At 62.2% G+C, this 57671-nt stretch carries 51 protein-coding genes and 1 tRNA gene (1 of these 52 running past the window's edge); 30 read left to right on the top strand and 22 right to left on the bottom strand.

What is annotated here, in order from left to right:
* The 4 genes from NKJ00_RS19060 to NKJ00_RS19045 form a co-directional block, all read left to right on the top strand.
* Positions 1-725, top strand: partial view of an FAD-binding oxidoreductase gene (locus NKJ00_RS19060; protein WP_352630779.1) — the 3' portion only. It extends 715 nt beyond the left edge of the window; only the last 725 of its 1440 coding nucleotides appear in the window; the start codon falls outside the window, past its left edge; the stop codon is at positions 723-725.
* Positions 726-953: 228 nt separating this feature from the next.
* Positions 954-3107, top strand: coding sequence for a transglycosylase domain-containing protein (locus NKJ00_RS19055; protein ID WP_127272265.1), 2154 nt, complete (start codon positions 954-956; stop codon positions 3105-3107).
* A gap of 205 nt (positions 3108-3312) precedes the next feature.
* Positions 3313-3897: a DUF1214 domain-containing protein gene (locus NKJ00_RS19050; RefSeq protein ID WP_127321659.1), complete on the top strand. Its 585-nt coding sequence runs from the start codon at positions 3313-3315 to the stop codon at positions 3895-3897.
* Positions 3890-4459 (top strand): DUF1254 domain-containing protein, encoded by a 570-nt coding sequence (locus NKJ00_RS19045; protein WP_127271883.1) that lies wholly within the window; start codon positions 3890-3892, stop codon positions 4457-4459. Before NKJ00_RS19050 ends, NKJ00_RS19045 begins: the two co-directional genes overlap by 8 nt.
* Positions 4460-4599: 140 nt before the next feature.
* On the opposite strand, the gene NKJ00_RS19040 is transcribed toward NKJ00_RS19045, so the two are convergent.
* The gene (locus NKJ00_RS19040; protein WP_352630776.1) at positions 4600-4788 is read right to left on the bottom strand and encodes a hypothetical protein; all 189 of its coding nucleotides are present in this window, start codon (positions 4786-4788) and stop codon (positions 4600-4602) included.
* A 188-nt stretch (positions 4789-4976) separates the two neighbouring features.
* On the opposite strand from NKJ00_RS19040, the gene NKJ00_RS19035 reads away from it, so the two are divergent.
* Positions 4977-6014 carry a hypothetical protein gene (locus tag NKJ00_RS19035; protein WP_352630774.1) on the top strand — a complete coding sequence of 346 codons (1038 nt, stop codon included), beginning with the start codon at positions 4977-4979 and terminating at the stop codon, positions 6012-6014.
* Here NKJ00_RS19035 and NKJ00_RS19030 read toward each other — a convergent pair.
* The 3 genes from NKJ00_RS19030 to NKJ00_RS19020 all read right to left on the bottom strand — a co-directional run bounded on the left by NKJ00_RS19030 (position 5992) and on the right by NKJ00_RS19020 (position 8911).
* Positions 5992-6339, bottom strand: coding sequence for a DUF1491 family protein (locus NKJ00_RS19030; RefSeq protein ID WP_127268163.1), 348 nt, complete (start codon positions 6337-6339; stop codon positions 5992-5994). The two genes, NKJ00_RS19035 and NKJ00_RS19030, sit on opposite strands and share 23 nt — an antisense overlap.
* A 69-nt stretch (positions 6340-6408) precedes the next feature.
* The gene (locus NKJ00_RS19025) at positions 6409-7206 is read right to left on the bottom strand and encodes a peptidoglycan-binding domain-containing protein (protein ID WP_128309500.1); all 798 of its coding nucleotides are present in this window, start codon (positions 7204-7206) and stop codon (positions 6409-6411) included.
* Complete coding sequence (locus NKJ00_RS19020; protein ID WP_352630772.1) at positions 7181-8911, bottom strand: ATP-binding protein; 1731 nt, start codon at positions 8909-8911, stop codon at positions 7181-7183. Before NKJ00_RS19020 ends, NKJ00_RS19025 begins: the two co-directional genes overlap by 26 nt.
* A gap of 536 nt (positions 8912-9447) precedes the next feature.
* On the opposite strand from NKJ00_RS19020, the gene NKJ00_RS19015 reads away from it, so the two are divergent.
* Positions 9448-9801, top strand: a complete 354-nt coding sequence (locus tag NKJ00_RS19015) for a DUF5330 domain-containing protein (RefSeq protein ID WP_023812789.1) — start codon at positions 9448-9450, stop codon at positions 9799-9801.
* A gap of 100 nt (positions 9802-9901) precedes the next feature.
* A complete protein-coding gene (locus tag NKJ00_RS19010; protein WP_352550684.1) occupies positions 9902-10330 on the top strand; it encodes a SufE family protein in 429 nt (142 codons plus the stop codon).
* Positions 10331-10501: 171 nt separating this feature from the next.
* Here the strand turns inward: NKJ00_RS19010 and NKJ00_RS19005 are convergent, their stop codons facing one another.
* Positions 10502-10927 (bottom strand): Ros/MucR family transcriptional regulator, encoded by a 426-nt coding sequence (locus NKJ00_RS19005; protein WP_013532660.1) that lies wholly within the window; start codon positions 10925-10927, stop codon positions 10502-10504.
* 441 nt (positions 10928-11368) lie between these two features.
* Positions 11369-11737: an SH3 domain-containing protein gene (locus NKJ00_RS19000; RefSeq protein WP_023812787.1), complete on the bottom strand. Its 369-nt coding sequence runs from the start codon at positions 11735-11737 to the stop codon at positions 11369-11371.
* Positions 11738-11917: 180 nt separating this feature from the next.
* On the opposite strand from NKJ00_RS19000, the gene NKJ00_RS18995 reads away from it, so the two are divergent.
* From NKJ00_RS18995 to NKJ00_RS18985, 3 genes are all read left to right on the top strand, one after another.
* Positions 11918-14041, top strand: coding sequence for a S9 family peptidase (locus tag NKJ00_RS18995; protein ID WP_352609869.1), 2124 nt, complete (start codon positions 11918-11920; stop codon positions 14039-14041).
* Positions 14038-14664 carry a LysE family translocator gene (locus NKJ00_RS18990; RefSeq protein ID WP_023812785.1) on the top strand — a complete coding sequence of 209 codons (627 nt, stop codon included), beginning with the start codon at positions 14038-14040 and terminating at the stop codon, positions 14662-14664. The genes NKJ00_RS18995 and NKJ00_RS18990 overlap by 4 nt, the downstream gene beginning before the upstream one ends.
* 158 nt (positions 14665-14822) lie before the next feature.
* Positions 14823-15230 (top strand): SET domain-containing protein, encoded by a 408-nt coding sequence (locus NKJ00_RS18985; RefSeq protein ID WP_023812784.1) that lies wholly within the window; start codon positions 14823-14825, stop codon positions 15228-15230.
* Here NKJ00_RS18985 and NKJ00_RS18980 read toward each other — a convergent pair.
* The 4 genes from NKJ00_RS18980 to NKJ00_RS18965 form a co-directional block, all read right to left on the bottom strand.
* Complete coding sequence (locus NKJ00_RS18980) at positions 15227-16177, bottom strand: cytochrome c (protein ID WP_023812783.1); 951 nt, start codon at positions 16175-16177, stop codon at positions 15227-15229. The genes NKJ00_RS18985 and NKJ00_RS18980 overlap by 4 nt on opposite strands.
* Positions 16178-16186: 9 nt before the next feature.
* Positions 16187-16624: a c-type cytochrome gene (locus NKJ00_RS18975; protein WP_352609870.1), complete on the bottom strand. Its 438-nt coding sequence runs from the start codon at positions 16622-16624 to the stop codon at positions 16187-16189.
* Positions 16625-16950: 326 nt separating this feature from the next.
* On the bottom strand, positions 16951-17547 hold the full coding sequence (locus NKJ00_RS18970) for a superoxide dismutase (protein WP_023812781.1): 597 nt from the start codon (positions 17545-17547) through the stop codon (positions 16951-16953).
* Positions 17548-17653: 106 nt separating this feature from the next.
* Positions 17654-18532 carry a branched-chain amino acid aminotransferase gene (locus NKJ00_RS18965; RefSeq protein ID WP_352609872.1) on the bottom strand — a complete coding sequence of 293 codons (879 nt, stop codon included), beginning with the start codon at positions 18530-18532 and terminating at the stop codon, positions 17654-17656.
* A 157-nt stretch (positions 18533-18689) separates the two neighbouring features.
* Between NKJ00_RS18965 and NKJ00_RS18960 the strand changes: the two genes are divergently transcribed.
* The 4 genes from NKJ00_RS18960 (at position 18690) to NKJ00_RS18945 (ending at position 22760) form a co-directional block, all read left to right on the top strand.
* Positions 18690-19352 carry a haloacid dehalogenase type II gene (locus tag NKJ00_RS18960; RefSeq protein WP_023812779.1) on the top strand — a complete coding sequence of 221 codons (663 nt, stop codon included), beginning with the start codon at positions 18690-18692 and terminating at the stop codon, positions 19350-19352.
* A 171-nt stretch (positions 19353-19523) separates the two neighbouring features.
* Positions 19524-20348, top strand: a complete 825-nt coding sequence (locus NKJ00_RS18955; RefSeq protein ID WP_352609874.1) for a L,D-transpeptidase — start codon at positions 19524-19526, stop codon at positions 20346-20348.
* 121 nt (positions 20349-20469) lie between these two features.
* The gene (locus tag NKJ00_RS18950; RefSeq protein WP_352441365.1) at positions 20470-21552 is read left to right on the top strand and encodes an alpha/beta fold hydrolase; all 1083 of its coding nucleotides are present in this window, start codon (positions 20470-20472) and stop codon (positions 21550-21552) included.
* Between the two features lie 158 nt (positions 21553-21710).
* Complete coding sequence (locus NKJ00_RS18945; protein ID WP_352630769.1) at positions 21711-22760, top strand: class I SAM-dependent methyltransferase; 1050 nt, start codon at positions 21711-21713, stop codon at positions 22758-22760.
* Positions 22761-22902: 142 nt separating this feature from the next.
* Here NKJ00_RS18945 and NKJ00_RS18940 read toward each other — a convergent pair whose 3' ends face one another.
* Positions 22903-24450, bottom strand: a complete 1548-nt coding sequence (locus tag NKJ00_RS18940) for a helicase HerA-like C-terminal domain-containing protein (protein WP_352609877.1) — start codon at positions 24448-24450, stop codon at positions 22903-22905.
* A 308-nt stretch (positions 24451-24758) separates the two neighbouring features.
* Between NKJ00_RS18940 and NKJ00_RS18935 the strand changes: the two genes are divergently transcribed.
* The 4 genes from NKJ00_RS18935 (at position 24759) to NKJ00_RS18920 (ending at position 28999) form a co-directional block, all read left to right on the top strand.
* The gene (locus NKJ00_RS18935) at positions 24759-26201 is read left to right on the top strand and encodes a methylmalonyl-CoA mutase subunit beta (protein WP_352609878.1); all 1443 of its coding nucleotides are present in this window, start codon (positions 24759-24761) and stop codon (positions 26199-26201) included.
* On the top strand, positions 26198-28315 hold the full coding sequence (gene scpA, locus NKJ00_RS18930; protein WP_023812773.1) for a methylmalonyl-CoA mutase: 2118 nt from the start codon (positions 26198-26200) through the stop codon (positions 28313-28315). The genes NKJ00_RS18935 and scpA overlap by 4 nt, the downstream gene beginning before the upstream one ends.
* 70 nt (positions 28316-28385) lie before the next feature.
* Positions 28386-28616: an AbrB/MazE/SpoVT family DNA-binding domain-containing protein gene (locus NKJ00_RS18925; RefSeq protein WP_023760503.1), complete on the top strand. Its 231-nt coding sequence runs from the start codon at positions 28386-28388 to the stop codon at positions 28614-28616.
* Entirely contained in the window at positions 28613-28999 is a 387-nt protein-coding gene (locus NKJ00_RS18920) for a type II toxin-antitoxin system death-on-curing family toxin (protein ID WP_352441313.1), read from the top strand. Before NKJ00_RS18925 ends, NKJ00_RS18920 begins: the two co-directional genes overlap by 4 nt.
* Here NKJ00_RS18920 and greA read toward each other — a convergent pair.
* On the bottom strand, positions 28996-29469 hold the full coding sequence (gene greA, locus NKJ00_RS18915) for a transcription elongation factor GreA (protein ID WP_352441314.1): 474 nt from the start codon (positions 29467-29469) through the stop codon (positions 28996-28998). The genes NKJ00_RS18920 and greA overlap by 4 nt on opposite strands.
* 121 nt (positions 29470-29590) lie before the next feature.
* Between greA and NKJ00_RS18910 the strand changes: the two genes are divergently transcribed.
* Positions 29591-30967, top strand: coding sequence for a TIGR03808 family TAT-translocated repetitive protein (locus tag NKJ00_RS18910; RefSeq protein WP_352441315.1), 1377 nt, complete (start codon positions 29591-29593; stop codon positions 30965-30967).
* On the opposite strand, the gene NKJ00_RS18905 is transcribed toward NKJ00_RS18910, so the two are convergent.
* Both NKJ00_RS18905 and NKJ00_RS18900 read right to left on the bottom strand, forming a co-directional pair.
* Positions 30960-31964: an asparaginase gene (locus tag NKJ00_RS18905; RefSeq protein WP_352441316.1), complete on the bottom strand. Its 1005-nt coding sequence runs from the start codon at positions 31962-31964 to the stop codon at positions 30960-30962. The two genes, NKJ00_RS18910 and NKJ00_RS18905, sit on opposite strands and share 8 nt — an antisense overlap.
* A 25-nt stretch (positions 31965-31989) precedes the next feature.
* Positions 31990-33156, bottom strand: a complete 1167-nt coding sequence (locus NKJ00_RS18900; RefSeq protein WP_127292472.1) for an acetyl-CoA acetyltransferase — start codon at positions 33154-33156, stop codon at positions 31990-31992.
* Between the two features lie 200 nt (positions 33157-33356).
* On the opposite strand from NKJ00_RS18900, the gene betI reads away from it, so the two are divergent.
* The 5 genes from betI to betB are packed head-to-tail and all read left to right on the top strand — an operon-like array spanning position 33357 to position 39628.
* The gene (betI, locus tag NKJ00_RS18895; protein ID WP_023812766.1) at positions 33357-33947 is read left to right on the top strand and encodes a choline-binding transcriptional repressor BetI; all 591 of its coding nucleotides are present in this window, start codon (positions 33357-33359) and stop codon (positions 33945-33947) included.
* Positions 33944-35473, top strand: coding sequence for a choline-sulfatase (gene betC / locus NKJ00_RS18890; RefSeq protein WP_352550701.1), 1530 nt, complete (start codon positions 33944-33946; stop codon positions 35471-35473). Before betI ends, betC begins: the two co-directional genes overlap by 4 nt.
* Positions 35473-36474 (top strand): threonine/serine dehydratase family protein, encoded by a 1002-nt coding sequence (locus NKJ00_RS18885; protein ID WP_352550703.1) that lies wholly within the window; start codon positions 35473-35475, stop codon positions 36472-36474. Before betC ends, NKJ00_RS18885 begins: the two co-directional genes overlap by 1 nt.
* On the top strand, positions 36467-38119 hold the full coding sequence (gene betA / locus NKJ00_RS18880; RefSeq protein WP_352550705.1) for a choline dehydrogenase: 1653 nt from the start codon (positions 36467-36469) through the stop codon (positions 38117-38119). The genes NKJ00_RS18885 and betA overlap by 8 nt, the downstream gene beginning before the upstream one ends.
* A 45-nt stretch (positions 38120-38164) precedes the next feature.
* Positions 38165-39628 (top strand): betaine-aldehyde dehydrogenase, encoded by a 1464-nt coding sequence (betB, locus tag NKJ00_RS18875; protein WP_352550707.1) that lies wholly within the window; start codon positions 38165-38167, stop codon positions 39626-39628.
* 23 nt (positions 39629-39651) lie between these two features.
* Here betB and NKJ00_RS18870 read toward each other — a convergent pair whose 3' ends face one another.
* Together NKJ00_RS18870 and NKJ00_RS18865 are read right to left on the bottom strand one after the other, a co-directional pair.
* Complete coding sequence (locus tag NKJ00_RS18870) at positions 39652-41889, bottom strand: mannose-1-phosphate guanylyltransferase/mannose-6-phosphate isomerase (RefSeq protein WP_352550709.1); 2238 nt, start codon at positions 41887-41889, stop codon at positions 39652-39654.
* Positions 41890-41900: 11 nt separating this feature from the next.
* Positions 41901-43421, bottom strand: a complete 1521-nt coding sequence (locus NKJ00_RS18865) for a phosphomannomutase/phosphoglucomutase (protein ID WP_352550711.1) — start codon at positions 43419-43421, stop codon at positions 41901-41903.
* Between the two features lie 201 nt (positions 43422-43622).
* Here NKJ00_RS18865 and NKJ00_RS18860 point away from each other — a divergent pair.
* The 4 genes from NKJ00_RS18860 (at position 43623) to NKJ00_RS18845 (ending at position 45713) form a co-directional block, all read left to right on the top strand.
* Positions 43623-43699 (top strand) — tRNA-Pro (locus NKJ00_RS18860).
* 819 nt (positions 43700-44518) lie between these two features.
* Entirely contained in the window at positions 44519-44689 is a 171-nt protein-coding gene (locus tag NKJ00_RS18855; protein ID WP_430981656.1) for a hypothetical protein, read from the top strand.
* A gap of 6 nt (positions 44690-44695) precedes the next feature.
* Entirely contained in the window at positions 44696-45139 is a 444-nt protein-coding gene (locus tag NKJ00_RS18850; RefSeq protein WP_352630765.1) for a hypothetical protein, read from the top strand.
* A gap of 229 nt (positions 45140-45368) precedes the next feature.
* Complete coding sequence (locus NKJ00_RS18845; RefSeq protein WP_352550714.1) at positions 45369-45713, top strand: hypothetical protein; 345 nt, start codon at positions 45369-45371, stop codon at positions 45711-45713.
* A gap of 33 nt (positions 45714-45746) precedes the next feature.
* On the opposite strand, the gene NKJ00_RS18840 is transcribed toward NKJ00_RS18845, so the two are convergent.
* The 4 genes from NKJ00_RS18840 to NKJ00_RS18825 all read right to left on the bottom strand — a co-directional run bounded on the left by NKJ00_RS18840 (position 45747) and on the right by NKJ00_RS18825 (position 51177).
* Positions 45747-47366, bottom strand: a complete 1620-nt coding sequence (locus tag NKJ00_RS18840; RefSeq protein WP_352630763.1) for an ABC transporter ATP-binding protein — start codon at positions 47364-47366, stop codon at positions 45747-45749.
* Between the two features lie 16 nt (positions 47367-47382).
* On the bottom strand, positions 47383-48504 hold the full coding sequence (locus tag NKJ00_RS18835) for an ABC transporter permease (protein WP_352550717.1): 1122 nt from the start codon (positions 48502-48504) through the stop codon (positions 47383-47385).
* On the bottom strand, positions 48497-49420 hold the full coding sequence (locus NKJ00_RS18830) for an ABC transporter permease subunit (protein WP_027035849.1): 924 nt from the start codon (positions 49418-49420) through the stop codon (positions 48497-48499). Before NKJ00_RS18830 ends, NKJ00_RS18835 begins: the two co-directional genes overlap by 8 nt.
* Before the next feature lie 164 nt (positions 49421-49584).
* Entirely contained in the window at positions 49585-51177 is a 1593-nt protein-coding gene (locus NKJ00_RS18825) for a peptide ABC transporter substrate-binding protein (RefSeq protein ID WP_023808499.1), read from the bottom strand.
* Between the two features lie 368 nt (positions 51178-51545).
* Between NKJ00_RS18825 and NKJ00_RS18820 the strand changes: the two genes are divergently transcribed.
* Together NKJ00_RS18820 and NKJ00_RS18815 are read left to right on the top strand one after the other, a co-directional pair.
* Positions 51546-52001, top strand: a complete 456-nt coding sequence (locus tag NKJ00_RS18820) for a TadE/TadG family type IV pilus assembly protein (protein ID WP_196815282.1) — start codon at positions 51546-51548, stop codon at positions 51999-52001.
* Positions 52002-53756 (top strand): TadG family pilus assembly protein, encoded by a 1755-nt coding sequence (locus NKJ00_RS18815; protein WP_023808501.1) that lies wholly within the window; start codon positions 52002-52004, stop codon positions 53754-53756.
* A 13-nt stretch (positions 53757-53769) separates the two neighbouring features.
* On the opposite strand, the gene bglA is transcribed toward NKJ00_RS18815, so the two are convergent.
* Together bglA and glgX are read right to left on the bottom strand one after the other, a co-directional pair.
* Positions 53770-55395 (bottom strand): beta-galactosidase BglA, encoded by a 1626-nt coding sequence (bglA, locus tag NKJ00_RS18810; protein WP_352630760.1) that lies wholly within the window; start codon positions 55393-55395, stop codon positions 53770-53772.
* Positions 55382-57385, bottom strand: coding sequence for a glycogen debranching protein GlgX (gene glgX, locus NKJ00_RS18805; RefSeq protein ID WP_352630758.1), 2004 nt, complete (start codon positions 57383-57385; stop codon positions 55382-55384). The genes bglA and glgX overlap by 14 nt, the downstream gene beginning before the upstream one ends.
* Between the last annotated feature and the right edge of the window lie 286 nt (positions 57386-57671).

The raw sequence follows: 57671 nt of genomic DNA, 5'->3' as shown, positions 1-57671 counted from the left end.
AGGTGCTGCGGGAGTATCGCAAGGCGCTCGAAACCGCTCCTGACGAGTTGACCTGCTGGGTAGTCATGCGGCAGGCGCCGCCGCTGCCCTTCCTGCCCGCGGAATGGCATGGCAAGGAGGTTCTGGTTCTGGCCATGTGCTATTGCGGCGACATCGAGGCAGGTGAAAAGGCGACGCAAAAGCTTCGAGCCATCGGCACGCCGATTGCCGATGTCGTGGGCCCCAGCCCGTTCACCGGCTGGCAGCAGGCATTCGACCCACTGCTCACGCCCGGCGCCCGCAACTACTGGAAGAGCCATGACTTCACCGAGTTTTCCGAGGAGGCGGCTGCGGTCGTCAGGGGGGCAATAGCCAAGCTGCCGGGACCCGAATGCGAGATATTTATCGGCCATGTCGGCGGCGCGGCAGGTCGCGTCAAGGCGGACGCAACGGCGTTCCCACAGCGCAGTTCGCATTTCGTCATGAACGTTCACGCCCGCTGGCGCGAACCCACGATGGACAAGGCTTGCACCGACTGGGCTCGTTCAATCTACGAGGCGGCCAAACCTTATGCCGCCGGCACCGCCTACGTGAACTTCATGCCGGAGGACGAGGTCGACCGGGTCGAAGCGGCCTATGGTGGCAATCATCGACGGCTTCTGGAAATCAAGCAGCGCTACGACCCGCTGAACCTGTTCCGCATGAACCAGAATTTGCGTCCGAAAGAAAGCTTGCGAGCCGCATGAGGCGCGCCGTGCTGCAGTGAAAAAGCTCACGCCTCCGCTGGAGGCGCGGGCACATGCTGTTGGCGCCGGGCTGTATTCTTGGGCCGGCCCATCAGCAACAAACCCAATACTGTGTCTTCGCCGCCCTTGTGAGTGCTGGAAAAATGGAGGAATAGTCTCCCGGAATGCATCGCCCTGAAATTGCCGGTTTGCGGTTCTCAGGTCGTGCAATTGCTAGCCGGATTCCGAATGGCCAGTCCCGAACCGCGCAAGAGAAGAGGTCCGATCGCCGCCCGGCTGCTGGCGCTCGATGCGTGGATCGATTCCTCGCTCTATGAGATCGGCTTCAAGGCGCGCCAGTTCTGGGAATCAGCGACGATCTTCTCGCGGCGCTTCCGCGTCAACGGCTGGCGCCGTGGCATCATCGAACTGTTGAGCGAAGGTTTCACGCTCGGCGCCGTCGGCATCGTGGTGATGCTGGCGCTGGCCATTCCGGCTTTCCAGGACACGGCTGGCGACTGGCGCGCCCAGGGCGACTTCGCCGTCACCTTCCTTGACCGCTATGGCAACGAGATCGGCCAGCGCGGCATCATCCAGCGCGATTCCGTGCCGGTCGACGAGATGCCCGATCACGTCATCAAGGCGGTGCTTGCCACCGAGGACCGTCGCTTCTTCGATCACTACGGCATCGATGTGCTCGGCCTGTCGCGCGCGATCTTCGAGAATGTGCGGGCGAACTCCGTCGTCCAGGGCGGATCGAGCATCACCCAGCAGTTGGCCAAGAACCTGTTCCTCACCAATGAGCGCACGCTGGAGCGCAAGATCAAGGAAGCCTTCCTGTCGCTGTGGCTCGAGGCCAATCTGTCGAAGAAGGAGATCCTGCAGCTCTATCTCGACCGCGCCTATATGGGCGGCGGCACGTTCGGCATCGAGGCTGCCGCCGACTTCTATTTCGGCAAGAGCGTCAAGGACCTGAACCTGGCCGAGGCGGCGATGCTGGCCGGCCTGTTCAAGGCGCCGACCAAATATGCGCCGCACATCAACCTGCCGGCGGCGCGCGCGCGCGCCAATGTGGTGCTGTCCAACCTTGTGGATGCCGGTTTCATGACCGAAGGCCAGGTTCTGCAGGCCAGGCTGCATCCGGCCGATGTCGTCGACCGCGGCGAACAGAAAAGCCCTGACTATTATCTCGACTGGGCGTTCGACGAGGTCAAGAAGATCGCCAAACCTGGCCAGCACTCGCTTCTCGCCCACACCACCTTTGACGCCAACATCCAGAAGGCGGCGGAAGAATCGGTGGAGTTCCACCTGCGCCAGTTCGGCAAGGAGTACAACGTCACCGAAGGTGCCGTCGTCGTCATCGAGACCAACGGCGCCGTGCGCGCCATCGTCGGCGGCCGCGACTATGGTGCCAGCCAGTTCAACCGCGCCACCAAGGCGCTGCGCCAGACCGGCTCGTCATTCAAGCCCTATGTCTACGCAACCGCGATGGAACACGGCTTCACCCCCAACTCCATCATTTCCGGCGGCCCGATCAGCTGGGGCAGCTGGTCGCCGCACAATTACAACGGCGGATCGGCCGGCAACGTCACGTTGATCATGGCAATGGCCAAGTCGATCAACACCGTGCCGGTGCGGCTGGCCAAGGATCATCTCGGCATCGGCCCGATCAAGGCCATGGCCGAGGCGATGGGCGTGGAATCGCCGATCGAAGCACATAAGACGATGGTGCTCGGCACCTCGAGCATGACGGTGATGGACCAGGCGACGGGCTACAGCGTGTTCGCCGACAACGGCTTCGTCGGATCCCGGCACGGCATCAGCCAACTCGTCACCCGCACCGGCGAGGTGGTCTATGATTTCGCCAAGGACGCGCCGCCGCCACACCGGGTGCTGTCCGAGCAGGCGCTCAAATCGATGAACACCATGCTGGCCGCAGTGCCGGTGATGGGTACGGCGCGGCGAGCCCAACTTCCCAACATCGTCGTCGCCGGCAAGACAGGCACCACGCAGTCCTACCGCGACGCCTGGTTTGTCGGCTTCACCGGCAACTACACGGCGGCGGTATGGATGGGCAATGACGACTTCACGCCGACCAAGAACATGACCGGTGGCTCACTGCCGGCGATGGTGTGGCAGCGACTGATGGTCTACGCGCACCAGAACATCGACCTCAAGCCGATCCCTGGCATCGACAAGCCCTTCGTCGATGAGGAGATCGCTGCCAAGGCCGAGGAAGCACAGAAGAAGAGCGACGATCAGGCGGCGGCCGATGCAGCCGCCGAACGGCCGCCGGTGCTGTCCAGCCGCACGACCCAGACGCTGCGGGACATGACCACGCTGTTCCAGTCGGCGCCCGTCCTCAGTACGCCGCAACTGCCGGAGACGCTGTCGGCGCTGTGATTGGCGCCGAGACAGTTGAGGGGTGATGGCCGGATCACCGCCATTGCCAAGCTGGAACACCCCTCATCCGACCGAGCTTCGCTCGGCCACCTTCTCCCGCAAGGGGAGAAGGGAGAGCCGTCTGCAATTCTACGTCGGCCCGCTTGCCACAAGGCCCCACGCCGCGATATCCCCGAGCGGCAACTCTTCGTGTTCCCGGCCCCTCATGCTCAAAACTGCCTTCCTGACGCTGCTTTCGCTTGCCATAGCCATCGTCGGCGGTGGCGGCAGCGTCTGGTATGCGCTGAAAATCCAGGATGGGGTCGGCGCCATCAGGATCGGCCAATGGACGGCCTTTCCCGATATCGGCACACCGGCCGCCGATCCCTATTCCAAGGCCCGCGTGGCGCGCGAGGGTGTGCTTGCGCTCGGCCGCGCCGAGGGGCTGTCCTTCGTCGCCGAGCGAGACGCGGCCGGCGCCGAGCTCAAGCGCGAATGCACCTACACAATCGAGGGTGATTTTCCGACGGCACGGTTCTGGACGCTTTATGCCGCCGACCAGTCGCTCGGCGTGGTCGAAACCGGCAAACCCCGGCTGGCGGCGCTGCAATCCTACGGGGTGGTGCGCCAGCCCGACAATTCGGTGATCATTTCAGCCGGCCATCACCCGATGCCGGGCAATTGGCTGCTGACAGACGGCTTCGGCAGGATGTATTTCGTGCTGACCTTCTACGACACGCCAATCGCCAGCAGCACCGGCCTGTCGGACGTCTCGCTGCCGCATATCGTCAAGGTCGGCTGCAATGCGTAGTTTTTACGCTGCGATGCGCGGACTTCTGCATGCCGTCCTGCTCGGTCTGCTCGGCGCCGGCATCGTGCACATCGCCGTGCTGCTGCTGGTGCCCGAGTTTTCCGAACGCGATGCCTGGTCGCGGCTGTCCATGGCGTCGGATCTCTACAAGATGACGCGGCTCGATGCCGAGGCCGGTGGCGCGCCCGTGGTGAAATCCGTCGACCCGCTGTTTTACGCGACGGCCTGCCGGTTCGATCTGGGCGAAGGCATGGTCCGCGTCAAGGCACCTGGGCATGTCCCGTTCTGGTCGGTGTCGGTCTATGACCGCAGCGGCCACAACATCTATTCCTTCAACGACCACACAGCGACCGGCGGCGTTCTGGATGCCGTCGTGCTGACGCCGGCGCAGATGATCGACGTGCGCAAGGATCTTCCCGAGGATCTTCAAGGAGCGATCTTCGTCGAAGCGCCGATCGAGGAAGGCATCTTCGTCATCCGCGCCTTCGTGCCCGACAGCAGCTGGAAGCCGATCGTGTCGCGCTTCTTCGAACAGAGTTCCTGCGAGTTGCAGGACTTCTAAAGCGTGTCGCGTCTGAACGGATTCAGACGACCCGCTTTGGATCTTTGTTTTTATGCATGTCGTTCTCCCAAAACCGAGGTCACTTTTGGGCGACATGCACTAGACATGACCCCGGACCAAAGGTCCGTGGCCGCCGAAACTCAGTGGTGCGGGGCCGGTTTTGGTCCTGGCGAACCCGGCTTGTCGGGATCGACCGGCCGCACTTCGCCGGCATGCGGCCGCTCGTAGCGGATGCCGGGAAAGATGATCACCGCCGCCGGCATTTCGGCGGTTTGCTTTACTCTGGTGTTTGGTGCCGTACGCGGCACGAAAGACAGTACCATGCCCATGGTTCGCGCATTCCTCTCGGTTTCCCCGGAGCACAACGCAACGCCTCCAAATGTCATTAAGGCCGGCAGAGGGTTAACGGAACGCTAACGGATCGTCGCTAACTTGAACTTTGTTCTTGGCACTCTCGGAACCGGCACGGTCCCGGTCGAGCGTCGTCAAGGTTGTGTCGAGTACGGGCGTATCCTTCGTGTCATCTTCGGACTTCAGGCAAATCGCGGTGCGAAAAGACTCGGGAAAGGCCGAAAGGCTGTTCCGCGCCGCGGTGTCGGCGTTCTGCTCGCTCACCCGCCCTTCACGCCGCGAGATCGGTCAACTCGAAGACCTGACGCTGCCGCTGTTCAATGACGTGTCCGTCGAATCTCGCCGTTACGTGGCAGCCGCCCTTTCCGAATGCGAATACGCCCCCGCCGCCCTGGTGCGCCGTCTTTGCGAGGAACCGGTCGACATTGCCGCGCCGCTGCTCATCCGCTCACGCGCCGTCAGCGACATCGATCTCATCGCGCTGATCGGGCGACATGGCCTGCCGCATGCGCGTGCCATCGCGCGCCGCAAGGGCTTGAACCCGACCATCGCTGATCTGATCAGGGCCCTCGAGAGGCCAACCCTGGTGCGCGCGCCGCAACCGGATCCGAATGCCGCCGCGGCAGACAAGATCGCGCCAGCGAGCACGGAAACCGCCTCTGACGAGCCCGCCCGGGAACAGGCACTCGGCATCGCGGCTGAGAATGCACGGCGCAGGCTGCGCTCGATGATGCGCACGGGCGACGAGGCGGCAGCGACGAACGCCGATCCTTTCAAGGGCGCCGACATCTATGTGAAATTGCGCGAGACAGCGCTGACGGGAAACGCCGCGTTCTTCCAGACCGCGCTCGCCGATGCACTCGATATCGATTTCGAGATCGCGCGATCGCTCACCGCCAACCAGAATTATGCCTCGCTGCTTGCCGCCTTGCGCTCGCTCGACCTCAGCGAAGACAGGGCCTTCCTGATCACGGTTGCCGTCTATCCCAACCAGTTCCCGCATCCGCAGGCTATCCGCACCTTCCTCGACCGTTACCGGCTGCTGCATCGTGAAGCGGCCCAGGACAAGATGCGGTCGTGGCGGGCGGAAGCCCTTTCAAGGGTGGTTCGCGGCGCAGCACCTGCCAACGGCGATACACGCACCGCCTCGAACAGCGACGATGCGGCGGCTTCGTCCGGCCTCAGGGCGTCTTCACGGAAATAAGCTCCTCGACGGGCACGGTGCCGGCCTCGATCTCGACCACCCAGATATCGGGATCGAATTTTTTCTCCCTTTCCAGCCTGGCGTCGAGCACTGTGGCATCCTCGCCGGTTCCGAGCTGAGTGAAAAACCGGTCGTCGGGCTTGGCCGAATCATAGCTTGTCTGCGGCGCCGGCCCGAACAGGGCAACCTCGCCCAGCCTGCCCCGCGCCAGGACGAACACAGCGCCGGCCTCGGTCGCGCCGCGCTTGACCACGGCGGCAAATCCCCCGGCGCCGAAAACCCGGCGCAACAGGGCCGAGACCCACAGATCCGATGTGACGCGCATGAGAGAGCTCCCGAAACTGCCGGTTCTCTATCGATATTTCCGCCGCTGGGCGAGCCGTCGTTTCAGCCGTCAGTTGGTCAGGCCGATCTCGCGCATCTTGACGTAGACGATCTCATCGGGCTCGCCGGTCTGCGGCAGCCCGAACAGCGACTGGAATTCCTTGATCGCCGCCTTGGTGCGCGCGCCGACGACACCATCCAGCTGCATGTCGTCATTGCCGAACGCCTTGAGCCCGGCCTGGATCTTGACGATGCGGGCATCGGGCGCTTGCGTCTCGGCATCCGCCTGCCCGGAATTTGTCTGTCCTGAACCTGTCTGCAAAGACACCGGAACGGCGGCCGGCATATCCGGGCGCGGCTGCGGCCTGGGTACGACGGAAGCGGTTTTCGGCGTCGCGCCCAGTTGATCGAGCAGAAGCGCGTCGATCTCGCCGGACGCGTTGAGCCCGACCTTCTGCTGATAGTCCTGGATGGCCTTGCGGGTGTTGGGTCCGGAAATGCCGTCGACCGTTCCCGAATAGAAATCAAGATCCTTCAATATGCCTTGCACCTGCTCGACAACCGGATCGCCCTTGATCGGTGCCGGCGCGCCGGATGGCCGCACGATGTTGAACGTCGTTTCCGGCTCGTCGGGCGCCGCGTGCGGAAAGCCCGCAATGCTGCGGGTCGCGAAGAATGCGCCGGCATGCGGGAAAGGCTGGTACCACAAGGCATTTGCGGAGACGTAGAACAGCGTCACCAGGAATGCCGTCGAGCCGCCCACCAGGACAGGATTGCGCGAGATCATGCCGCCGACGGCAACAGCGCCGTCCTGAAAGGCATTGCTGCGGCGCTTGACCGCCTTAGCCGGTTTTGCGGAGCGAGCCATCTCTGTCCCCTTTCGCCATCGCTACAGGCATGGTCAGCACGCCGGCCTTCTCCGCCTGATGTCCCTTCGGTCCGTTCACCGGCAGGCTGATGGTCACCGTGGTGCCCTCGCCCGGCATGCTTTCGATGGACATCGTGCCTTCGTGGAGCGCCACCAGACCCTTGACAAGTGAAAGGCCAAGACCAGTCCCCTCGAAACGGCGGGTATAGTCGTTCTGGATCTGCATGAAGGGCTTGCCGAGATTGGCGAAATCCTCCTCGGCGATGCCGATGCCGGTGTCCCTGACCCAGAAATGCAGGCGCGAACCGATCCGCTTGGCACCGACGACGACGTCGCCGCCGTCGGGGGTGAACTTGATCGCGTTGGAGACCAGGTTGATGAGCATCTGCTGCACGGCGCGCTGATCGGCATTGATGTCGCCGGCGTCCGGCGCGATCTGCGCCCGCAGATCGATGTTCTTGGCCTGCGCCTGCAGTTGCATCATCGACTGGCACATGTCGACCGCTTCCGCGAACCGGAACGGCTCGGGTTCGGTCGCGTAAACGCCCGATTCAATCCTGGACACGTCGAGTATCGAGGTTACGACGGCGAGCAGATGCTGGCCCGAATCCCGTACCAAGCCGACATATTCCTTCTGGCGCGGATCCTTGAAGGCGCCGAACATCTCGTGCAGCAGCATATCCGAGAAGCCGATGATGGCATTCAACGGCGTGCGCAGTTCGTGGCTGACCACCGCCAGGAAGCGCCCCTTCGCCACCTCGGCGGATGCGGCCGCCTCATTGGCCGCCGCGAGATCCTCGCGCAACCGGCTGATCTCGTCATTCTCGCGCAGGACGAGCGTAAAGACGCCACCCTGTTCCTCACCACGCACCAGATCAAGCGAGAACGGCCGGTAATTGTCGGCCGTCAGGCTATTGCCGTTCTGAGGCAGCCGGATGCGCAATTCGAGCCGGCGCGACAGCGCACCGTCGCGCATGTCGGCCATCGCGCTGAGATAGGAAACGCGATCCGACAGATGGACGCGATCGAAGAGGCCGTTTCCGGACAGCAGTTCGGGCGGCAGTTTCAAAAGCGTGCGGGCCTTTGGCGACGCGTCCAGTACCTCGCCATGACGGGCAACGCGCAAGACCACCGCATCGATGATGTCTTCGAGCCGGTCGGCAGTGTCGACCACAGCCGCGTCGGCGGTGTTTTGAAACGCCGATGCACGCGGCATCAGTGTCAGCGCCCACACCAACGGCACCAGCCAGTGCCACGCCGCGATCTGCGCTCCTGCGAAAGGAAATACGGTTCCAGCCAAAGGCTGAGCCAGGATGGCGACAGCGGCCGACACGGCTCCCCACAGTGCTGCACGTCGCGAGCCGCCGATCCACCAGGCTTCGAAAGGCAGCGCCAAGACAAGCATGGCGACAGGCGAACCCAACCCGCCCGCGGCGGCAATGAGACTGCCGAGCGAAATGCCGGCCAGCACCAGGGCGACCCGACTCGCCATCGCCATCTTGCCGGTCGCCGCCACCAGCAAGGCGACGAACCAGCACAGGCCAAAGGCGGCGAAGATGGCGGCCATGGTGACGGCAACGCCCATGCCTGAAGTGACCAGCGTGACCGCGGCGCCGGCGGCAAAGAAAGGAGCGGCGAGCATGACGCCGATGAAACGGCGCTGGCGCTCGCGGTCGCTCCGCCCAAGGATGGACGGATGGACCATACGTTCGCAACCGGCAGAAATCGCGCCAGGCAATTCAACGTATCTGGCCTTGATTGAACTCAACTCAACGCACTCGCACTTGTCGTGGACAGCTCTGCTTTGCAGATGGTTCTGGTTGGCTTTGAAACTCGCATCCAGCGTTTAAGGAATGGATAAGGCAGGGCCGACCAAGGCCCTGGCCTGCGGCAAATATCGGGATGCCGGCCGCCGAAAGCACGGGCAAATGCAGCCATAGTAAACGGAGAGTTATCCGGCGACGGCACCTATCTGACAGACGCACACGGCACTCGGACTTCCACATTCCAAGAAAAATACAGGAAAATCATGGGGATATATGGTTATTTGTTGTTAAGGAAAATCACTGGCAATTGAGACAAAACGATTGCAGAACGCTTCGTCTCGAATTTGCCTAAAATTTGAGGAAAATTCTCTCTTTGCCTGCAAGCCGTCCTTTGCGCCTGTGTGCCAAGATCCTGCCTACAAAAGAGGTCATGCCATATGGATGCATGATCCGGTCACGACGAGAGGGCAAGGGCATGGTCTTCCTCATAAGAATGGCTTTCTGGTTTTCGCTGGTGCTGCTGGCGCTGCCGCTGACTGTCGGCCCCGATGAATCGGGCCGCGAAAGCGTCGGGCCGATCCAGGCCTTGTTTGCGGCACGCGAAGCGGTTGGCGATATCGCCGGCATTTGCGAACGCAAGCCCGATGTCTGCGAGACCGGCAAGTCGGCAATGCACACCATCACCGCCCGCGCCAAGGAGACCGCCAAGATCGCGGCAGCGATAATGGACGACAAGTCCGCCGCCAGCCCCGACACATCCACGATGACCGGCAGCCTGCCCGAAGAAATCGTCTTGCCCGAGACCGTCAACCTGCCGCCTCAGAATTAAGCCGTTTCGACGGCGCACCGCGGGCTGTCTGCCCTCTCGACGCCCGCGGTGTCCTTGTTTTTTCCGTGACGCGGCGCCGCCGCGTGACTATATCCGGGCCATGACCACCACGATCCAGACGATCCGCGACGATTTTTCGTTCCTCGAGGAATGGGAAGACCGCTATCGCTATGTCATCGAACTCGGCGAGGCGCTGCCGCCATTTCCCGACGAGCAGCGCAGCGCCGCCAACAAGGTGCCGGGATGCGTGAGCCAGGTCTGGCTGACCACCGAACGCGGAGCCGGGACCGACCCGATCGTCACCTTCACCGGCGATTCGGACGCTCACATCGTGCGTGGACTGGTTGCGATCATGCTGGCGCTGTTTTCCGGCAGGACCGCCAGCGAAATCCAGCAGACCGATGCGGAAGCGACATTGAAAGAACTCGGCCTCGACGAACATCTGTCGCCGCAGCGCGCCAACGGCCTTCGCTCGATGGTCAAGCGCATCAAGCGCGACGCCGAGGCAGCGCTCAAGCAGACCGCCTGACACCTCCATACCCGATCCGCGCGTCGCGGCGCGCAAAAATCAAACGGCGCCCGAAGGCGCCGTTGATGTCGATCCGATCTGGCTTATTTTAACGCAATTCCCAAGGGAAAGCTCTATGCGCTTTCCCGGGAAAACCGTTTCACATTTTTCCTGGAATTGCTCTGGCAGCGATTACCGCGCTTTGCGCTTGCGGCCGAGGCCCATCTTCTTGGCAAGCTGTGACCGGGCAGCCGCATAGTTGGGTGCAACCATCGGATAGGTCGGGTCAAGGTTCCACTTTTCGCGATACTGATCCGGTGTCAGGTCATAGTGGGTCATCAAATGACGCTTCAGCGACTTGAACTTCTTGCCGTCTTCAAGGCAGACGATGTAGTCGTCATGAACCGACCGCTTCGGGTTGACCGCCGGCTTCTGCTTGTCGGCAGGCGGCTGTTCGGCGGTTCCGCCCACACGCCCGAGCGCAGCATGGACATCGGATATCAGGTTCGGCAATTCGCCGACCGGCACGGGATTGTTGCTGACATAGGCGGCCACCACATCGGCGGTCAATTCGATCAGCGCATCGCTGTTTCTGGAAGGTGTTTCGACAATATCCATGGTCTTCGGGCCCCAACAAGAGTTACATCGATCTGCGCCCTTTTTTACAAGCAGGGCATCGCACGAATTTTGTGCAGGTAGAGTTTCTACGATTCGTGTCGCGGGCACATCAATGAGCGCGCAGACCAAGTAAGTCAATTCGGCCCTTACGCTATATTGAACGATATTGATCAATTATTCCACGATCAGCTTCAATCTTTCGTGCATTGTGTAATTTATCGATATTTCGCGCTCCCGCCGGCGGCGGCTGACGTAACGTCAGATCGCCGTTACATTCGTGGCAACTCACGACACGGGTTTTAATGTTTGATCTTGCTTGGCTATCGCCCGAGCAATATTGGTTGTTCACATTTATCCACAAAACCGTAGGTTGCCGTGGTCATACGCAAGCAATCATGCATGCCTGTCATCCAACCGATCGGCTGATTGCTGCCGCGTCAATCAATGCGGGGTGATGTATTTGCCATAGGCCCAGCCGGTGATGAAATTGCCGTTCTGGGCCGGATCATGCCAGACTTCGCACCAGCGATAGCGAATCTTCTGTTCCTGTTTCCATGCCGGCTGGTTGGCGATGTCGAGCAGGTTTATTCCGCCGGTGCATCGCCCGGTCATCTGCAGAACGGTCCCGTTCGGATATCCCGCCTGCTTCTGGGATGTGCCCGAAGGGTATTTGCGTACATTGAGCGTATCGCCGAACGGCACATTGGCCACTTGCCAAGCCGCGAATACGGTCGCATGAGACTGGCCGGCAAAGGCCAGAGTTAGTGAAGCAACGGCGAAAGCCGCAGCAGTCCGAGACCAAATAGTCATCATCTCTCCTCCCGGCTCATCTCCTGGAGCCGACACAACCCATACGCTGTGGCTCTTGAACCTGCCCTGAGCGGCGTGTTCATTCGCCGTTCAAGATATTCTCCATTTGAGATGGTCCATTCAAGATACTGGCCTATTCAAGATACTGGCCCATTCAAGATACTGGCAAAGCGAGACGCAATGACCAAGACATCCATATTTCCGATCGTCAGCCCGCCTACGCCCGAGAAGCGGCCGGTTTCCGACACGCATCACGGCATCACGCGAACCGACGACTATGCCTGGCTGCGGGCCGGCAACTGGCAGGAGATGTTCCGCGACCCGTCATTGCTCGATGCGGGAATCCGCGCAGAACTCGAGGCGGAGAACGCGTACCAGTCGAAGCTGATGGCCGACACGGCCGAACTGCAGAAGCAGCTTTTCAAGGAGATGAAGGGCCGTATCAAGGAAGACGATTCTTCCGTGCCGATGAAGGACGGACCCTATGCCTATGGCTCGTCCTTCAAGCTTGGTGGCGAGCAGCCGCGCTATTTCCGCATGCCACGCGACGGCGGCGCCGAGCATATCCTGCTCGATGGCGACGCGGAGGCCGCGGGCAAGGCCTATTTCCGTCTTGGCGGCGTCGACCATTCGGCCGACCACGCAAGGCTGCTTTGGGCATTCGACGACAAGGGCTCCGAATTCTACACGCTTCGCGTGCGTGACCTTGCCGACGGCAGGGAGCTTGCGGACCAGATCCCCGACACCGGCGGTTCAGGTGTCTGGAACGCTGGCAATGACGGCTTCTTCTATACACGTCTCGATCCCAACCACCGCCCGTCGAAGGTGCTGTTCCATGCGCTTGGCGACAGCCCGCAAAGCGACCGGCTGATCTATGAGGAAACCGATCCCGGCTTCTTCATGAATGTCGACGGCACCCGCAACAACGAGTGGATCATGATCGGCATCAACGATCACGAGACCTCGGAATACCGCCTGATGCGCGCCGACGATCCGTTTGCCGAGCCGAAACTGGTGTCGCCGCGCGAGATTGGCCTTCAGTACGAGTTGGAAGAAGGCGGCGATATCTTCTTCATCCTGACCAATGCCGACGGCGCCAAGGACTTCAAGATCATGACGGCACCGGCGGGCGATCCCGTGCGCGCCAACTGGCAGGAACTGGTGCCGCATGAGCCCGGTCGGCTGATCCTGTCGGTGATCGGCTTCAGGGACCACATGGTCCGGCTCGAACGCAAGGAAGGCCTGCCGCGCATCGTCGTGCGCGACCGGATCAGCGGCGAGGAGCATCTTCTGTCCCTCGACGAGGAGGCCTTCTCGCTCGGACTGTCGGGTTCTTATGAGTACGACACCGAGATCATGCGCTTTTCCTACTCGTCGATGACGACGCCGGCGCAGGTGTTCGACTACAATATGCGCACCCGCGAGCGGGTGCTGCTGAAGACCCAGGAAGTGCCGTCCGGCCATGATGCGGACCACTATGTCACGCGGCGCCTGATGGCGCCGGCCAGCGACGGCGAACTGGTGCCGATCTCGCTTTTGCATCATCGCGACACGCCGCTGGATGGATCCGCACCTTGCCTGCTTTATGGCTACGGCTCCTATGGCATCACCGTGCCGGCCGCCTTCAACACCAACTGGTTCTCGCTGGTCGACCGTGGCTTCGTCTTCGCCATCGCTCACGTTCGCGGCGGCAAGGACAAGGGCTATGGCTGGTACGATGAGGGCAAGCGGGAGAACAAGATGAACACGTTCACCGATTTCATCGCCGTCGCGCGCCATCTGGTCACGGAGCGTTACACGGCGCATGACCGTATCGTCGCGCAGGGCGGTTCGGCCGGCGGCATGCTGATGGGTGCCGTCGCCAACATGGCGCCGGATTGTTTTGGCGGCATTGTCGCCGAGGTTCCCTTCGTCGATGTGCTCACCACCATGCTCGATGCGACCCTGCCGCTGACGCCGCCGGAATGGCCCGAATGGGGCAATCCGATCGCGTCCGCCGACGACTACCGGACCATTGCCGCCTACTCGCCCTATGACAATGTCGCTGATCACGACTATCCGCCGATCCTGGCGCTGGCCGGTCTCACCGATCCGCGCGTCACCTACTGGGAACCGGCCAAATGGGTGGCCCGCCTGCGTGATCGCAAGAGCGGGGACAATCCGGTTCTGTTCAAGATCAACATGGATTCGGGCCATGCCGGCGCTTCCGGCCGGTTTTCGCGGCTGGAAGAGATCGCCTACACCTATTCCTTCGCGCTGAAAGTGATGGGCAAGGCGCAGCCTACGGGAGCAACCAACAAATGATCGACCTCACCACTCTGATCGCTTACATCGCGGTCGTTTTCGGCTTCGTCTTCATTCCAGGCCCCGCCACCCTGCTGACGATCGCCCGGGCAACGAGTTCCGGAACCAAGGTCGGCATCGCGACGGGCGCCGGGATCGCTGCCGGCGATGTCTTTCACACCGTCATGGCGATGATCGGCATATCGGCGGTCATCGCCGCGTCGGCGACGCTGTTCATCGTCATAAAGTACATCGGCGCGGCCTACCTGATCTATCTCGGCATTCGCGCGATCATGGAGAAAACACCGGCCAATCCGGCTGCCGGCGCGCTTGCGATCTCTGCCGGCAAGGCGTTTCGACAGGCTGTCCTGACCGAAGTGCTCAACCCCAAAACCGCTCTGTTCTTCCTCGCCTTCCTGCCTCAGTTCGTGCGGCCTGAAAACGGAACGGTGATGCTTCAGATGGCCGCGTTGGGGGTCATCTTCGTCGTACTGGGCCTTTTCAGCACGGTCGTCTTTGCCGTGAGCGCTGGCCGGCTCGGCACGCTCCTGCGCCGAAATCCGTCAGTGTTACGATGGCAGGGCAAAGTTGTCGGCGGCATCTACTGCGCTTTGGGCGTCCGTCTGGCGCTGCAGCAACGCTGACTCCAGACGATGATCGACGCGCCCTTTCCGGAGGGCTGGTTGATCAGGACTTTTTGAAGTTCCCGTTGCTCATTTTCACTCGCAATTGCGGTGACCGCGCGCTACCCAGTGCGCGGCTTTTCCCGGCCTGACAGCCTCCAATCGCGTAAAGGTCCATTATGCTGCTCGTCGACGTCTATCTCGACAAATCGCCTATCCAGGGAATCGGCGTCTTTGCCAAGAACCACATTCCTCGCGGCACTCTGATCTGGAAGCTGGACCCAAGGTTCGATCGGCTCATCGAGGTCGAGACTTATGAGCGCGTGGCCGGCCCGGTGAAGAGCTATCTCGATCGCTACTCCTATCCCGACCGCCGCGATCCGAACTACATCGTCTTCGAAGCCGACGACGCGCGCTATATGAACCATGCCGACGAGCCGAACTGCGACGTCTCCTCACCCGAGGAGAGCTTTGCGCTGCGCGACATCGCGCCTGGCGAAGAGCTGACCTGCAACTACAACCATTTCTTCGAAACGGGCTTCGATTTTCTCGGCGACCGCCACCTGTTATCCGCAGACCCGGTCTAGTTCGCCGTCTTCTTGCGGGCCGGATAGCCGTTTGGATGCGCCGGGATCGCCTTCAGATAGGCGGCGATGGCCGCACGGTCCTGCGGCGTCAGTTCGGCCATGTTCCGCTGGACGTCGACCATGGCGCCGCCGACCGAATCGAAATCGGGCGTGAAGCCGGTTTCGAGATAGTTGGCGATATCTGCCTCCGACCATTCGGCGAGACCGCCCTCGCCTGATGTGATGTTCGGCACGACGCCACTGCCTTCCGCGGCCACGGCGCCCGCCAGCCATTCGTTCTTCTTCGTGCCGCCCGCAAGATCGCGCGGCGTGTGGCATTCGCCGCAATGGCCTGGCCCTTCGACCAGGTAGCGGCCTGATATCACCGGATCAGGCGTGCCTTCGGGGAAGGCAACAACCGGCTGGTCGCTGAGGTAGAGCAATTTCCACAGGCCGATGCCGCGGCGGATATCGAAGGGGAAATCGAGCGAATTGCCCGGCGCCTTGCCGGCGACGGCCGGCAACGTCTTCAAGAAGGCATAGAGATCGCCAATGTCGGCCGGATTCATGCGCGCGTAGGATGCATAGGGAAACGCCGGATAAAAATGCTCACCAGAAGGCGACACGCCCTTCAGCATGGCATTGGCGAGGTCCTCGACAGACCATGCGCCGATACCGTCCTTGGGATCTTGCGAAATGTTGGGCGGCACGAAGGTTCCGAAGGGCGTCTTGAGTTCGAGGCCCCCAACGAGCTGAAGCCGCGTGTCGCCCTGTGAGCCCGGCTTTGCATGGCAGGATGTGCAACCGCCGGCATAAAAGATGCGCTTGCCCTTGGCAGCGTCGCCAGGACCGAGCTTGGCCAGAGTTTCCCTGTCGAGCCTCACCGGCGCCGACAGGACCCACCCGGCAACCGCGCCGACGCCGCCCAGAATGACGACGGCGCCGACAAGTTTTTTCAGCCACGCCATGGCTGGTGATCAGCCCTTCTTGATTCTGTAGCCTTGATGGCAGGTGCCGCAATCGGAGCCGATAGCGCCGACTTGCGCCTTCAGCGCGTCGGCATCGGCGGGAGCCGCAGCGACCGCAGCCTTGACGTCGGCGAGATATTTGTCCTCCGCTGCCTTGAAGCCAGCCATGTCTTCCCAGATCTTCGGCGAGGCCGTGGTGTCGCCGGTGTCGTTGCCGGCCGGGAACAGCGCATCGGCATCGAATTTGTCGGCATTCGCCTGCAGCGCCTGAAGTTGCGTCAACACAGCCGCCGCATCAAAGGGTTCCTCGCCCTTGACCACTTTCGACAGGCCGCCGACGATCTTTCCGCGTTCCTTCATCAGTGCCTGCCGATCGAGGATCGGGTCGGCAAAAGCCGCCGAGGCCGCGAGTGCGAGCATAGAGATGGCGATAACAAGCTTTCTCATTCAATTGGCTCCATGATGAAGGCATTTCGGGACAGGACGTTAACGGATGCATCAGGGGGAAAATTCCCTTCCCCCTGATGATTTTTGCCAGACCTTTGTTGTTACGGGAATCTCGACGCAGAAAAAGAAAAGCCCCGCTCGATGAACTGCCCCCCGAAAGTTGGGCATCAACCTTCGGGGGAGCAGTTCATCGCGCGGGGCTTCTCTACGATCGATCAGGACATCAAACGCGCTGTGTTCAAGCGGACTCGAACGACGCGGTTTGAGTCTTTGTTTTCGTGCATGTCGTTATCCCAAAACCGCTGCGCACTTTTGGGCAACATGCATCAGGCCTTTTCGTACAATTCGAGGACATGGTCCCAGTTGATCAGGCTATCGACGAACGCCTCGAGATATTTCGGCCGGGCGTTGCGATAGTCGATGTAATAGGAGTGCTCCCAGACATCGACGCCAAGGATCGGCGACGCGCCATGAACGAGCGGGTTCTCGCCGTTCGGCGTCTTCGAGATCGCCAGCTTGCCATCCTTGACCGAGACCCAGGCCCAGCCGGAACCGAACTGAGTCGTGCCGGCGGCAATGAAGTCGGCCTTGAACTTGTCATAGCCACCAAGATCGCTATCGACTGCCTTCTGCAAGGCGCCCGGCAGCTTGTTGCCGCCGCCGCCTTTCTTCATCCACTTCCAGAAATGGATATGGTTGTAGTGCTGGGCAGCATTGTTGAAGAGGCCGGCATTCTTGCCGAACGACTGCTTGACCACCTCTTCGACCGACAGATCACCCAAGCCGGCCTCGGCGGCGAGCTTGTTTCCGTTATCGACATACGCCTTGTGGTGCTTGTCGTGGTGATATTCCAGCGTCTCTTTCGACATGTAAGGCTGCAAGGCCTCATAGTCGTAAGGCAGAGCGGGCAATTCAAAGGCCATGGATAGTACTCCCTCGTGGAAAAATCCGGTGTCGATACCGGAGTAAGATAGGTCTGGAATGGATTGGGACAACTCCGGATGAAGCGTCGGTCGCCTTTTTATCCGCTCAAGCAGGGGAAGTCGAATGCGCCCAAGTCCAATAGAGTTCGCGCGCCTTTTTGGCCACCGGCCCGGGTTGCAGATTGCGATCCTCGATACGCGTGACCGGCACCACCTTGGAATGGTTCCCGGTCGAAAAAATTTCGTCCGCTTCGAGGAAATCTCGCACCGACAGCGTCTTTTCCGTGGTCCTGAAGCCATATTCGCCGAGCAGCGTTATCGTGCGCGAGCGGGTGATGCCGGACAGGAAGGTGCCGTTCGGCGCAGGCGTAAAGACGTGACCGTCCTTGACCAGGAAGATGTTCGAGGTTCCGGTCTCGGCGACGTTGCCCAGCATGTCGAGCACCATTGCGTTGTCGAAGCCGCGCATCTTGGCTTCGAGAATGGCCCGACCGTTGTTGGGGTAAAGGCAGCCGGCCTTGGCGTTGGTCGGCATGGTTTCGATGGTCGGACGCCGGAACGGCGACACGGTCACCGAAAAGCCAGTCGCCGGAATCATCGGTGATTCATAGAGGCAAAGGCAGAAGCGGGTCGAGGCGGGATCGGCCGGCACGCCCATATAGCCGCCATGCTCGGCCCAGTACATCGGCCTGATATAGACCGCCGTCTTGCCGTCGAACTTCTTCAACCCATCCCATGTCAGCCCGACGATCTTGTCGGCGCTCATGTTCGGCTTCAGGCCGAGCGCGATCGCCGAGGAATTCACCCTGGCGGCATGGAGGTCGAGATCCGGCGCCACGCCTTCGAACCAGCGGCCACCGTCGAACACGCTAGTGCCGAGCCACATGGCGTGGCTGCGCGGCCCCAGAATGGCGACGTTGCCCTCGTGCCAATCACCATCGACGAAAGTCCATGTCGCGGATTGCGCCGCAGCCGCCAGTGTCATCGTGTCGTCCCGCCTCAATCGGTCTCGTGTGACGGCCATTGGAAGATGCTTTGGCGGGCGCCGTCAACCGGCATCATGGAGTTTTGTTGAGGCCAGTGCCGGGGCGCAATGCAATCAAAGCTTGCACCTTGTCGCACCTGCCCTCAAAACTGTTGTCATGCAATACGCCGCCTATGTCTTCGACGCCTATGGCACGCTGTTCGACGTGCATGCCGCCGTGCGCCGTCATGCAGACCGGATCGGGCCGGACGGCCAATTGTTGTCCGAGATCTGGCGCGCCAAGCAGCTCGAATATTCCTGGGTGCGCACGCTGATGGGCGCCTATGCCGATTTCTGGCAACTGACCGAACAGGCGCTCGATTTCGCCTTGCGCAAGGTTCCCTCGGCCGACCCCGGTCTCAAGGCGATATTGCTGGATGCCTACTGGCGGCTGGATTGCTATCCGGAAGTGCCGGCCGTGCTCAAGGCGCTCAAGGCTTCGGGAGCGAGGCTGGCGATTCTGTCAAACGGTTCGCCCGAAATGCTGCAGGCAGCGGTCAAATCCGCCGCGCTCGACCAGGTTCTGGATGACATCTATTCCGTCGACAGGGTGCGGCGCTTCAAGACCGATCCGGCTGTCTACGATATGGTCGCCACCGGCTGGCGCCTCTACCCCGGCGCGGTTTCCTTCCAGTCCTCCAACCGCTGGGACATTGCAGGCGCCACCAAATTCGGCTTTCGCACGGTGTGGATCAACCGTTCCAACCAGCCCGAAGAATACCAGGATTTCCCACCGGCCCTTATACTGCCGTCGCTCGAAGCCCTTGTGCCCGGCAGCTAGGAGACCTGTGTCTCTGGCGCCACAGTAGCGGCTCGGTCACAGCTTCGCCTTTGTTTGCCCACGTTCGGGCCAGAATCGGAACCGCCTATCGCCCCAGGTGTTGTCAGGCACCCTGCGGAACTGTCGGCGAATTCACGCTTTGTTGCGATTTGAGACTTAAAGAAGGCAACCATGTCCATAACCGAAATCGAATCTTTTCGCCTGAGCCGTCGCGGCTTTCTCAACGCCGCAGCCCTGGGCGCCGCTTCGATCGCGGTTTCCGCATGCGCCACTACCGGGCCGGGCCCGGTCGAGCCGCCGCCGCCAGCCTATGTCGAACCGACCCTGACCGATTATGTGACGATGTACGCGGCAGTCAGCGACGGCGGCTTCGATTTGCCGGCCATCCCCATCGACAAGATCGATCCGCAGTTCCTGCGTCAGATCGTTCCCGACCCGACGGGACAGAAGCCGGGAACAATAGTCGTCGATACCACCGGCCACTTCCTTTATCTGGTTCGTCCAGGCGGTCAGGCGATACGCTACGGCGTCGGCCTTGGCCGCGCCGGCTTCGAATGGTCCGGCGACGCCGTCGTTCAGTGGAAGCAGAAATGGCCAAAGTGGACGCCGCCGGACGAAATGATAGCCCGCCAGCCGGAATTGAAGCCCTACAGCGCCGACAATGGCGGCATGCCCGGCGGCCTCAAGAACCCGCTCGGCGCACGCGCGCTCTATCTGTTCCAGGGCAATGTCGACACGCTCTATCGTCTGCACGGCTCGCCTGAATGGCGGTCGATCGGCAAGTCGGTATCGTCAGGCTGCGTGCGTCTGATGAACCAGGACATTATCGACCTCTATGATCGCGTGCCCTCGAAGACGCCGGTCGTCGTGACCAGCGACGCCAGCCAACCCATGGTGGCGACGGCCAACCGACAGGCGATCCCGATCGACGCCGGCGTGCCGGACGGTTCGGTGCTACTTGGACCGGTCAAGGCGATTACCAATTCGATCTTCTGAGCAGGCGAAGGGGCGGCGGTTACGACGCTCCTTCACCGGATTGTCTCTCTGAAACGGAACCGATTCTGCATCGGCGGAGACCGGTCTGTCGCGTGGCGGCCCACTGCGATATTCTGTGGTGATGAAACTCAGCCAGAGCATACGGTTCTGCACGTCCGAGGACGGTACCCGCATCGCTGTCGCATCATGCGGGGAAGGCAAGGTGATCGTTCGGGCGGCGCACTGGCTGAGCCATGTCGATTATGATCTCGAAAGCCCGGTTTGGCGGCCATGGCTCCAGGCCCTTTCGGCCCACAACCAGTTTGTGCGCTACGATCCACGCGGTTGCGGTCTGTCGGATCGCCATGTCGCCGACCTCTCGATCGAAGCGTGGCACGCAGACCTGGACGCCGTGACGGCGACCATCGAGCAGCCAAGTTTCGTTCTGCTCGGTCTTTCGCAAGGCGGCGCTCTCAGCATCGCCTATGCGCTGCGGCATCCTGAGCGGGTGTCGCATCTGGTGCTGCTGAATGCCTACGGCCAGGGTGCGAGAGTTCGAGCGCAGACCGAGGCCGAGCGGTTGGAAGCCGAAACACTCGTCAATTTCGTGCGCATTGGCTGGGGACGCGAAAATCCTGCGTTCTGCCAGTTCTTCACCAACCTTTTCATTCCCAACGGGACACAAGAACAGCACCGCTGGTGGGGCGATCTTGAGCGCGTGACGGCAAGCGCCGACGTAGCCGCCCGCCTGCTCTGGCAGATGCAGGGGATCGACGTCCTCGACCTCGCGGTGAAACTCCGCGTCCCGACGTTGATCGCGCACAGCCGCGGGGACATGCGCGTGCCGTTCGATGAAGGCTGCAAGCTTGCCGCAGCGATCCCTGGAGCGCGCTTCCTGCCGCTTGAAAGCAAGAATCATGTTCTCCTGCCGACCGAGCCAGCCTGGAAGGTGTTCCAGGATGAACTCGATGCCTTCCTCGGACATGAGCGGCCCAGGCAGCCGCGCGCAATCCGAGAGGCCGGCCTGACACCTGCCGAGGCGGCGCTTCTGGATCTGGTCAAACAGGGGCTGGACAACCGCGCGATCGCGCAGCGCTTGAGCAAGAGCGTGAAGACCGTGCGCAATCAACTGTCGATGATTTTCAGCAAGCTCGGCGTCCACAGCCGATCGCAGGCAATCGTGATGACGCTGTCCGACAGAGAGCGAGCGCCCCAGCCCGATTGAGTTCCTCGCAGACCACAAATAAGGGACTTCTGTCCCTATTTGCATTCGCTTTCACTTCCCCCACGGGACTGCTGCATCATGCCCATCATCAGAGGGGGTCTCATCCTCGGAATCGGCGGAGCGACAAGCCGTCGTCCGAAGATCAGGAGGAACCCGACATGACGCAACTCAATGAAACCAGGCTCAATGAATTGGTAGGCCGCGTTTTGGGCGACCTTGGTGGTGCGGTCAGCGTGCCGTTGGTTCGGATCGGAGATGCGCTGGGTCTTTACAAAACGCTCAAGGAAATCGGCCCTGCGAAGGCCGACGAACTTGCCGATGCTGCAGGATGCGCGCGTCGCTACGTTCGCGAATGGCTGTCGGCGCAGGCGGCGTCCGGCTACGTGCACTATGAACATGGACGGTTTTCGTTGACGCCCGAGCAGTCATTCGTATTTGCCGAACCCGACAGCCCGGTCCATCTGATTGGCGGGTTCGATACCGCGGCTGCTATGGTCGAGAACCAGCCAAAAGTGGAATCGGCTTTCAAGACCGGGCGAGGCGTTGCCTGGGGCGATCAGGCAGGGTGTCTGTTCTGCGCCGTGTCACGTCTGTTTCGGCCGGGTTATGTCAATGCCCTGGTGAAGGACTGGCTACCGGCGCTTGACGGAGTCGTCGCCACGTTGAAGGCAGGGGCATCGGTGGCCGACGTTGGATGTGGGCACGGTCTGTCGACGATCCTGATGGCGCAGGCGTTCCCCGCCTCCCGCTTCATAGGTTACGACTTCCATCCGGCCTCGATTGCCGCCGCGACCGCGCATGCCCGGTCGCATGGACTGACGAACCTGAATTTCGAGGTCGGCCGGGCCCAGGATTTTGGCGGGCGCGACTTCGATCTGATCACCTGCTTCGACTGCCTGCACGATATGGGCGACCCAAAGGCCGCGGCGGTGCATATTCGCAAATCGCTAAAAGAGGGCGGCACCTGGATGATCGTCGAACCCATGGCGGGAGATACTCTGGAGGAAAATATCAATCCGGTCGGACGGCTGTACTACTCGGCCTCGACGATGATCTGCGTTCCCACATCACTGGCACAGGAGACGGGCCTCGCGCTCGGAGCTCAAGCAGGAGAGAACCGGCTGACGGACGTGATCCGGTCAGGTGGGTTCTCTCGTGTCCGGCGGGCTGCCCAGACCCCACTCAACATGGTGCTCGAAGCGACCTGACGCAGAAAAGGTCGGTTCGGGCCCTCCTCGAACCGGCCAACGTCTTTCCGCCAAAACCGGCTGTCCCAATGCCGCCTATCCGATGCGGCTCCAAGCCACGGGCATTTCGCCAAAGCGGATGCCCCTGCCTCAGATCCGAAGCTCACCGCCCTCTGGAAAGACTGCCCAATATCCCGCGCACGATTGCCCGGCCGACCGACGAGCCGACGGAGCGCACCACGGACTTGATCGCCGCCTCGGCCACGGTCTGGCGGCTGGACGGGCGCGGTGCAGATGTGCGCCTGCCACCGGATCGCGGCGCGGGATCGTCATTGCCGAAGCCCGGAATGGTCCAGCGCGAGCCGCCGCTGCCGGCCTGCTGGGCCTGCTCTTCGGCATCCTGCGCGTCCTTGGCCTTTTTTTGCAGCATTTCGAAAGCCGACTCGCGATCAACGGCCTGATCGTACTGGCCGGCGACCGGGCTTTCCTGGATCAGCTTTTGCCGCTCAGCGGCAGTTATGGGTCCAAGCCGCGAGGATGGCGGGCGGATAAGCGTCCGCTGCACCATGGACGGAACACCCTTGGCCTCAAGCGTCGAGACCAGCGCTTCGCCTGTGGCAAGCTGAGTAATGGCGGTCATGCAGTCAAAATCGGGATTTGGCCGGAACGTCTCGGCTGCCGTCCGGACTGCCTGCTGCTCACGCGGCGTATAGGCGCGCAGCGCGTGCTGGACGCGATTGCCGAGCTGGGCCAGAACCTTTTCAGGGATATCCAAAGGGTTCTGCGTGACGAAATAGACGCCGACGCCTTTCGAGCGGATCAGTCGGACCACTTGTTCGACGCGATCGATCAGCACCTTGGGTGCTTCGTCGAACAGAAGATGCGCCTCGTCGAAAAAGAACACCAGCTTCGGCTTGTCGGGGTCGCCGACTTCCGGCAGCACCTCGAACAGTTCCGACATCAGCCATAGCAGGAAGGTCGCGTAGAGCCGCGGATTCATCATCAGCTTGTCGGCGGCAAGCACGCTGATGGCGCCGCGTCCGTCACGGGTGGTGCGCATGATATCGGCGATACGCAGTGCCGGTTCGCCGAAGAAATTTGCGGCCCCCTGCTGCTCCAGGACCAGCAGCGTGCGCTGGATCGCCCCGACCGATGGCTTCGTCACGTTGCCGTAGCGTGAGCCGATCTCGTCGGCACGCTCGGCGATGTTGGCCAAGAGCGCCTGCAGGTCCTTCATGTCGAGCAGCAGCAGACCTTCCTCGTCAGCCAGGCGGAAGGCGATGTTCATGATGCCTTCCTGCGCCTCGGTCAGGTTCATCAGACGCGACAGCAACAACGGCCCCATCTCCGAAACCGTGGCGCGGATCGGATGACCCTGCTCGCCGAACAAGTCCCAGAAGATAACGGGGAATTCCTGGAAGTCATAAGGATCGAGCTTGACCTGTTCGGCCCGCTTGACGAGGAAATCCTGTGCCGTGCCCATCATCGCGATGCCCGACAGGTCCCCCTTGATGTCAGCGCAGAACACCGGCACGCCGGCGTTGGAAAATCCTTCGGCCAGGATCTGCAAGGTGACTGTCTTGCCGGTACCGGTGGCGCCCGTCACCAGGCCATGACGATTCCCATATTGCAGCAACAGCTGCTCGGCACGCTGATAGCTGTCGTCGGGCTTGCGGCTGGCGCCGATGAAAATACTGGTGTTGTCAGCCATATGCACGGTCTCCGCAAACTGATGTCTAAAGCCAGTGGCCTTGCCGCAGGTATAGTGAGGCCATTGCACAGCGACAATGCCATTCGTCCAAATCGGGGCCATTCGTCCAAATCCGGGCCATTCGTTCAAATCGGGTTTTTGGAGCTTGCGGATTTTGCCGCTGTTTGGCAATCGTCGTCCACGCGGACTGACCTATATCTGATGGATCGAATCCGGTCTCTGGAAGCGCATTGCATTGCGATATCGGACCGGGGACCGTAGACTGAACCACTCCCGGCTGGTGCGGCCGCATGAAACGAGGAGGACGGATGGGCGCCGGAGCCTTGATCCAGGACGTGGAACCCGAGAACGCCGAGCGCCAGCGATGGCTCGCCTTGGCGGAAAAGGCATTGGCAGGCGCTTCCTTCGAGGAAAGGCTGGTCTCGCACAGCGACGACAACATCCGTATCGAACCGCTCTACGACCGCAGCACCGCGGCGGAACCGATCGTGCGCGCAAACCCGAAATCGCCATGGATCGTCAGCCAGCGAGTCGACGATCCCGACATCAACCGCGCCAGAAGCCAAGCGCTGGAGGATGTTGCACAAGGTGCCACGGGATTGTCGCTGGTCTTCGAAGGGGCGCCGAACGCGTTCGGATACGGCTTGCCGAGAACGGCGGAGGCGTTGGAGGCGGTGCTGGACGGCATACCGCTCAACCGCATCCAGGTTCGCATCGACGCCCATCCCTGGAGCCGCGCCGTGGCCGACTGGCTGGTCGCTTTCCTGAGCAAGCGGCGGTCGGACCCGGCAAAACTCAACCTCTCCTTCGGCATCGATCCAGCGGCGATCTTCGCGGGAACCGGTCGGCTGCGCATGTCTATCGAGGCGCTGCAGGCCTCCATGCCGCAGTCGCTGGCGCATTTCTTCGCGATGGGCGTTCCGGGCGTGCTGCTGGAAGCTGACGGGCGCGTGTTCCACAATGCCGGCGCCACGGAAGCGCAGGAACTTGGCATCATGCTGGCTTCGGCTGTCTCCTATCTCAGAATGTTCGAGACGGCGCGGCAGCCGCTTGTCTATGCTGCGCCTCATATCGGTTTTGCACTCAGCGTCGACCAGGACCAGTTGCTGTCGATAGCCAAGATGCGGGCGCTGCGCAGGCTCTGGGCGCGGGTGCAGGAGGCTTGTTCGATCCCGACATCCACGGCCAGTATCCATGCCGAGACGTCGTTTCGCATGATGACGGCGATGGACCCGGAGACCAACATCCTGCGCACCACCATTGCATGCTTTGCTGCGGCGTGCGGCGGCGCCGATTCGATCTCCATCCTGCCGCACACGATCGCGCATGGTCTGCCGGCGGGTTTTGCACGTCGTGTTGCCCGCAACACGCAGCTGATCATGGCCAATGAAAGCCATATCGATCATGTCGCCGATCCCGCCTATGGTTCCGGCGCTGTCGAGGCGCTGACCATGGAATTGTGCGAGCTGGCCTGGGCGGAATTGCAGACGATCGAAGCCGAGGGCGGTGTCCTGTCCAGCCTTCAGGACGGACACATCCAGAAGCGCGTCCACGCAGCGGCGGAGCAGCGCAATGCAGCCTACCGCACAGGTGAACGGGCCATCATCGGCACCACGCTCTATCCATCAAAAGACGAACGCCCGGTCGAGACGCTGGCGGCGGAACGGCGACCGGCCTTCACCGAAGGCGTTGCCGTCTGCGAGCCGCTGTTTCCAGTCCGCATCGACCAATCGATCGGAGCCGGCTCTTGATCCCGGACTTCGGCCAGATCGGCTGGATCCCGCCACGCCGCACGCCTGTCGAGGTCAAAGGCCAGCGGACCACGCCGGAAGGGCTCATTGCCAAGCATCTGTACAATCAAAGCGATCTCAAGGGGCTGCCGCATCTCGACACCTATCCCGGCCTGCCGCCCTTCGTGCGCGGCCCCTACCCGACCATGTATGTCCAGCAGCCCTGGACGATCCGGCAATATGCCGGTTTCTCGACGGCCGAAGATTCCAACGCTTTTTACCGACGCAACCTTGCCGCCGGCCAGAAAGGGTTGTCGGTCGCCTTCGATCTCGCCACGCATCGCGGCTATGACAGCGATCATCCGCGCGTTGCCGGCGATGTCGGCATGGCGGGCGTCGCCATCGATTCCATCCTCGACATGCGGCAGCTCTTCGACGGCATTCCGCTCGACGAGATGACGGTATCGATGACGATGAACGGCGCGGTGCTGCCGATCATGGCGCTTTACATCGTCGCTGCGGAAGAACAAGGCGTTGCGCAGAAGGATCTCGCCGGGACCATTCAGAACGACATTTTGAAGGAATTCATGGTCCGCAACACCTACATCTATCCGCCGAAACCTTCGATGCGGATCGTGTCGGACATCTTCTCATACACATCGAAGAACATGCCGAAGTTCAATTCGATATCGATCTCCGGCTATCACATGCAGGAGGCCGGCGCGACGGCCGACCTTGAGCTCGCCTACACGATCGCCGATGGCATCGAGTATGCCCGCGCCGGCGTCGCGGCGGGCCTCGACATCGACCGCTTTGCGCCTCGCCTGTCCTTCTTCTGGGCCATCGGCATGAATTTCTTCATGGAAGTCGCCAAGCTGCGGGCTGCGCGCCTGTTGTGGGCGACCCTGATGCAGAAGAATTTTTCGCCCAAGGACGAGCGCTCGCTGTCGCTGCGCACCCATTGCCAGACTTCTGGCTGGTCGCTGACGGCGCAGGATCCCTACAACAACATCATCCGCACCATGATCGAGGCGATGGCTGCAACGCAGGGCCATACCCAGTCGCTGCACACCAATTCCTTCGACGAGGCGATGGCGCTGCCGACCGACCATTCGGCGCGGATCGCCCGCAACACGCAGCTCATCCTGCAAAAGGAATCCGGCACCACGCGCATCATCGACCCGTGGGGCGGTTCGGCCTATCTCGAACGGCTGACGCATGATCTGGCGGCGCGCGCCCTTGCCCATATCGAGGAGGTCGAGGCGCTCGGCGGCATGGCCGCTGCGACCGAACAGGGCATACCCAAGCTGCGCATCGAGGAAGCCGCCGCACGCACGCAGGCGCGCATCGATTCCGGTGAGCAGATGCTGGTCGGCGTCAATGCCCATCGGCCCGAGTCCGACATCGAGGTCGACGTGCTGAAGATCGACAATGCCGAAGTCAGGGCGCGGCAATTGTCGAAGCTGCAACGGCTGAAGGGCACGCGCGACGTCGCCGCCGTCGAAAGCGCGCTCGATGCGCTGACCCGTGCCGCGCAAGGCAATGAAAACCTGCTGGAATTCGCCATCCGAGCCGCGCGCGCCAATGCCACGGTCGGCGAGATTTCATTCGCGTTGGAAAGGGCGTTTGGGCGCCACGTCGCCACGGTGCAGACCATTTCCGGGGTCTATCGCAAGGCGCTTGGCGATCATCCCGTGGTCGAGGGTCTGCAGGACAAGCTTGACGCCTTCGAGAAGAAGACCGGCGGCAAGCCGCGCATCCTGGTCGCCAAGATGGGTCAGGACGGCCACGACCGTGGCCAGAAGGTCATCGCCACGGCCTTCGCCGATCTCGGCTTCGACGTCACCGTCGGCGCGATGTTCCAGACACCGGATGAGATCGCCAGGCTGGCGGTCGCACAGGACGTCCACATCGTCGGCGCCTCGTCGCTGGCGGCGGGACATCTGACGCTGATCCCCGAACTACGTGACGCGCTGAAAAAGCTCGGCCGCGGCGACATGCTGATCGTCGCCGGCGGCGTCATCCCGCCGCAAGACTATGACGCGGTGCGGCAGGCGGGAGCTGCCGAGATCTTCCCGCCGGGCACGGTCATACCGGAAGCAGCGGATCGTTTGTTGGACCGGCTGCTGGCCTAGACTTGTTATAATATCTGTTGCAACTTCTCGCCGGTCGAGTTATAATCTGCGTTGCAACAGGATATCTGTCATGAACACGACCATTCGCAAGATCGGCAATTCCGAGGGTGTGATCCTGCCCAAGGAGTTGCTCGATCGTCTGAACATGAAGGCAGGCGACAGCATCGTCATCGTTCAGGAAGGTGAAGAGCTTCGTTTGCGTCGCACCGAAGACAGCGCCGAGGAATTCGAGCGTAAGATGAAGATCGCACGCGAGCGGATGAAAAAGTACGAGGTTGCCTACCGTGCGCTCGCGAAATGACCGAGCATCATTTGAGGGAGTTCGTGGAGTCGCTTCACGCTGAGCAGTTGCGCCTGCACGGCGGGGCGGCAGGCATACGTGATGAAGGCATGCTGGAGTCGGCGCTCTCCCGTCCACAGCAGCGAGAGATTTATGGCGATCCGGATCTTTGCGAACTGGCGGCGGCATACCTGTTCGGCATCGCCAAAAATCATCCGTTCGTTGACGGCAACAAACGTACTGCCTTTGCAGCGGCCGATCTGTTTCTTTATTTCAACGGATTGAGCGTCGAGGCCGACCAGCAGGACGTCATTCAACTGGTCTTGATGGTCGCTGCTGGCGAGATCGATGAAACTGGAGCCGCGGCTTTCTTCCGCGACCATGTCGTCAAGCTCGAGGATTAGCTCTCGGACAGCTTGACGATTTCCCATTCCTTGCCGTTGACGCTGGCCAAGTCGCCGACCTTCTTGCCGAACAGGGCCATGGCCATCGGCGAAACATGCGAAATGCTACCCTTGGCCGGATCGGCTTCGTCCTCGCCGACAATTTTCCAGTGCACCTTCCTGCCGTCGTCGCCTTCGATCGTGACGCCCATGCCGAAGCGCACCACGTCGCTGCCCGGCTCCGGTGCGGAGAGTTCGGCGCTTTCACGCCGGGCGGTCCAATAGCGCAGGTCGCGCGACACGACCGCGATGCGCTCGCGGTCGGCTTTGCGCTCGGCCTTCGCCAGTATGTCGCGCAGATCGGCAAGATTCTCGTCGATCATCGCCAGGCCGCGTTCCGTCACCAGATTGCGATGGTGGCTGACTGGCCGTTCACCTACACCGGCAATGGCATTTTCGCTGTCTTCCTCGCGGGTGAAAGCTCTGCTCATTTCCTGAACTTAGGCCCGCAGAGGCTGCTCGACAAGCCATTGTCGCGCGCTCGGCAGGAGAGACAGAACGGCTGGCACGATTCCTGCGATAAGCAGGCTTGAACGCTGGGATTCTGTGCCGATGTTGAACAGACGAACGCTGCTGACCGGGACCGCCGGCTTTGCCGTCATGGGGCTTGCGCTTGGCAAGGCGGTGGCCGCAAACCTGACTGGCATCGAGAAAGCCTCGATCCGCGGCTCGATCAATGCCACCGACCTCGGCGTGCAGCCCGGCACATCAGACGATCAGAGCAAGGCCTTCGCCAAACTCCTGCGTGACGCAAACAGCCGCGACATGCCGATATTCCTGCCGCCCGGCACCTATGTCGTCTCCAATCTTTCGCTGCCCGGCCGCGTGCGTCTTTCCGGCGTGCCGGGCGCGACGCGCATCGTTTACGGCGGTGACGGCCACCTGTTCATGGCCGAACAGGCCGACCATATCGAACTTAGCGGTCTGGTCTTCGATGGTTCGAACCGCACGATGGGCGATTACACGCAAGGGCTGCTCGATCTGCGCCGTATCGCGCACCTCGCCATCGACAATTGCCAGATCACCGGCAGCGGCAAGAACGGACTGGCGCTGGAACATGCGGCGGGCGGGGTCGAGCGCAGCGAGATATCGGGTGCCGCCGATGCCGGCATTTACTCGGTCGAGGCTGGCGGGCTGTCTATCACGGGCAACACCGTCTCCGATTGCGCCAATGGCGGCATCCTCGTGCACCGCTGGCAGGCGGCGGAAGACGGCACCATGGTCACCGGCAACCGCGTCCAACGGATCCAGGCACGCGGCGGCGGAACCGGGCAGAACGGCAACGGCATCAATGCCTTTCGCGCCGGCAATGTCGTCATCTCGGGCAACATCGTCTCGGACTGCGCCTTCTCGGCGATCCGGGCCAACAGCGCCAGCAACCTGCAGATATCGGGCAACACCTGCTCGCGCTCGGGCGAAACGGCGGTCTATTCCGAATTCTCGTTCGAAGGCGCCATCATCAGCAACAACATCGTCGACGGTGCCGCCAACGGCATCTCGATCGTCAATTTCAACGAAGGCGGCCGCATGGGCGTCTGCTCGGGCAACATTGTGCGCAATCTGTCGACCAGCGGCCCCTACCCCGCCGACTCGCCAGGGTTTGGCGTTGGCATCGGCGTCGAAGCCGACACAACCGTTTCCAACAACGTCATCGAGAACACGCCGCTCTATGGCATGCAGATCGGCTGGGGCCCGTACCTGCGCAATGTCGTCGCCACCGGCAACATCATTCGCAAGGCCGGAACCGGGATCGTCGTATCCGTGGTCGAGGGCGCCGGTACGGCCATCATTTCAGACAATGTCATCGACGGTGCGCTGAACGGCGCCATTGTCGGCCAGCGCTGGGCCGAACCGGCGACTGGCGATCTCACGTCATCGGACAATACCGGCTATGCGCATCTGACCGTCGAGCGCAATCACGTCAGTTGAGGGCTGCTGTCGGCCTCAGCGCCCCGACCTTGGCACCGTTGCGGTTTTCGATGGGCGTGTTTGCCAATTCGCTCAGCTTGAACGCCAAGGCCTCGTCGGCGCGCAACAGTTTGGCAAGGACGGCGGCAGCCATGGCTTCACCGGCGCGGCCGGCGCCATCGTCGCATTTGAGCGCGATGCCGAGACCGAGCTCCGGAATTGCGGCACAATGGACGCCCTCGGCGCCGCCTTTGGTGAAAATCCGCCCTGGTGCGGCCTGCATCAGCGCGACGTCTTCGCGGCCGCTGCCGGCAACCAAGAAGGGCTCGGCCATGCAGGCGGAAAGCAGCCGCTTTGCAGCCTTGGCTCGCTCTGGGCCAAAACCTGATGTCGTGGCCATGCGGGCAAAGCCGAGCGCGAAGCTCCTGAGCGGCACCGCATAGGTTGGGATCGAACAGCCATCGATGGCTCGCTGGTCCTCACCATGGACAGCGCCCGTGACCGACTGCATGGCATCGCGCACCATCTCCTGCAGGCCGTGTCCCGGCTTGACATAGCCGCGATGTGCAATGCCGGCGTGGACGCAGGTGCAGAGGAAGCCGGAATGCTTGCCGGAACAATTGTTGTGCAATGCGTTCGGCGAGCCGCCGCCGCGGGCGAGTGCAATCTCAGCATCATGATTGGACGGCCAATGCGTGCCGCATTCGAGAGCCGAACCGTCCAGCCCGGCCTTGGCCAGCATGGATCGCGCCAGTTCGACATGGGCCGGCTCGCCCGAATGGGACGCACAGGCAAGCGCCAGTTCGCGGTTGCCGAAACCATAGGCATCGGCCGCCCCGCTTTCGACCAGCGGCAATGCCTGGATCGCCTTGACCGCCGAGCGCGGAAACACCGGCTTGGCCGTGTCGCCGATCTCCCAGACAGGCTTGCCGTCGCCATCGAAGACCGCGACTGAGCCGCGATGCGCGCTCTCGACGACCGCGCCGCGCAACACTTCGATCAGAACCGGATTTGTCATGAACCCTCCCGTAAATGCGGGCGGTTTATCTGATCCGGTCGAGAATGGAAACGTAGTTGGCCACCGCCGCACCGCCCATGTTGAAGATGCCGCCAAGTTTTGCGCCCGGCACCTGGATGCCGCCGGCCTCGCCGACAAGCTGCATGGCGGTCAAGACATGCATGGACACGCCCGTGGCGCCGATCGGATGGCCCTTGGCCTTCAGCCCGCCGGATGGATTGACCGGCAGGCGACCATCCCTAGCCGTTGTGCCGTCCAGCGCCAGCTTGGCCCCCTCTCCCGGCTTGGCAAGGCCCATCGCCTCATATTCAATCAGTTCGGCAATGGTGAAGCAGTCATGCGTTTCGACGAAGGAGAGATCGTCGAGCGTCACGCCGGCGTTCTTGAGCGCCCGGGTCCAGGCCTGTTCGCAGCCTTCGAAGGTCAGGATGTCGCGCTTCGACATCGGCAGGAAATCCTGCACATGCTCGTTGGCGCGGAAGGCAACGGCACGGCGCATCTTCAGTGCCGTCGCGGTGTCGGCGAGGATAAGGGCGGCAGCGCCATCGGAGACCAGCGAGCAATCGGTGCGCTTCAGCGGGCCGGCAACGAACGGGTTCTTCTCGCTCTCCTGGCGGCAGAACTCATAGCCGAAATCCTTGCGCATCTGCGCATAGGGATTATCGACGCCGTTCTTGTGGTTCTTGGCGGCAATCATGGCCAGCGCATCCGACTGGTCGCCGTAGCGCTGAAAATAGGCCTGCGCGATCTTGCCGAAGACGCCAGCGAAACCCGCCGGTGTCTCGCCGTCCTCGGGCAGATAGGACGCCTTGAGCAGGTTTTTGCCGATCTCCGGCCCCGGCGTTGTCGTCATCTGCTCCGCGCCGACCACCAGCACGATGCGAGCGGCATTGGCGTCGATGGCACGGATGCCCTGGCGGACCGCCGCCGATCCGGTGGCGCAAGCGTTTTCGACGCGCGTCGCCGGCTTGAAGCGCAGCCGGTCGTCGGCCTGAAGCACCAGGCTGGCGGTGAAATCCTGCGCCGAAAAGCCGGCATTGAAGTGGCCGAGCACGATCTCGTCGACCTCGTCCGGACCAATGCCGGCATGGTCGAGCGCGTCCGTAGCGACCTTGACGATGAGGTTTTCGAGCGTTTCGCCCTCAAGCTTGCCGAAGCGCGAATGCGCCCAGCCAACGATGCATGCGGTCATGGCGGTCTCCATCCTTGGCGCCAGCCTAGCATGTGGGCCACGGCGCATTTCGCCTCTATTGTTCAAATCTAAACAATCCTGCTCGCCTCGTGAAGGGCTGGAACCAGACAATCGCTTGGTACAGGCGACGCCAGTGCTGATTTTTTTGTTGATTGACCCGTCAATAAAAAATAATCCTTCTCGAAAGGGATCATTGCAAGATGCCGAAAATCGGAATGGAACCGCTGCGCCGCAAGGCGCTTATCGACGCGACGATCTCGGCGATCGGCGAGCGCGGCTCGCTCGACGTGACCATGTCCGAAATCGCCGGGCGCGCAGGGGTTTCGTCGGCCCTTGCCCATCACTATTTCGGCGCCAAGGACGAGCTGCTGCTGGCAACGATGCGCCACATCCTGGCCGAACTGACCGCCGACACGTTGCGCGCCCTTGGTTCGGCCAACACCGCGCGCGAGCGCGTCTCGGCGGTGGTCGCCGTCAATTTCTCCGACATCCAGTTCCAGCCGGAAACCATCGCCGCCTGGCTCGCCTTCTATGTCGAGGCGCAGAAATCATCGGCGTTGCGCCGACTGCTCAGGGTCTATGCGCGGCGACTGCATTCGAACCTGATGAGCGGGCTTGTCGGCATCTTGCCCAGAGCCGAAGCCGACCGCGCCGCCGAAGCGACAGCGGCGATGATCGACGGGCTCTACATCAGGCGGGCGCTGAAGGACGGCGTGCCTGATGCCGCGACCGCGATCGCGCTGGTCGAGGACTATCTCGAAACCAAACTTGGCGAGCGGCGCAAACAGTGACAATTAAGCGATCCAATTTCCTGATCGTCATGGTCGATCAGCTCAACGGAACCCTGTTTCCGGACGGGCCGGCGGAGTTTCTGCACGTACCGCACCTGAGGGCGTTGGCCGCACGTTCGGCGCGCTTTGCCAACAACTACACGGCGTCGCCGCTCTGCGCGCCGGGCCGTGCCTCGTTCATGAGCGGGCAATTGCCGTCGCGCACCGGCGTCTATGACAATGCCGCCGAATTCGCCTCATCGATCCCGACCTTCGCCCATCATCTGCGCTCTGCCGGCTACTACACCTGCCTGTCGGGCAAGATGCATTTCGTCGGGCCGGATCAGCTGCACGGTTTCGAGGAGCGGCTGACCACCGACATCTACCCGGCCGATTTCGGCTGGACGCCGGACTACCGCAAGCCCGGCGAGCGTATCGACTGGTGGTATCACAATCTGGGCTCGGTGACGGGCGCCGGCGTCGCCGAGATCACCAACCAGATGGAGTATGACGACGAGGTCGTGTTCCTGGCCACACAGAAGCTCTATCAGCTTTCGCGCGAACAGGATGATGCGAACCATCGGCCCTGGTGCCTCACCGTATCGCTGTCGCACCCGCACGATCCCTATGTCGCGCGCAAGCAGTATTGGGATCTTTACGAGCACTGCCAGGCGCTGGACCCGGAAACCGGGTTCATCGCGCATGACGAGCAGGATGCGCACTCCCGGCGGCTATACCACGCCAGCGACTATCCTTCTTTCGAGATCACGCCGGAACAGGTGCGTCGTTCGCGGCAGGGCTATTTCGCCAACATCTCCTATGTCGACGACAAGCTGGGCGAGATCCTGAACGTTCTCGAGCGCACCCGCATGGCCGACGACACAATCGTCCTGTTCTGCTCGGACCACGGCGACATGCTCGGCGAGCGCGGCCTGTGGTTCAAGATGAGCTTCTTCGAGGGCTCGGCGCGGGTGCCGCTGATGATTGCCGGCAAGGGCGTGCCAGCCGGGCTGATCGAGGCGCCGGTTTCCAATCTCGACGTGGCGCCGACGCTTTGCGACCTCGCCGGCGTCGACATCGCTGCGATCGCACCATGGACGGACGGCCAGTCGCTGCTGCCGCTCACCGAGGGCATTGAGCGCACCGCGCCGGTGTTGATGGAGTATGCGGCCGAAGGGTCCAATGCGCCTTTGGTGGCGCTCCGCGACGGCAGATACAAATTCGTCCATTGCGAACTCGACCCGCCACAACTGTTCGATCTCGAAGCCGACCCGCTCGAGCGAAACAATCTGGCCGACGATCCGGCCAATGCGGGCCTGGTGGCGGCATTCATGGACAAGGTCCAGGCGCGCTGGGACATGGCCGGCTTCGACGCCGCTGTCCGCGAAAGCCAGGCGCGCCGCTGGGTCGTCTATCCGGCGCTGCGCAACGGCGCCTATTACCCCTGGGATTTCCAACCCCTGCAAAAAGCGTCCGAGCGCTACATGCGCAATCACATGAACCTCGACAATCTCGAAGAGAGCAAAAGGTATCCGCGAGGCGAATGATGTCAGACCTTCTCGTTCCCTCCCTCGACCACCTCAAGCAGGCCTATGCCGTTACATCCAGGGCGACACAGATCACGCCGCTGCTGGAATCGGCGGCACTGGCCCGAGAGACGGGGGCGGCCCGCGTCTTCATCAAGCCGGAATCGCTGCAATGGGCCGGCTCATTCAAGGTGCGCGGCGCCTATTGGCGGCTGGAACAGCTTTCGCCCGACGAGGCCAGGAAAGGCGTCGTCGCCTACTCCTCCGGCAATTTCGCTCAAGGGCTGGCGGCCGCCGGCCAGGCGCTCGGCATTCCCGTCACCATCGTCATGCCGATCGACGCACCGGCCGCCAAGCGTGACGCCACGGAGGGCTATGGCGCCCGCGTCGTGCTGACCGACCATGGCGAGCGCGCGCGCGAGGAAGTCGCGGCCGCCAAGGCGCGCGAGATCGCCGAGACCGAAGGCTTGGCCCTGCTGCATCCGTTCGACGATCCGGAAATCGTCGCCGGCCAGGCGGGCGCCGGCCTCGAAGCGCTCCACCAACTCGAAGCCAAAGGTGCTAGCGCTGGTCTTTTGTTCTGTTCGGTCGGTGGCGGCGGGTTGATCGGCGGCGTTTCGCTCGCCTTCCACTATCTGTCGCCCGCCACTGAGATCATCGGCGTCGAACCGGAAGGTTTCAACGGCATGGGCTCGTCGCTGGCGCATGGCGCCATCGAGACGATGCCAATCGGGCCGAAATCGATCTGCGACGGACTGATGTCGCGACGGCCAGGCGACGCGCCGTTTGCCGCGGTGAAGACGGCAGGTGTTCGCGGCATCACCGTCGACGACGCGTCTGTCCGCCGGGCGATGCGGATCGCCTTCGAACGCATGAAGCTGGTGCTCGAACCGTCGGGGGCGGCGTCACTCGCCGCACTGCTCGGCGGCAAGGTGGATGTGAAGGACAAGATCGTCCTTGTTGTGGCTACCGGCGGCAATGTCTCGCTCGCCGACTTTATGGCGCATATGAACCATGCTTGAAGCAGATTTCGTCATCATCGGCTCCGGCTCGTCCGGCTCGGCCATGGCCTATCGCCTGTCGGAGGACGGCAAGCATTCGGTCATCGTCATCGAATTCGGCGGGACCGATATCGGGCCGCTGATCCAGATGCCGTCGGCACTGTCGATCCCGCTCAACATGAGCCTCTACGACTGGGGCTTTGCCAGCGAGCCGGAGCCGCATCTCGGCGGCCGCGTGCTGGCGACGCCGCGCGGCAAGGTCATCGGCGGCTCGTCTTCGATCAACGGCATGGTCTATGTGCGCGGCCATGCCCGCGACTTCGACCATTGGGCCGAAGAGGGTGCGGCCGGCTGGAGCTTCGCCGACGTGCTCCCCTATTTCAAGCGCATGGAGGACTCGGATGGCGGCGAGGATGGCTGGCGCGGTCACGGCGGGCCGCTGCATGTGCAGCGCGGCTCGCGTAAAAATCCGCTCTACGGCGCCTTCGTCGAGGCTGGCCGCCAGGCCGGGTTCGAGCTGACCGACGACTATAACGGCTCCAAGCAGGAAGGTTTTGGGCCGATGGAGCAGACCATCAGTGGCGGTCGCCGCTGGTCGGCGGCATCGGCCTATCTGAAACCGGCGCTGAAGCGCAAAAATGTGAGTCTGGTCAAGGGCTTTGCGCGGCGGGTGATCATCGAGAATCAACGCGCCATCGGCGTCGAGATCGAAGCTCTCAAACAGATTCAGGTCGTTAAGGCGCGACGTGAGGTGATCGTTGCCGCATCATCGATCAACTCGCCCAAGATCCTGATGCTGTCCGGCATCGGCCCGGCCGAGCATTTGCGCGAAAACGGCATTGCCGTGGTGGCCGACAGACCCGGCGTCGGCCGCAATTTGCAGGACCATATGGAGCTCTACATCCAGCAGGAATCATTGCTGCCGATCACGCTCAATTCGGTGCTGAATCCGTTCTCGAAAGCGCTCATCGGCGCGCAGTGGCTGTTCCTCAAGACCGGGCTTGGCGCCACCAACCATTTCGAAGCGGCGGCCTTCGTGCGCTCGCGCGCCGGCGTCGACTACCCCGATATCCAGTACCATTTCATCCCTGCGGCTGTCCGTTATGACGGCAAGGCGGCGGCCAAGTCGCACGGCTTCCAGGCGCATGTCGGGCCGATGCGCTCGAAGTCGCGCGGCTCGGTGACGCTGCGCTCGCCGGACCCGAAATTGAAGCCGGTGATCCACTTCAACTACATGTCGCATCCTGACGACTGGGCGGAGTTCCGCCACTGCATCCGGCTGACGCGCGAGATCTTCGGCCAGTCGGCGTTCGACCCCTATCGGGGCAAGGAAATATCGCCTGGCAGCCACGTGCAGTCGGACGACGATCTCGACATCTTCATCAGGGATCACGCAGAGAGCGCCTACCATCCTTGCGGCACCTGCAAGATGGGCCGCGCCGACGACATGATGAGTGTCGTCGATCCGGAGTGCCGGGTCATCGGCGTCGAAGGATTGCGGGTCGCCGATTCCTCGATCTTCCCGCGCGTCACCAACGGCAATCTCAATGGGCCCTCGATCATGACCGGCGAAAAGGCTTCCGACCACATCCTTGGCCGCACGCCGCTGGCGCCGTCCAACCAGGAACCATGGATCAATCCGCGCTGGCAGGTCGCGGATCGATAGGGCATTGTCGAACGGACTTGGTAGCGAATACATCTGGAGAAAACCATGCGCGCCCAGCCCACGGCATCGCACTATGTCAATGGACGCTACATCGAGGACGAAGGCGGCGCGCCGCTGCCGGTCATCTATCCGGCAACCGGTGAGACCATCGCCATGCTACGTTCGGCGACGCCGAACGTGCTGGAGCTCGCCGTCGAGGCAGCGCGGGCGGCGCAGCCCGCTTGGGCGCGGCTGAAACCGGTCGAGCGCGGGCGCATCCTGCGCCGCGCCGCCGACATATTGCGCGCGCGAAATGCCGACCTTGCCCGCATCGAGACGCTCGATACCGGCAAGGCGATCCAGGAAACGCTGGTGGCGGACGCGCCTTCGGCGGCGGACTGCCTTGAATATTTCGGCGGTGCGGTTGCCGCCTACAATGGCGAGTCGGTCGATCTCGGCGGACCCTTCGCCTACACAAGACGCGAGGCGCTCGGTGTCTGCGTTGGCATCGGCGCCTGGAACTACCCGATCCAGATCGCCGGCTGGAAATCGGCGCCGGCGCTCGCCATGGGCAACGCCATGGTGTTCAAGCCTTCGGAAAACACACCGCTGTCGGCGCTGGCGCTGGCCGAAATCTACAGCGAGGCCGGGCTGCCTGACGGGCTGTTCAATGTGGTGCAGGGCTATGGCGATGTCGGCGCCGGGCTTGTCGGCCACGATGTCGTCGCCAAGGTCTCGGTGACCGGTTCGGTGCCGACCGGCCGCAAGGTGCTGTCGCTGGCCGGCTCGAAAATGAAGCACGCGACGATGGAGCTTGGCGGCAAGTCGCCGCTGATCGTCTTCGACGATGCCGACATCGAGAACGCCATTGGCGGCGCCATGCTCGGCAATTTCTATTCGACCGGACAGATCTGCTCCAACGGCACGCGCGTCTTCGTGCAGAGCGGCATCCACGACCGCTTCGTCGAGCGCCTTGTCGAGCGAACCAAAAAAATCCGCATCGGCGACCCGCTCGACCCCGAAACCCAGATGGGCCCGTTGGTCTCCAGGGCGCAGCACGACAAGGTGGTCGGCTATATCGAAATCGGCAAGCAGGACGGAGCTGTTCTCGCCTGCGGCGGCAACGTGCCTTCGTTGCAAGGTTTTCAGGGCGGTTTCTTCGTCGAGCCGACGGTGTTCACCGGCGTCACCGATGGCATGCGCATCGCCCGTGAAGAAATTTTCGGACCAGTGATGAGCGTGCTGAAATTCGATGGCGAGGACGAGGTGATCGACCGCGCCAACGACACCGAGTTCGGCCTCGCTGCCGGCGTCTTCACGCGCGACCTGCCGCGCGCCCACCGCGTCATCGCCGAGTTGCAGGCCGGCACCTGCTGGATCAACGCCTACAATCTGACGCCGGTGGAAATCCCGTTCGGCGGCTTCAAACAGTCAGGCATCGGACGTGAGAATTCGCTGGCAGCGCTGGCTCTCTATTCGCAGCTGAAGTCGGTGTATGTCGAGACTGGGGATGTAGCGAGCCCGTATTGAGAGGCCGGCCTCTCAATACGGGCTCATCCCTTCTCCACCGTCCCATCAAGATACTGCGTCAGCGCGCAGACCAGATGATAGAAGATGCTGGCAGGAACGTCCGATGCCAGCGAGCGGCCGCGCTCGTCGATGCGATCGATCCACAGGCCGAGCGGCGCCGGGTCGATGTGCCAGCGGAACAGCCGGCCGACGCGCGCTTCGATTTCCGGCTTGAGATCGGGGCCGCCAGAGCCATCCAGCGCGATCGCCGCCTTCACGGCTTCGGCCTGCGGCCAACTGCGGGATATCAGGTCGAGCGGCAGGCCTTGCCTGGAGACGGCGCCATAGGCAAGCCCGGTGGCGCGGTTGAGGCCATTGGCAGTGGCCGACGCGTAAAGTTTTCGGGCAAAGCCGCTCAACTCGGCCTGGCCGCTACGCCCGGCGAAATCTACCAGCAAAGAGGCCCATTCGAAATGGTGGCCGGGCTCGGTCCATGACCCTTTCTCGCCGGTGGAGGGTTTCCATTCGGCATCGAAATACTCGCCAAGCGTCCAGCTTTCCGGATCGAAGAAATGACTGCGGAAGAGGTCGATGATACGTGCCGCGCGCCGCAGATGGGCGCGCTCGCCGGTCGCCTGGTGCCAGGCGAGAAAGGCCTCGAGCAGGTGCATATGCGGGTTGGAGCGGCGCTCGCCTTTGCCGTCCGATGTCTCAAGAAAGCCGGTCATGCGGCTGTCTTCGAGATGCGCATCGAGAAAGGCGAAGGTTTCCTCGCCGAGGCGCAAGGCGTCGGGATTGCCTGACATATGCGCATGCGCCAGTGCCAGGAGCACGCAGGAATGATCGTAGGCATCCTCGGTGGCGTCGGCGACCGAACCGTCGACATTCAGCGTGCGAACCCAGCCGCCTTTGTCGGTGCGGCCCTTGCCGGCCATGAAGGCGATGCCGTGGCTGATCAACCGATCGGCCGGGCCGTCCCAGCCGCGCGCCCGGGCGACGGCGAAAGCATAGACCTGTCTTGCCATGGTGCGCATGCGCTTGGGCTTCATCAACGGCGAGGCGTCCAGGCCGAGCGCTTCGTGAAAGCCGCCATGGCGTTCGTCGACCCCCGATGTCGACCACAGCGGCAAGGTCTCCTGAAACAGCCAGTGATGCACGCGCCGGCGCCAGGCGCCGCTTTCGATGACGCGGTCATGCGCCGGCGTGAACCTGGTTTCCAGGCGACCCGATTTTTCGAGCTGCTCGACGATCTTCTTGACGTGTTGACTGTGGCTGACCGGGGCAACGAAGGTGGCATCCGATGTCGAAACGATGGCGATGTCCTTCATGCCGATCGCCGACAGCAGGCGGCCGTCACTGCGAATGTAGGAATTCTCGCAATCGATAGCGACGACATCGCCGATGATGACATTGCCCCGGTCGTCGGCGGGGCCGACATCGAGCAGCGACTGCCACGAGCCGAGATCGTTCCAGCGGAAGCCGGCCGGCACCATGGCGATGTCTTTTGCCCGCTCCATGATGGCGTAGTCGATCGAATTCGACGGAATGGCGGCGTAGAGTTCCAGCGGCATGTAAAGGCCGGACAGATCCGATGTCGCTGCCTTGTAGGCTGCTTCGGTGGCCTGCCAGATATCCGGCTGCAACGCTATGAAGGCGTCACGCATGGTGCGGGCGCGAAACAGGAAGATGCCGGTGTTCCAGTAGAAATTTCCGGCCTTGAGATAGCTCTGCGCAGTCGCAATATCCGGCTTTTCGACGAAGCGCGACACGTCGAAGGTGCCGCCGCTTTCGGCCGCGACCTCGATATAGCCGTAGCCGGTCTCTGGTTGCGTCGGCTTGATGCCGAACACCACCAGCCTGCCCTCGCGTGCTGCCTCGGTGCCGGCTTCTACGCTCTGCCAGAATTGGCTTGCGGTGGATATTTCGTGATCCGATGGCACCACCAGCACCAGGCTATCGCCGAATTCGGACAGTGTGCGCAGCGTCGCCAGTGCGACGGCGGCGGCTGTGTTGCGCCCGGTCGGCTCGAACAGCGGACCGCCGCCGGCGAGGTCGAGACCAGCAAGATCGGCGTGAACGCGATCAGCATGGCGCTCCGCGGCGATCAGGAAGATCGGCGTTCCGCCTTCCAGCCGGGCGGTCAGCCGACGCAAGGTCTTGGCCAGCATCGAGCCGTCGCCGGACAGATCGTGGAACTGCTTGGGGTTGTCCTCGCGCGACAGCGGCCACAGCCGCGAGCCGACGCCACCGCTCATGACAAAACTGACGATCCGCTCGGTCATTCAACTACCATTCAAAAGGTCTGGTTGTAGGCGCCCACCTCGGAGCTGCGGCGCAGCACGGCGTCGACAGCCTCGAACATCTCCCGTCGACGCTGCGACGACACCGGGCTTTCGACCACCACGACCAGTTCCGGTTTGTTCGACGAGGCGCGCACCAGCCCCCAGGTGCCGTCGTCGGCGACGACGCGCACGCCGTTGACGGTGATGAGGTCTGCGATCTTCTGCCCAGCGAAAACCCTTCCATCCCGCTTCATGGCCTGAAAATCGGCAACCACCCGTTCGACCACACCATACTTCACCTCGTCCGCGCAGTGCGGCGACATGGTCGGCGTGCCAAAGGTCAGCGGCAGCGCGCGATAAAGATCGGCCATCGAACTGCCCGGGCTGCGATCCAGCATCTGGCAGATGGCGATGGCGGTGACCAGGCCGTCGTCATATCCGCGCCCGATCGGCGGATTGAAAAAGAAATGACCCGACTTTTCGAAACCGGCGACAGCACCGAGTTCGGCGACGCGGCGCTTGATGTAGGAATGGCCGGTTTTCCAATAGTCAGTGACGGCGCCATTGGCGCGCAGCATTGCGTCGGTATGGAACAGGCCGGTCGATTTGACGTCGACGACGAAGGTCGAGTTGGGATGCTGGCTGGAAATATCCCTTGCCAGCATCACACCGACCTTGTCGGCAAAAATTTCATTGCCTTCATTGTCGACGACACCGCAGCGGTCGCCATCGCCGTCGAAGCCAAGGCCCATGTCGGCGCCTGATGCCAGCACCTTGTCCCGGATGGCATGCAGCATCCGCATGTCCTCGGGATTGGGATTGTAGCGCGGAAATGTATGGTCGAGCTCGACGTCGAGCGCGATGACCTCGCAGCCGATGCGCTGCAGCGCTTGCGGCGCGAAGGCGCCGGCGGTGCCGTTGCCGCAGGCGGCGACCACTTTCAGCTTTCGCGTGATGCGCTTGTCGCGGGTCAAATCGTCGAGATAAGTGGCGCGAAAATCGCGGACGAAATCGTAGGAGCCGCCGCCGACGAGATCGAAATCACCAGCCAGCACGATCGCCTTCAGCGCGCTCATCTCTTCCGGTCCGAAAGTCAGCGGCCGCGCCGCGCCCATCTTGACGCCGGTCCAGCCATTCTCGTTATGCGAGGCGGTGACCATGGCGACCGAAGGCACGTCCAGTGCGAACTGGGCGAAATAGGCCATCGGCGATAACGCCAGTCCGATGTCCCTCACCCGTGCGCCTGCTGCCATCAAACCGGACACCAGCGCCAGTTTGATCGACAGCGAATAGGAGCGGAAATCATGCCCGGTGACGATATCGGGACCGGCACCGACACGGCGAATCAGCGTGCCAAGCCCCATGCCGAGCGCCTGGACGCCGATCAGATTGAGCTCCGGCAGTTGCGCGGAACCGGGATGGCCGAACCACCAGCGCGCATCATATTCGCGAAAGCCGGACGCCTTGATCAGCGCTTCGGTTTCGAATTCGAAACTGTTGGGCCGGGCGTCGCCAACGATGCTGAAGGACAAGACTGGAAAACTCCGAGTGACGGAAATTACGAGTTGTCGAGGACTGCGGCTTAGCACAGAAGGCTTTAAGCCACGTTTATCCCAGGAGGGAATCCGAGCCTTTAGGGCTATGCTCGACGAAAGCCTACGAAATGCGACAGAAGTGCCGCCATGCCGCTTGCAGGAACGAAGTGTGGCGGCTATAAGCCCGCGGTCTGGTCACGGAGTGTAGCGCAGCCTGGTAGCGCACCTCGTTCGGGACGAGGGGGTCGCAGGTTCAAATCCTGCCACTCCGACCAGAAAAAACAAAGAGTTAGCGCATCCCGACTTCGGCGCTCCACCTGCCCCTCAAGCGAGATTACTCTCGTCCCCCGTCAGTCGGATGGGCGAATTTTTATTCGCGTGCCCGGCTGACAGCGATGCTGTTGCACTGGACAGTAACCAGACGGCCTCAACCGGCCGCCTGATGCTTTCGTGCGTGCGCTTCGCGGACAGATTCCGGAAAACATCCCGACTGGCACGCGCGTCCGCTCAGCGGAGGCCAAAAAAGCTCAAGATCGCTATCACGATGACCACAGCTCCGACGAGCCAAATGATATTGTTCATGATCTCTCTCCTGTTGCCTGGGGGGGAGCCCGCGCCTCTGGTAGAGAACGCGGGCCGACCAGCCTTTGCCGACTGATCTGCAGCAGACACCAAATCGTGATCCTGGCTGCGAGAAATAAACCGTCAGGCACGCCTAATGTTCCGTCGTGGCGTTCTATGATCATGGGCGCCGGCATCATCACCACGACAGCGCTGCCGTGACGGGCTCCGTCCTAACCCATCGGCACCATCCCGCGGTGATCGAACGACGGGTACTAACGCAGGGATCCGGCCCCGATTCTTGATGGGAGTCGAGTTTGGATGGGAGTGGGGCCACGAGAGGCCTCTTGGCACGCGTCCCGATCATGTGCCCACGACCAGACTTAGGTCCGGCCCTTGCCCGACCGAAGTCCAGGTTGGAAACGCTTGCCCTTGCCCCAAATTCGGGTGGCGGGCAAAAAATGGTCAATGAAACTAAGAGCAGCAGCATGTCGAACCGTGAGACCAAAAGATCCCATGCCCTGAGCATGCGCATGACAGAGATCAAAGCCAGGATGCAGGAAGCCCAGATTACCGAAGACGAGATGAAGACCTTCCAGAAGGTCGCGGCCATCATGGAGGGTCGCGAGGGGCGAATCGAGGTTGACGACCTGATTGCCGCGTCATTCCTCACCGACACGCAGCTGAACAGCCAGAAGCGTTAAGCGACCATGCCGACGATTAGCAGACTTTTTGATTCCCCCGCCGATGCGGCGCGGGTTGCCAGCGACTTGGTGGCGGCCGGAATTCCTCGCGTACAGATCGCGATCATCGGGCCTTACAATGACGAGGCGGGATCTCTTCGGGTTTCCGCTTTGGGATCGTTATTTGGCGCTGCCGCCGGCGGGTTGGTCTGCCTGAGTGCCGTTGCGGCCTATGGCATCAATCCTGTTGCTGCGGGCGTATTGCCAACAGCGGTGGCTGGCGCGTTCTGTGGCGGCGTTGCCGGCGGTCTGTTTGGAACATTCGCCATAGCCGCCATAAAAGCGGATGATCAGGAGGTTGCCGAGGGGGTGGTTCTGGTGACGGCGCATGTCGATGAAAATGAGGCCGACATCGCTCAGACAGTGCTCGGCGGTCGCCCCCCGTCGACGCTCGTGGCCGAAGCAGCGTAGGAGCCGAAGCAGCGTAGGAAAGGCGTCACGACGTCCCCGGAACTCTTCCTTTGCCAGAGATTGAGCCCAACACTCGGCAGATAGCAATTCGAGTGACTGAAATGTTCCTGCGTCGACCGAAAGGTCGGCCCCAGTGGCAGGTTCGCGGCCGCATATTTTGACGAAAAGGTGCGTCGGCTTTAGGGTCGATGGACCTGATGAAAGACTGAAACGGCGGGCCGAGTGCGACATGAATTTGAATTCAACCACAATCCCGCCCTTGATCCTTGTGATGACGCTGGTTCTCGTCGCTGGCTGTTCATCGCTCGGAAGAACCGTCGATCCAGCGAAATACGATTCGATGACGTGCACCGACCTCAACAGTGCGATGGGAGACGTCGCCCGTGACATCTCGCAAACGGCAATCACGCGCGGCAAGGTCACCAACACCAATGTTCCACGCTGGCTGCTCGGCGGCTCACGCGTGAAGACCGCGGTGGCCAACCGCGAAACAGCCAGGATCGACCGGCTTAAGCAGCAACAGGATGCCATTGCCGCTGTGCGAGCGCGCAAGTGCCCGAGGTCCGCGAATTGAGCGGACAGCCAATGCCTTGGTGCGGAGCCCGGTTCAGGCGCTCAGCCGAAATCGCGTCACGTCGATCGCGGCCGCCATCAGCGTCTGCGTGTAGGCGTGCTGCGGATTGCTGAAGATCGCCTCGGTCGGCCCTTCCTCGACGATCTTGCCCTGTTTCATGACGATGATGTAGTCGGCCATGGCGCGCACGACCGACAGATCATGGCTGATGAAAAGATAGGACAATTCGTGGTCCGCCTGCAGCTTGCGCAGCAGTTCGACGATCTGTTTCTGCACAGAGCGATCGAGCGCCGAGGTCGGCTCATCCAAGACCACCAGCCTGGGCTTCAGGATCATGGCGCGAGCAATGGCGATGCGCTGCCGCTGGCCGCCCGAGAATTCGTGCGGGTAGCGATTACGTGCGTTGTGGTCGAGGCCGACCTCGCGCAAGGCCTCGACCGCGCGTTGATCACGCTGCTTGCCTGAAAGATCAGGCTCATGCACCAGAAGTCCTTCAGTGATGACCTGGCCAACGGTCATGCGCGGCGACAGCGAGCCGAACGGGTCCTGGAAGACGAGCTGCATCTGGCGCCGCAGCGGCCGCATCGCCTGCCGGTCGGCTTGGGAAATGTCGCGATCGCCGAAACGGATGAGCCCGTCGCTCGGCAACAGCCGCAGCAAGGCGCGGCCGAGGGTCGACTTGCCCGAGCCGGATTCACCGACGATGCCGATGGTCTGGTTGCGCTGCAGCCGGATGGAGATGTGATCGACGGCACGCAGCATCAGCGGTTCACCAGCAAGAAACCCGCCGCCGATCCTGAACGTCACTTCGACATTCCTGCCTTCGAGCAGCACCGGGGCATTGGCGGGCGGCGGCGCCTTGCTGCCGGTCGGCTCGGCCGCCAGCAGCATTTTCGTGTAGGCATGCTGTGGGTTGGCGAAGATCGCCTCCGCCTCCCCCTCCTCGACAACCTCGCCCTGGCGCATGACATAGACCCGGTCGGCAAAACGGCGGACGATGCCAAGATCGTGGGTGATGAAGATGATCGCCATGCCGAGCTTGCGCTGCAATTCGGCCAGAAGCACCAGGATCTGCGCCTGTATGGTCACGTCGAGCGCCGTCGTCGGCTCGTCGGCGATCAATATGTCAGGGTCGTTGGCGAGCGCCATCGCGATCATCACACGCTGGCGCTGGCCACCGGACATTTCGTGCGGATAGGATTTCATCCGCCGCTCGGGATCGGGAATATGCACCAGCCGCAGCAGTTTGAGCGCCTCTTCCCGCGCGTCGGGGGCATTCAGGCCCCGATGCCGGCGGATCGGTTCGATCAACTGATTGCCGATCGAATAGAGCGGATCGAGCGAAGTCATCGGCTCCTGGAAGATCATGCTGATCTTGCGGCCACGGACCTTGTTGAGCTCGGACTTGCTGAGCGTCAGCAGATTGCGGCCGCGATAGTCGACGTGACCTGTCGCCTCGCCGTTCGATGCCAGCAGGCTCATCGCCGCCATCATCGTCTGGCTTTTGCCGGACCCGGATTCGCCAACCACGGCAACGGTCTCGCCAGATTTGACATGGATGTTGATGCCCTTGACTGCTTCGACGGCGCCGTCAAGCGTGCGGAAGCGGACACGCAGATCCTTGACGCTGAGGATCGTTTCGGAAGCAGCCATCTCGGCGATCCCCATCTTAGCGATCCCTTGGGTCAAGTGCGTCGCGCAGGCCGTCGCCGACGAAATTCAGCGCGAACAGCGTCGAGACGAGGAAGAAGGCGGGGAACAGGAGCAGCCAGTTGGCGGTGCCGATGTTCTTGGCGCCGACCGAGATCAGCACGCCCCAGCTGGTCATCGGCTCCTGCACGCCGAGGCCGAGAAACGACAGGAAGCTTTCCAGGATGATGACCTGAGGCACCAGCAGCGTCATGTAGATCACCACCGGGCCGAGCAGGTTGGGGATGACGTGGCGCAGCAGGATGCCGCGCTGGCCGACGCCCATGGCTTCCGCCGCCTGGACATATTCCTGCCGGCGGATCGACAGCGCCTGGCCGCGCACGATGCGCGCCATGTCGAGCCACAGCACGGCGCCGACCGCCAGGAACATCAGCACGAAGTTGCGGCCGAAGAACACCACCAGCATGATGACGAAGAAGATGAAGGGCAAGGAATAGAGCACGTCGACGATGCGCATCATCACCTCGTCGACCTTGCCGCCGGCAAAGCCTGCAGCGGCCCCGTAGACCACGCCGATCATCACCGCCACGACGCCCGCGAGCAGGCCGATGGCCAGCGATATGCGCCCGGCCATCAGCGTGCGCGAGAGAAGATCGCGGCCCGTGTTATCGGTGCCGAACAGGAAATATTGCTGCTTGATCGAGGCGCTCATCGTCACTTCGAGACCGTCGGGCGACTTGCTCTCGATCTTGGTGCCGTCAAAGGCATCGGAACGGTCGAGATAACGGATGTTGCGATCGTCGATCGGCCTGGTCGACTTGACGGTGACGAAGACCTGGTTGCCTTCCTGCCGCCACTCCTTGATGTCGACCCGCATGCGCTTGATCGCTTCGGTAAGCGCCGTCTCGACCATGTCGGCCTTCGGATAGGCTGACAGGCTTGGCGGCATGCGCACATAGTCGGCATAGATGGTAGTGTATTGATGTGGCACGAACCACGGCCCGAACACGCTGACGACACCGATCAGGGCAAGGTAGTACAGGCTGAACATGGCGGCGCGATTGGCCTTGAGACGCGCCCAGGCATCCCCCCAGAGTGAACGGCCGATGACGGCGGGGGCTGTGGCTGCGATGTCAGTCATAGCGCACCCTCGGATCGACGACCGCGTACATGACGTCGACGATCAGGTTGAAGACAATGGTAAAGATGGCGATCACCACCACCGTTCCCATCACCAGCGTGTAGTCACGATTGAGCGCGGCATCGACGAAATAGCGGCCAACGCCTGGAATGGAGAAGATCGTCTCGACAATGACCGAGCCGGTCAGCAATGCCGCCGCCGCCGGACCGGTGAAGGAGACGATCGGCAGGATGGCGCCGCGCAGCGCGTGCTTGACCACCACCGACCAATCGGACAGGCCGAGCGCGCGCGCCGTGCGGATGTGATGGGACCGTAAGGATTCGATCATCGAGCCACGCATCAGCCGGGCGACGATGGCGATCTGCGGCAGAGCGAGCGTCAACACCGGACCGACCTTGTTGATGAAAGCGCCATCGCCCCACCCACCGATCGGCAGCAGCCTCCAGGTCAGCCCGAACAGGAGTTGGATCACCGGCGCGATGACGAAGGTTGGGATGGTGCTGCCGGCCGTCGCCAGCGCGATCACCGTATAGTCGCCAAGCTTGTTCTGGTTAAGCGCCGCAATGGTGCCGAGCACACAACCGAGCAGCAGCGCCAGGACGAGCGCCGAGGCGCCGAGCTGAACCGATATAGGCAGGCCCTTGGCGAAGAGTTCGGTGACGGTGAAGTCCGGCATGTTGTAGCTCGGGCCGAAATTGCCGCGCAGCAGATTGCCGAGATAATGGACGAATTGCAGCCAGAGCGGGTCGTTGAGGCCGAACTGGGCTTCGAGATTGGCCTTGATCTCGGGGCTCAGCCCCCGCTCTTGGTTGAATGGGCCGCCCGGCGCGACGCGCATCAGGAAAAACGCCATGGTCACGATGACGAACAGCGTCGGGATGGCGGTCAGAAGCCGCCGTAATACGTATCGCAGCATCGGTGCCCCGCTTGATCCAGAGCAACGCGCGTCCAGCCGGACGGTTGCGCTCTAGCCTTCAAATCTTCGCACCGACATACCGAAAATCGATTCCGGTTTCCGGACCGATGCGATGGCCAACCAGCACCGCCGCGCATTGAGTTGCGCGGCGGCCCGGCTAAGGATCAGTCCTTACTGATGAAGCGGGACGGATGGATATCCATCACATTGTCGTCGAAGCCATGCAGCTTCGAGGAAACGATGTCGTGGAAGCTGTAGTAGAGAAGCGGAATGTTACCGACGTCATCGACAAGGATGCGCTCGGCCTCAGCGAGGTCCTTCATGCGCTCTTCCGGCTTACCGCCGGCAGCCGCCGCCTTGTCCATGGCCGCTTCATATGCCGGGCTGACATAGCTCGAATAGTTGTTACCGCTGGCCTTGCGGGTGATGCCGAGGAAGGTCTCCGGATCCTTGTAGTCGGCGATCCAGGCGGCACGCGCCACGTCGTAGTCGCCCTTCTGCTCGAGGAAGGAGTAGTGGGTCTTGGTGTCGGTGTTGACGAGCGAGACGTCGACGCCGAGCGGCTTCAACTGTTCCTGGATGGCGACGGCCGTGTTCTTGTGGTTTTCCGACGTGTTGTAGCGGATCTCCATCTTCAAGGGATGCTCGGGCGTATAGCCGAGTTTCTCGAGGGTCTTCTTGGCAGCGTCCTCGCGGTCGATCTGCGACATGTCGGCGTATTTGGCCGTTGCCGGCGAGTAGCCCGCGATGCCCGGAGGCACCATCGAATAGCCAGGCAGCATCGAGTTCTGCCAGACCTTCTCGGCGAGGAAGTCGCGGTCGATCGCCATCGAGATGGCGTTGCGCAGTTCGACATTGTCCCACGGCGCCTTGTCGGTCTTGATCGCATAATAATAGGTGCCGAGATAAGGTCCGACGCGGACCTGGTCGCCGAACTTGGTCTTGAGGTCAGCGAGCTGTTCGGTCGGCAGGTCGCCGTAGCTGTCGAGTTCGCCGGCCTCGAAGCGCTTCATCGCCGATGAGCGGTCTTCGGTCGGGATATAGTTGACGACGTCCATCTTGACGGTCGCGGCGTCCCAGAATTTCGGATTCTTGACCAGCTTCATGTGGTCGTTGGGAATCCACTCGGCCAGCGTATAGGCGCCGTTCGAAACGAGATTACCCGCCTTGATCCAGTCGGCGCCGAGCTTGTCGATCGAAGCCTTGTTGACCGGATAGGTGGCCTGATGGGTCAGCATCTCCAGGAAGTAAGGCGTCGGCGCCTTCAGCGTGACTTCGAGGGTATTTGCATCAATCGCTTTGACACCCATATCCTCCGGCTTGCCCTTCTTGGTGTTGACGTCCTCCGCACCCTTCACCGGGTACAGCATCGAGGCGTATTCGGCAGCGGTGGCCGGGTCTTCCAGCCGACGAAACGAATAGACGAAGTCGTCCGCCGTCACCGGGCTGCCATCCGACCAGAGGCCATCCTTGCGCAGCTTGAAGGTGTAGACAGTGCCGTCGTCGGACACTGTCCAGCTTTCGGCCGCGCCCGGAATGAGGTTCGTCTTCTGGTCATGCATGACCAGGCCCTGGAACAGGTCGCGTATGATATCGGCTTCGTAGACTGTCGAGGTCTTGTGCGGATCGACCGTCTCCGCTTCGGCGGCGCTGCCTCTGTTATAGACGGTCTCGGCGAAAGCCGGCGTGTAGAACGTGCCGGCGGCCAGCGCCATGGTCGTGGCGAGCACCGTCGCCTTCAGCATGTTTTTCAGCATGAAGTTCTCCCTGTCGGCGCTGCCGTTGGCGCGCCTATTAAGTGTTGACGCCCTGGAGCCGATATCTGACCCCTTTGAGCGCGCCGCTGGTTCCCGTCCTGCGGCTCGTGCCCAGACACTAACGCGGAGAATTTTTATTTCAACAGACTCTCTGGGTCACCCAAAGTAAGGCGGACGAAAGCTATGGCGTGGCCGCTGAAACACCAGCCGAAACCAGAAGCTTGACTTGGTTTCTTCACCTCGACGCCATTTTTCACCGCGAATCGGAGCCACGCCAGTTTGCCGGAATGTCTTAATGCGTTCTTAAGCAACCACAGGTTACATTACGATTGCCTTCTATACAGTTCGATCTCAGACGCGTGGCGGCTATGAGCAACGGAGCAAGTAAATTGCCCAAAGTCTTTCATTTGGTGCGAAAATTTCAAGAAGAACGTGGAACTTCAGCGGTTGAATTTGCCTTACTCTCGCCGATCTTCATTCTTCTTCTACTCGGAATGGTTGCATACGGTATATATTTCGGCGCCGCCAACTCGATCCAGCAGATCGCAGCGGATGCGGCCCGCACGGCCATTGCCGGGCTGAACCAGACCGAGCGCCAGACGCTCGTGGCCAGCTTCGTCACCAACAATGCCGGCGGATATCCCTTCGTGGATGTCAGCAAGTTGACCTACCAGGCCAACGACAGCGCGGCCGATGGAAGCCAGTTCGTGGTGGCCATCCAGTACGATGCCCGCAACCTGCCGATCTGGAACCTTTTCCCGGGCATAGCCATGCCCGGGACCACCATCAAGCGCCAGTCAACGATTAGGGTCGGGGGCATTTAAATGCTGCTGCATGCGTGCAATGGGATCGGTCGGCTTGCCCGGTTGATGCTGGGTGACAGGAAAGCGAACTTCACCGTCATGGCGGCATTGAGCGCGCCGGTGGCGCTGGCGCTGGCCGCGGTGGCCATCGACGAAGCCTCGATCTACACCGAGCGCCGCGAAGCACAGGCAATGGTGGATCTGGCGGCGATCACCGCCGCCTCGAACATGACCAAAGTCAACACCGCGGTTGTCACCACGCTGACCGACAACGGCATGCCAGGGGTTGTCGTTCAAAGCTCGGGACAGACGATCGAGCCGGCGGCCGGCAAAACCGTCGTGACGGTCACACCCGGGCGATATGTGGCATCCGGCGCCAATGTGGGCCAGCGTTTCCAGGCCAGCGTAACACCCTACAATGCCGTCCGTGTCACCCTGAAGAAGATCCCGGCCCGCTATTTCGCGAGTTCGCTGATCCCCACTCCCGTCATCGGCACCCAAGCCATCGCCAGCATGACGCCGCAGGCGACGTTCTCGGTCGGATCGAGGCTCGCCAGCCTCGATGGCGGTATCCTCAACGCGCTTCTCGGCGGACTTCTCGGCAGCAACATCTCGCTCAGCGTCATGGACTACAACGCGCTGCTCTCTGCGGATGTGAGCGTGCTCTCCTTCGTCGACGGCCTTGCCACACAGTTGAACCTGACCGGCGTATCGTATACGGATGTGCTGGCATCGAAGGCGACCGTCGGCCAAATCGCCACGGCCATGGCCAATGTGCCGGGGCTTGGCAACACGGCCAAGGTCGCCCTGCAGACGATCGCTTCCAAGTCGACCAGCACGGTCAAGATCCCGCTCAGTCATCTGGTCGATCTCGGCTCCGTCGGCAAGTTGGGCCTCGGCCAAAAGCCGGCCGGCCTTGGCGTCGATGCCAGTGCGATGGGCATGCTGACCGCCGCCGCCGGACTGGCAAACGGTTCGAAGCAGGTCGACGTCGCGCTCGGCGCCGCCATTCCGGGGGTGCTGTCGACCACGCTCGCCATCGCTATCGGCGAACCGCCGCAATCCTCGCCATGGCTGGCGGTTGGCGAGGTCGGCGCCATTGTGCGGACGGCGCAGACCCGCATCAAGCTAATAGTGAAGATCGGGGGCGGCAACAAAAATGTCGGAGGCGGTATCACCTTGGTATCGGTCAGTTTGCCCCTGCATGTCGAAGTCGCCTATGCCGAGGCCAAGCTCATGGACATAAGTTGTCCAACAGGCCCTGACAGTATCAAGGTCACCGTTGCTACACGTCCCGGTATCGTCGAAGGACATCTCGGTGACAGCAGCAGCGCCGGCTTTGCCGATTTCACCAATAAGGAGACGTTTTCCAACACCGAAATCGCGGCCGTGAAACTTCTGCTCATCCCCGTGGTGTCCGTAGTGGGCTCGGCGGCGTTTAACATGGCCAATAACCCCGCGACGACGCTGACTTTCAACAAGGCCGACATCGATGCCAAGACGATAAGGACCGCTTACACGCAAAACTTTACCCAATCGTTGACTACGTCGCTGGTCAGCGGCCTGTCGCTGACGGCGAATTTACTCGGCCTGCCGCTGAATCTGGACGCCCTTCTGGGATTTGTGAAGCCGCCGGTGGTGGCACTTCTGAACAGCGTGGCAGCCCCGATCGATACCTTGCTTGCCAACCTGCTTGGAGCCCTTGGCGTGCGTCTCGGCGAGGCGGATGTCCGGGTCACCGGTGCGACTTGTGGACGCTCCGTGCTGGTGCAGTAGAGCAGTCGAGGCATCAGTCGAGCCTACCGAGGAAGCATCCAAGTCCCGGCAGCAAAAGCTCGACCTCCCTGGTTAGCGAGGCATCGCCGTCAAGTTCCGTAACCGCTCCGATATCCCCCGGCAACGGCCAACTGGCCGGTCCCTCGGCGAAATTGAAGACACAGAGCAGTCTTTCGCCGCCGCCCTCGCGGATGAAAGCCAGCACGTCACCCTCGGCGTCGAGAAAGCGGATCGAGCCTGATACCAGCGCCTCATGCTCCCCGCGCAAGGCCAGCGTGGTCCGATAGGACTTCAGCACCGAGGCCGTGTCGGCATTCTGGGCGTCGACCGCGCGGGTGCGATGGCTGGCCGGTATCGGCAGCCAGGGCTTGGCCGTGGAGAAGCCTGCATTGTCGGCGCCGGCCTCCCAGACCATTGGCGTGCGACACCCATCCCTGCCCTTGACGCCTGGCCAGAAGCGGATGCCGACGGGATCGCGCAGATCCTCATAGGCCAGCTCCGCCTCCTCCAGGCCCAGCTCTTCGCCCTCATAGAGGCAGATCGAGCCGCGCAGGCAGGCGAGCAGCATGATCGAGAATCTTGCGACCGCGTCGGGATCGCTGCCCGGCCTTGTCCAGCGGCTGACATGGCGCACCACGTCATGGTTGGAGAACGCCCAGCAGACCCAGCCGTCGGAGACGGCCGCTTCGAAGGCTTCGACACAGCCACGCACATGCGCGGCCGAGAACTGCGGACCGAGCAGGTCGAAGGTGTAACACATATGCAGCTTGTCGCCGCCTGAGGTGTAAGCGGCGAGCGTCTGCAGCGAGCGGCCTTCATCGCCGATTTCGCCAACCGCGGCGCGGTCGGCGTATTCGTCGAGCAGCGCCCTGAAGCGGCGCAGGAACGCCAGGTTTTCCGGCCGCGTCTTGTCGAACAGATGCTCCTGGTAGAGGTAGGTGTTGGTCTCGCCGTTGGTGCCGGCGACGCTCGACGCCAGCGGCGGATTGCTGCGCAGCCAGCGGTCGTGGACATAGTAATTGACCGTATCGAGCCGAAAACCGTCGACGCCGCGCTCCAGCCAGAAGCGCACCGTGTCGAGAAGCGCGTCCTGGACATCCGGATTGTGGAAATTCAGATCGGGCTGCGAGGCAAGGAAATTGTGCATGTAATACTGCCGGCGGGTCGAATCCCATTCCCAGGCAGGGCCACCGAAGACGGAGAGCCAGTTGTTGGGCGCGCCGCCATCGGGCTTGGTATCGGCCCAAATGTACCAGTCGGCCTTGGGGTTATCGCGGCTGGCGCGGCTTTCGACAAACCAGTCGTGCTTGTCGGACGAATGCGACAGCACCTGGTCGATGACGATCTTCAGGCCGAGACGATGCGCCTCGGCGACCAGCGCATCGAAATCCTCGAGCGTGCCGAACATCGGATCGACATCGCAGTAATCCGACACGTCGTAGCCCATATCGGCCATCGGCGACTTGAAGAAAGGCGACAGCCAGACCGCGTCGACACCAAGCGAGGCGACATGGGCGAGCCTCGATGTGATGCCTCTGAGGTCGCCGCTGCCGTCGCCGGTGGTGTCCTGGAAGGAGCGCGGATAGATCTGGTAGATGACGCAACCGCCCCACCATCCGGTCCTGTCACCTGCCGCCATTGCGCTTCTCCCCTGTGCCGGCTTGCGCTCGTTCGATCATGAAGATCACCGCCCGTCCCGATATCGGTCGCGAACTGTCCGCCGCATCCGGCGCTTTGATGGCTGGAGCCCAGAAGAAGCCGTCTCGCTCAGGCAAGGTGAACATGCAGGCCCAGCGATCGCCGTTGATGATGACGGCAAGGCGGCTGACGCCACCCAGGATCATGACGAGGCGGTACCGCTGCGGGTCCTGCCAGCACTGTTCATTGAGCGGCGCGCCTGTCTCGGTCAGCCATGCGACGTCCGGCATCCCCGAACCTGCCTGCGGCTGGCCAGTTAGGAAGCTTGTATCGAAGAGCGCCGGCATCGACCGGCGCAGCCTCGAGAGTTCCACCGTGTAGCGCTCCAGCGCCTGGTCACGGCCGGCCCAGACGAGCCAGGTGATCTCGTTGTCCTGCGCATAGGCGTTGTTGTTGCCTTGCTGGGTGCGGCCGAATTCGTCGCCCGCGGTCAGCATGATGGTGCCGCGTGAGGCAAACAGCGTGGCGAGCAGCGCGCGCTGATCGTTCAGGCGAGCAGTTGGTACGGCCGGATCGTCCGCATCCCCTTCGACGCCGTTGTTCCAGGACAGGTTTTCATTGTGGCCGTCGCGGTTCTGCTCGCCATTGGCTTCGTTGTGCTTGCGCTCGTAGCGCACGATATCGGCGAGCGTCATGCCGTCATGGGCGGCGATGAAATTGACGGTCCGACTGGCGTTTTGCCTGTTCGTTGCGAACACATCGGACGAACCGGCAAGCCGGGTCGCCAGCGCACCGACCATGCCGGCGTCGCCGCGCCAAAAGCGTCTGACATCGTCGCGATACTTGTCGTTCCATTCGAGGAAGGGCGGCGGGAAATTACCGAGCTGATAGCCGTCGGAACCGATGTCCCACGGCTCGGCGATCAACACCCGATCGGCCAGCAGCGGGTCGTCGCGCATCGCTCTCAGCAGCGGCGCCTCGGCATCGAATGTTCCCTCGACCCGCCCCAGAATGGGAGCGAGATCGAAGCGGAAGCCGTCGACGCCGGCATCCCTGACGAAATGGCGAAGCGTGTCGAGGACCATCTCCTGGACGACAGGATGGTCGCAAGCGACCGTGTTGCCGGTACCGGTATCGTTGGCCAGCCCGCCGTCTGATGTGTGCCGGTAGTAGGCCTGGTTGTCGAGGCCGCGCAGCGACAGCGTCGGGCCAAGCCTGTCGCTCTCGCCGGTGTGGTTGAAGACGAGGTCGAGGATGACGCCGATGCCAGCCTCGCGCAGCACGGCGACCGTGTTTCGCAATTCAATGATGCCGTCAGGCGCCAAACGCGGATCGAGGGCCATGAACGTCACGGGATTGTAGCCCCAGGCGTTGCGCAGCCCGAGCCGCGGTAAATGCCGCTCGTCGATCGACGCGGTCACCGGCATCAGTTCGACCGCGCCAACGCCGAGTTTTTTCAGGTGCTCGATAATCACGGGATGAGCGAGAGCGGCAATGGTACCACGCGATTTTTCCGGAACATCAGGATGCAGCATGGTGAAGGCGCGCACCGGCACTTCGTATATCAGGCCGCCTGGCTGGAATAGCGGCGGCGCAGCCTGCACCGGCTTCGGCAGCGCAGCGGCAATCGCCTTCGGCATCAGCGGCGCGGTATCGGCGCCCTCGCCCCGGCACTGGGCCAGCCGCCAGTCATAGACGTAGCACCTGTCGATCTCGACGGCATAAGGATCGGTCAGGAGCTTGGCGGGATCGAACCACAGTCCGCGTTCCGGCGCGTAGTCGACATCGGCGCGAAAGCCGTAGCGGATGCCCTGGCCAAGGCCCGCAACGAACAGCGCATGGACGCCCTCACCTTCCGGCTGCAGTTCGAGCCGTTCGATCTCCCGGTTGCCCTGCTCGTCGAAAATCGAGACCCAAAGCCGACGGGCGGCCTGCGACCAAGCGGCAAAGCGGATGCCTTCGCGGGTGATGGTGGCGCCGAGCTGGGTCACTGGAAAATACCGCCAAGGTTAGCGCGAGGCACCCCCCTCTGCCCTGCCGGGCATCTCCCCCTCAAGGGGGGAGATCGGACCGTCGCATCGCTTTCGCCAACGGCCAACACAGCATGAGGAACGAGGCGCTGAAACTGCCGATCTCCCCCCTTGAGGGCCTGTTGCAAAATTGTGTGGATGTGATTCCCTGTTTTTGAAACAGGGATCTTGCGATGACGACGAAGCCGAGCGGTCAGTTCAGTTTTGTGGAGGCTCTGCTGCCGCAGGGTCTTGGTCGGAGCGGTCG

This window comes from Mesorhizobium sp. M0227 (assembly GCF_040321855.1).
In the GTDB taxonomy this organism is placed as follows: Bacteria; Pseudomonadota; Alphaproteobacteria; order Rhizobiales; family Rhizobiaceae; genus Mesorhizobium.
This window is presented reverse-complemented; position numbering and strand designations above follow the sequence as displayed.

Bases quoted from the DNA above. Each gene is read 5' to 3' on its own strand.
- NKJ00_RS19055 (WP_127272265.1), top strand. From the start codon at position 954: ATGGCCAGTCCCGAACCGCGCAAGAGAAGAGGTCCGATCGCCGCCCGG.
- NKJ00_RS19050 (WP_127321659.1), top strand. From the start codon at position 3,313: ATGCTCAAAACTGCCTTCCTGACGCTGCTTTCGCTTGCCATAGCCATC.
- NKJ00_RS19045 (WP_127271883.1), top strand. From the start codon at position 3,890: ATGCGTAGTTTTTACGCTGCGATGCGCGGACTTCTGCATGCCGTCCTG.
- NKJ00_RS19040 (WP_352630776.1), bottom strand. From the start codon at position 4,788: ATGGGCATGGTACTGTCTTTCGTGCCGCGTACGGCACCAAACACCAGA.
- NKJ00_RS19030 (WP_127268163.1), bottom strand. From the start codon at position 6,339: ATGCGCGTCACATCGGATCTGTGGGTCTCGGCCCTGTTGCGCCGGGTT.
- NKJ00_RS19025 (WP_128309500.1), bottom strand. From the start codon at position 7,206: ATGGCTCGCTCCGCAAAACCGGCTAAGGCGGTCAAGCGCCGCAGCAAT.
- NKJ00_RS19020 (WP_352630772.1), bottom strand. From the start codon at position 8,911: ATGGTCCATCCGTCCATCCTTGGGCGGAGCGACCGCGAGCGCCAGCGC.
- NKJ00_RS19015 (WP_023812789.1), top strand. From the start codon at position 9,448: ATGGTCTTCCTCATAAGAATGGCTTTCTGGTTTTCGCTGGTGCTGCTG.
- NKJ00_RS19010 (WP_352550684.1), top strand. From the start codon at position 9,902: ATGACCACCACGATCCAGACGATCCGCGACGATTTTTCGTTCCTCGAG.
- NKJ00_RS19005 (WP_013532660.1), bottom strand. From the start codon at position 10,927: ATGGATATTGTCGAAACACCTTCCAGAAACAGCGATGCGCTGATCGAA.
- NKJ00_RS19000 (WP_023812787.1), bottom strand. From the start codon at position 11,737: ATGACTATTTGGTCTCGGACTGCTGCGGCTTTCGCCGTTGCTTCACTA.
- NKJ00_RS18995 (WP_352609869.1), top strand. From the start codon at position 11,918: ATGACCAAGACATCCATATTTCCGATCGTCAGCCCGCCTACGCCCGAG.
- NKJ00_RS18990 (WP_023812785.1), top strand. From the start codon at position 14,038: ATGATCGACCTCACCACTCTGATCGCTTACATCGCGGTCGTTTTCGGC.
- NKJ00_RS18985 (WP_023812784.1), top strand. From the start codon at position 14,823: ATGCTGCTCGTCGACGTCTATCTCGACAAATCGCCTATCCAGGGAATC.
- NKJ00_RS18980 (WP_023812783.1), bottom strand. From the start codon at position 16,177: ATGGCGTGGCTGAAAAAACTTGTCGGCGCCGTCGTCATTCTGGGCGGC.
- NKJ00_RS18975 (WP_352609870.1), bottom strand. From the start codon at position 16,624: ATGAGAAAGCTTGTTATCGCCATCTCTATGCTCGCACTCGCGGCCTCG.
- NKJ00_RS18970 (WP_023812781.1), bottom strand. From the start codon at position 17,547: ATGGCCTTTGAATTGCCCGCTCTGCCTTACGACTATGAGGCCTTGCAG.
- NKJ00_RS18965 (WP_352609872.1), bottom strand. From the start codon at position 18,532: ATGACACTGGCGGCTGCGGCGCAATCCGCGACATGGACTTTCGTCGAT.
- NKJ00_RS18960 (WP_023812779.1), top strand. From the start codon at position 18,690: ATGCAATACGCCGCCTATGTCTTCGACGCCTATGGCACGCTGTTCGAC.
- NKJ00_RS18955 (WP_352609874.1), top strand. From the start codon at position 19,524: ATGTCCATAACCGAAATCGAATCTTTTCGCCTGAGCCGTCGCGGCTTT.
- NKJ00_RS18950 (WP_352441365.1), top strand. From the start codon at position 20,470: ATGAAACTCAGCCAGAGCATACGGTTCTGCACGTCCGAGGACGGTACC.
- NKJ00_RS18945 (WP_352630769.1), top strand. From the start codon at position 21,711: ATGACGCAACTCAATGAAACCAGGCTCAATGAATTGGTAGGCCGCGTT.
- NKJ00_RS18940 (WP_352609877.1), bottom strand. From the start codon at position 24,450: ATGGCTGACAACACCAGTATTTTCATCGGCGCCAGCCGCAAGCCCGAC.
- NKJ00_RS18935 (WP_352609878.1), top strand. From the start codon at position 24,759: ATGGGCGCCGGAGCCTTGATCCAGGACGTGGAACCCGAGAACGCCGAG.
- NKJ00_RS18925 (WP_023760503.1), top strand. From the start codon at position 28,386: ATGAACACGACCATTCGCAAGATCGGCAATTCCGAGGGTGTGATCCTG.
- NKJ00_RS18920 (WP_352441313.1), top strand. From the start codon at position 28,613: ATGACCGAGCATCATTTGAGGGAGTTCGTGGAGTCGCTTCACGCTGAG.
- greA (WP_352441314.1), bottom strand. From the start codon at position 29,469: ATGAGCAGAGCTTTCACCCGCGAGGAAGACAGCGAAAATGCCATTGCC.
- NKJ00_RS18910 (WP_352441315.1), top strand. From the start codon at position 29,591: ATGTTGAACAGACGAACGCTGCTGACCGGGACCGCCGGCTTTGCCGTC.
- NKJ00_RS18905 (WP_352441316.1), bottom strand. From the start codon at position 31,964: ATGACAAATCCGGTTCTGATCGAAGTGTTGCGCGGCGCGGTCGTCGAG.
- NKJ00_RS18900 (WP_127292472.1), bottom strand. From the start codon at position 33,156: ATGACCGCATGCATCGTTGGCTGGGCGCATTCGCGCTTCGGCAAGCTT.
- betI (WP_023812766.1), top strand. From the start codon at position 33,357: ATGCCGAAAATCGGAATGGAACCGCTGCGCCGCAAGGCGCTTATCGAC.
- NKJ00_RS18885 (WP_352550703.1), top strand. From the start codon at position 35,473: ATGTCAGACCTTCTCGTTCCCTCCCTCGACCACCTCAAGCAGGCCTAT.
- betA (WP_352550705.1), top strand. From the start codon at position 36,467: ATGCTTGAAGCAGATTTCGTCATCATCGGCTCCGGCTCGTCCGGCTCG.
- betB (WP_352550707.1), top strand. From the start codon at position 38,165: ATGCGCGCCCAGCCCACGGCATCGCACTATGTCAATGGACGCTACATC.
- NKJ00_RS18870 (WP_352550709.1), bottom strand. From the start codon at position 41,889: ATGACCGAGCGGATCGTCAGTTTTGTCATGAGCGGTGGCGTCGGCTCG.
- NKJ00_RS18855 (WP_430981656.1), top strand. From the start codon at position 44,519: ATGACAGAGATCAAAGCCAGGATGCAGGAAGCCCAGATTACCGAAGAC.
- NKJ00_RS18850 (WP_352630765.1), top strand. From the start codon at position 44,696: ATGCCGACGATTAGCAGACTTTTTGATTCCCCCGCCGATGCGGCGCGG.
- NKJ00_RS18845 (WP_352550714.1), top strand. From the start codon at position 45,369: ATGAATTTGAATTCAACCACAATCCCGCCCTTGATCCTTGTGATGACG.
- NKJ00_RS18840 (WP_352630763.1), bottom strand. From the start codon at position 47,366: ATGGCTGCTTCCGAAACGATCCTCAGCGTCAAGGATCTGCGTGTCCGC.
- NKJ00_RS18835 (WP_352550717.1), bottom strand. From the start codon at position 48,504: ATGACTGACATCGCAGCCACAGCCCCCGCCGTCATCGGCCGTTCACTC.
- NKJ00_RS18830 (WP_027035849.1), bottom strand. From the start codon at position 49,420: ATGCTGCGATACGTATTACGGCGGCTTCTGACCGCCATCCCGACGCTG.
- NKJ00_RS18825 (WP_023808499.1), bottom strand. From the start codon at position 51,177: ATGCTGAAAAACATGCTGAAGGCGACGGTGCTCGCCACGACCATGGCG.
- NKJ00_RS18820 (WP_196815282.1), top strand. From the start codon at position 51,546: ATGAGCAACGGAGCAAGTAAATTGCCCAAAGTCTTTCATTTGGTGCGA.
- NKJ00_RS18815 (WP_023808501.1), top strand. From the start codon at position 52,002: ATGCTGCTGCATGCGTGCAATGGGATCGGTCGGCTTGCCCGGTTGATG.
- bglA (WP_352630760.1), bottom strand. From the start codon at position 55,395: ATGGCGGCAGGTGACAGGACCGGATGGTGGGGCGGTTGCGTCATCTAC.